Origin of the sequence: Synechococcus sp. UW86 (assembly GCF_900474085.1) — a bacterium.
Taxonomy (GTDB): domain Bacteria; phylum Cyanobacteriota; class Cyanobacteriia; order PCC-6307; family Cyanobiaceae; genus Parasynechococcus.
Map to the genome: position 1 here is coordinate 501,674 of NZ_UCNU01000009.1, position 46,653 is coordinate 548,326.

Annotated in this window: 50 protein-coding genes, 2 tRNA genes and 2 pseudogenes (1 of these 54 running past the window's edge); 27 read left to right on the plus strand and 27 right to left on the minus strand. The window is 61.7% G+C overall.

Annotated features, from left to right (window positions below; genetic code table 11):
- From DXY04_RS04955 to DXY04_RS04975, 5 genes are all read left to right on the plus strand, one after another.
- Window positions 1-1,069, plus strand: partial view of an MraY family glycosyltransferase gene (locus DXY04_RS04955; RefSeq protein ID WP_115161219.1) — the 3' portion only. Its footprint begins 74 nt before the window's first position; only the last 1,069 of its 1,143 coding nucleotides appear in the window; its start codon lies off the left edge, out of view; it ends in the stop codon at window positions 1,067-1,069.
- A complete protein-coding gene (locus tag DXY04_RS04960) occupies window positions 1,062-2,321 on the plus strand; it encodes a competence/damage-inducible protein A (RefSeq protein ID WP_115161285.1) in 1,260 nt (419 codons plus the stop codon). The genes DXY04_RS04955 and DXY04_RS04960 overlap by 8 nt, the downstream gene beginning before the upstream one ends.
- Window positions 2,322-2,347: 26 nt before the next feature.
- Window positions 2,348-3,766, plus strand: coding sequence for a 3-isopropylmalate dehydratase large subunit (gene leuC, locus DXY04_RS04965; protein WP_115161220.1), 1,419 nt, complete (start codon window positions 2,348-2,350; stop codon window positions 3,764-3,766).
- Window positions 3,766-4,380 carry a 3-isopropylmalate dehydratase small subunit 2 gene (locus DXY04_RS04970; protein ID WP_115081559.1) on the plus strand — a complete coding sequence of 205 codons (615 nt, stop codon included), beginning with the start codon at window positions 3,766-3,768 and terminating at the stop codon, window positions 4,378-4,380. The genes leuC and DXY04_RS04970 overlap by 1 nt, the downstream gene beginning before the upstream one ends.
- A gap of 64 nt (window positions 4,381-4,444) precedes the next feature.
- Window positions 4,445-4,888 carry a pentapeptide repeat-containing protein gene (locus tag DXY04_RS04975; RefSeq protein ID WP_115161221.1) on the plus strand — a complete coding sequence of 148 codons (444 nt, stop codon included), beginning with the start codon at window positions 4,445-4,447 and terminating at the stop codon, window positions 4,886-4,888.
- Here the strand turns inward: DXY04_RS04975 and DXY04_RS04980 are convergent, their stop codons facing one another.
- Complete coding sequence (locus tag DXY04_RS04980; protein WP_244278574.1) at window positions 4,889-7,729, minus strand: DUF3769 domain-containing protein; 2,841 nt, start codon at window positions 7,727-7,729, stop codon at window positions 4,889-4,891.
- A gap of 155 nt (window positions 7,730-7,884) precedes the next feature.
- A complete protein-coding gene (locus DXY04_RS04985; protein WP_006042333.1) occupies window positions 7,885-8,004 on the minus strand; it encodes a photosystem II reaction center protein I in 120 nt (39 codons plus the stop codon).
- 64 nt (window positions 8,005-8,068) lie between these two features.
- Between DXY04_RS04985 and DXY04_RS04990 the strand changes: the two genes are divergently transcribed.
- Window positions 8,069-11,008 (plus strand): glycoside hydrolase family 38 C-terminal domain-containing protein, encoded by a 2,940-nt coding sequence (locus DXY04_RS04990; RefSeq protein ID WP_115161222.1) that lies wholly within the window; start codon window positions 8,069-8,071, stop codon window positions 11,006-11,008.
- Here DXY04_RS04990 and psbN read toward each other — a convergent pair.
- Window positions 10,996-11,136 carry a photosystem II reaction center protein PsbN gene (gene psbN, locus DXY04_RS04995; protein WP_011363291.1) on the minus strand — a complete coding sequence of 47 codons (141 nt, stop codon included), beginning with the start codon at window positions 11,134-11,136 and terminating at the stop codon, window positions 10,996-10,998. The genes DXY04_RS04990 and psbN overlap by 13 nt on opposite strands.
- Window positions 11,137-11,220: 84 nt before the next feature.
- Between psbN and psbH the strand changes: the two genes are divergently transcribed.
- The 4 genes from psbH to DXY04_RS05015 are packed head-to-tail and all read left to right on the plus strand — an operon-like array spanning window position 11,221 to window position 12,550.
- A complete protein-coding gene (psbH, locus tag DXY04_RS05000) occupies window positions 11,221-11,421 on the plus strand; it encodes a photosystem II reaction center phosphoprotein PsbH (protein WP_006849996.1) in 201 nt (66 codons plus the stop codon).
- Window positions 11,422-11,430: 9 nt separating this feature from the next.
- Entirely contained in the window at window positions 11,431-11,661 is a 231-nt protein-coding gene (locus tag DXY04_RS05005; RefSeq protein ID WP_115131609.1) for a TatA/E family twin arginine-targeting protein translocase, read from the plus strand.
- A 14-nt stretch (window positions 11,662-11,675) separates the two neighbouring features.
- A complete protein-coding gene (pth, locus tag DXY04_RS05010; protein ID WP_115161223.1) occupies window positions 11,676-12,293 on the plus strand; it encodes an aminoacyl-tRNA hydrolase in 618 nt (205 codons plus the stop codon).
- Complete coding sequence (locus DXY04_RS05015; protein ID WP_011363294.1) at window positions 12,293-12,550, plus strand: DUF3146 family protein; 258 nt, start codon at window positions 12,293-12,295, stop codon at window positions 12,548-12,550. The genes pth and DXY04_RS05015 overlap by 1 nt, the downstream gene beginning before the upstream one ends.
- On the opposite strand, the gene DXY04_RS05020 is transcribed toward DXY04_RS05015, so the two are convergent.
- Genes DXY04_RS05020 through rph form a run of 4 tightly spaced genes read right to left on the minus strand, consistent with a single transcriptional unit; the run spans window position 12,528 to window position 15,668 of the window.
- Window positions 12,528-12,974: a resolvase gene (locus DXY04_RS05020; protein ID WP_115161224.1), complete on the minus strand. Its 447-nt coding sequence runs from the start codon at window positions 12,972-12,974 to the stop codon at window positions 12,528-12,530. The two genes, DXY04_RS05015 and DXY04_RS05020, sit on opposite strands and share 23 nt — an antisense overlap.
- On the minus strand, window positions 12,971-14,122 hold the full coding sequence (locus tag DXY04_RS05025; protein WP_115161225.1) for a DUF3084 domain-containing protein: 1,152 nt from the start codon (window positions 14,120-14,122) through the stop codon (window positions 12,971-12,973). The genes DXY04_RS05020 and DXY04_RS05025 overlap by 4 nt, the downstream gene beginning before the upstream one ends.
- Window positions 14,123-14,149: 27 nt before the next feature.
- Window positions 14,150-14,866, minus strand: coding sequence for a global nitrogen regulator NtcA (gene ntcA / locus DXY04_RS05030; RefSeq protein WP_006850810.1), 717 nt, complete (start codon window positions 14,864-14,866; stop codon window positions 14,150-14,152).
- A gap of 58 nt (window positions 14,867-14,924) precedes the next feature.
- The gene (gene rph, locus DXY04_RS05035; RefSeq protein ID WP_115161226.1) at window positions 14,925-15,668 is read right to left on the minus strand and encodes a ribonuclease PH; all 744 of its coding nucleotides are present in this window, start codon (window positions 15,666-15,668) and stop codon (window positions 14,925-14,927) included.
- A gap of 145 nt (window positions 15,669-15,813) precedes the next feature.
- On the opposite strand from rph, the gene DXY04_RS05040 reads away from it, so the two are divergent.
- Window positions 15,814-16,413, plus strand: coding sequence for a cob(I)yrinic acid a,c-diamide adenosyltransferase (locus DXY04_RS05040; RefSeq protein ID WP_115161287.1), 600 nt, complete (start codon window positions 15,814-15,816; stop codon window positions 16,411-16,413).
- Complete coding sequence (gene dcd, locus DXY04_RS05045) at window positions 16,413-17,006, plus strand: dCTP deaminase (RefSeq protein ID WP_006849961.1); 594 nt, start codon at window positions 16,413-16,415, stop codon at window positions 17,004-17,006. Before DXY04_RS05040 ends, dcd begins: the two co-directional genes overlap by 1 nt.
- 10 nt (window positions 17,007-17,016) lie before the next feature.
- On the opposite strand, the gene thyX is transcribed toward dcd, so the two are convergent.
- Together thyX and DXY04_RS05055 are read right to left on the minus strand one after the other, a co-directional pair.
- On the minus strand, window positions 17,017-17,739 hold the full coding sequence (gene thyX / locus DXY04_RS05050; protein WP_115161227.1) for an FAD-dependent thymidylate synthase: 723 nt from the start codon (window positions 17,737-17,739) through the stop codon (window positions 17,017-17,019).
- A gap of 44 nt (window positions 17,740-17,783) precedes the next feature.
- Window positions 17,784-18,359 carry a thioredoxin domain-containing protein gene (locus tag DXY04_RS05055; RefSeq protein WP_115161228.1) on the minus strand — a complete coding sequence of 192 codons (576 nt, stop codon included), beginning with the start codon at window positions 18,357-18,359 and terminating at the stop codon, window positions 17,784-17,786.
- A gap of 63 nt (window positions 18,360-18,422) precedes the next feature.
- Between DXY04_RS05055 and DXY04_RS12430 the strand changes: the two genes are divergently transcribed.
- Window positions 18,423-18,926 (plus strand): hypothetical protein, encoded by a 504-nt coding sequence (locus tag DXY04_RS12430; RefSeq protein ID WP_244278575.1) that lies wholly within the window; start codon window positions 18,423-18,425, stop codon window positions 18,924-18,926.
- A gap of 87 nt (window positions 18,927-19,013) precedes the next feature.
- Here the strand turns inward: DXY04_RS12430 and DXY04_RS12530 are convergent.
- A pseudogene (locus DXY04_RS12530) lies at window positions 19,014-20,693 on the minus strand (transglycosylase SLT domain-containing protein); the annotation flags it as partial.
- A gap of 348 nt (window positions 20,694-21,041) precedes the next feature.
- Here DXY04_RS12530 and glmM point away from each other — a divergent pair.
- The gene (glmM, locus tag DXY04_RS05070) at window positions 21,042-22,436 is read left to right on the plus strand and encodes a phosphoglucosamine mutase (protein ID WP_115161229.1); all 1,395 of its coding nucleotides are present in this window, start codon (window positions 21,042-21,044) and stop codon (window positions 22,434-22,436) included.
- Here the strand turns inward: glmM and DXY04_RS05075 are convergent.
- Genes DXY04_RS05075 through DXY04_RS05090 form a run of 4 tightly spaced genes read right to left on the minus strand, consistent with a single transcriptional unit; the run spans window position 22,423 to window position 26,723 of the window.
- Window positions 22,423-23,376, minus strand: coding sequence for a BadF/BadG/BcrA/BcrD ATPase family protein (locus DXY04_RS05075; protein WP_115161230.1), 954 nt, complete (start codon window positions 23,374-23,376; stop codon window positions 22,423-22,425). The genes glmM and DXY04_RS05075 overlap by 14 nt on opposite strands.
- Window positions 23,373-24,689, minus strand: a complete 1,317-nt coding sequence (locus DXY04_RS05080; protein ID WP_115161231.1) for an IctB family putative bicarbonate transporter — start codon at window positions 24,687-24,689, stop codon at window positions 23,373-23,375. Before DXY04_RS05080 ends, DXY04_RS05075 begins: the two co-directional genes overlap by 4 nt.
- A 9-nt stretch (window positions 24,690-24,698) precedes the next feature.
- Window positions 24,699-25,403, minus strand: coding sequence for a tRNA (guanosine(46)-N7)-methyltransferase TrmB (trmB, locus tag DXY04_RS05085; protein WP_115161232.1), 705 nt, complete (start codon window positions 25,401-25,403; stop codon window positions 24,699-24,701).
- A gap of 24 nt (window positions 25,404-25,427) precedes the next feature.
- Window positions 25,428-26,723: an FIST N-terminal domain-containing protein gene (locus tag DXY04_RS05090; protein ID WP_115161233.1), complete on the minus strand. Its 1,296-nt coding sequence runs from the start codon at window positions 26,721-26,723 to the stop codon at window positions 25,428-25,430.
- A gap of 69 nt (window positions 26,724-26,792) precedes the next feature.
- Here DXY04_RS05090 and DXY04_RS05095 point away from each other — a divergent pair, with 69 nt between their 5' ends.
- Together DXY04_RS05095 and DXY04_RS05100 are read left to right on the plus strand one after the other, a co-directional pair.
- Window positions 26,793-27,404 (plus strand): DUF3177 family protein, encoded by a 612-nt coding sequence (locus DXY04_RS05095; protein WP_115161234.1) that lies wholly within the window; start codon window positions 26,793-26,795, stop codon window positions 27,402-27,404.
- Window positions 27,404-27,697 (plus strand): hypothetical protein, encoded by a 294-nt coding sequence (locus DXY04_RS05100; RefSeq protein ID WP_115161235.1) that lies wholly within the window; start codon window positions 27,404-27,406, stop codon window positions 27,695-27,697. Before DXY04_RS05095 ends, DXY04_RS05100 begins: the two co-directional genes overlap by 1 nt.
- Here DXY04_RS05100 and ileS read toward each other — a convergent pair.
- Both ileS and DXY04_RS05110 read right to left on the minus strand, forming a co-directional pair.
- Entirely contained in the window at window positions 27,682-30,606 is a 2,925-nt protein-coding gene (gene ileS / locus DXY04_RS05105) for an isoleucine--tRNA ligase (RefSeq protein WP_115161236.1), read from the minus strand. The two genes, DXY04_RS05100 and ileS, sit on opposite strands and share 16 nt — an antisense overlap.
- 27 nt (window positions 30,607-30,633) lie before the next feature.
- Complete coding sequence (locus DXY04_RS05110; RefSeq protein WP_115081576.1) at window positions 30,634-31,128, minus strand: Ycf66 family protein; 495 nt, start codon at window positions 31,126-31,128, stop codon at window positions 30,634-30,636.
- A gap of 54 nt (window positions 31,129-31,182) precedes the next feature.
- On the opposite strand from DXY04_RS05110, the gene DXY04_RS05115 reads away from it, so the two are divergent.
- Both DXY04_RS05115 and crtR read left to right on the plus strand, forming a co-directional pair.
- Window positions 31,183-31,264, plus strand: a tRNA-Leu gene (locus DXY04_RS05115).
- Window positions 31,265-31,318: 54 nt separating this feature from the next.
- On the plus strand, window positions 31,319-32,350 hold the full coding sequence (gene crtR, locus DXY04_RS05120) for a beta-carotene hydroxylase (RefSeq protein ID WP_115161237.1): 1,032 nt from the start codon (window positions 31,319-31,321) through the stop codon (window positions 32,348-32,350).
- 7 nt (window positions 32,351-32,357) lie between these two features.
- On the opposite strand, the gene gatC is transcribed toward crtR, so the two are convergent.
- The 4 genes from gatC to DXY04_RS05135 are packed head-to-tail and all read right to left on the minus strand — an operon-like array spanning window position 32,358 to window position 34,396.
- Window positions 32,358-32,651, minus strand: coding sequence for an Asp-tRNA(Asn)/Glu-tRNA(Gln) amidotransferase subunit GatC (gatC, locus tag DXY04_RS05125; protein WP_114988151.1), 294 nt, complete (start codon window positions 32,649-32,651; stop codon window positions 32,358-32,360).
- Window positions 32,648-33,436 carry a creatininase family protein gene (locus tag DXY04_RS05130; protein ID WP_115161238.1) on the minus strand — a complete coding sequence of 263 codons (789 nt, stop codon included), beginning with the start codon at window positions 33,434-33,436 and terminating at the stop codon, window positions 32,648-32,650. Before DXY04_RS05130 ends, gatC begins: the two co-directional genes overlap by 4 nt.
- 43 nt (window positions 33,437-33,479) lie before the next feature.
- Window positions 33,480-33,623, minus strand: a complete 144-nt coding sequence (locus DXY04_RS12050) for a hypothetical protein (RefSeq protein ID WP_170951336.1) — start codon at window positions 33,621-33,623, stop codon at window positions 33,480-33,482.
- Between the two features lie 41 nt (window positions 33,624-33,664).
- Window positions 33,665-34,396, minus strand: coding sequence for a queuosine precursor transporter (locus tag DXY04_RS05135; protein WP_115161289.1), 732 nt, complete (start codon window positions 34,394-34,396; stop codon window positions 33,665-33,667).
- Between the two features lie 28 nt (window positions 34,397-34,424).
- Here DXY04_RS05135 and DXY04_RS05140 point away from each other — a divergent pair, with 28 nt between their 5' ends.
- Together DXY04_RS05140 and DXY04_RS05145 are read left to right on the plus strand one after the other, a co-directional pair.
- Window positions 34,425-35,066, plus strand: a complete 642-nt coding sequence (locus tag DXY04_RS05140) for a DNA-3-methyladenine glycosylase (RefSeq protein ID WP_115161239.1) — start codon at window positions 34,425-34,427, stop codon at window positions 35,064-35,066.
- The gene (locus DXY04_RS05145; RefSeq protein ID WP_115161240.1) at window positions 35,063-36,112 is read left to right on the plus strand and encodes an aspartate carbamoyltransferase catalytic subunit; all 1,050 of its coding nucleotides are present in this window, start codon (window positions 35,063-35,065) and stop codon (window positions 36,110-36,112) included. The genes DXY04_RS05140 and DXY04_RS05145 overlap by 4 nt, the downstream gene beginning before the upstream one ends.
- Here DXY04_RS05145 and DXY04_RS05150 read toward each other — a convergent pair.
- The 4 genes and pseudogenes from DXY04_RS05150 to DXY04_RS05165 form a co-directional block, all read right to left on the minus strand.
- Window positions 36,052-36,429, minus strand: a pseudogene (locus tag DXY04_RS05150) (NAD(P)/FAD-dependent oxidoreductase); the annotation flags it as partial. The gene DXY04_RS05145 and the pseudogene DXY04_RS05150 overlap by 61 nt on opposite strands.
- Window positions 36,430-36,602: 173 nt before the next feature.
- Window positions 36,603-36,983 (minus strand): DUF565 domain-containing protein, encoded by a 381-nt coding sequence (locus DXY04_RS05155; RefSeq protein ID WP_170951337.1) that lies wholly within the window; start codon window positions 36,981-36,983, stop codon window positions 36,603-36,605.
- Window positions 36,984-37,158: 175 nt separating this feature from the next.
- Window positions 37,159-37,359 (minus strand): hypothetical protein, encoded by a 201-nt coding sequence (locus DXY04_RS05160; RefSeq protein WP_011363323.1) that lies wholly within the window; start codon window positions 37,357-37,359, stop codon window positions 37,159-37,161.
- 188 nt (window positions 37,360-37,547) lie between these two features.
- A tRNA-Ala gene (locus tag DXY04_RS05165) sits at window positions 37,548-37,620 on the minus strand.
- A 45-nt stretch (window positions 37,621-37,665) separates the two neighbouring features.
- On the opposite strand from DXY04_RS05165, the gene DXY04_RS05170 reads away from it, so the two are divergent.
- Both DXY04_RS05170 and coaBC read left to right on the plus strand, forming a co-directional pair.
- Window positions 37,666-37,887, plus strand: coding sequence for a DUF2555 domain-containing protein (locus DXY04_RS05170; RefSeq protein ID WP_114988156.1), 222 nt, complete (start codon window positions 37,666-37,668; stop codon window positions 37,885-37,887).
- Window positions 37,877-39,175, plus strand: a complete 1,299-nt coding sequence (coaBC, locus tag DXY04_RS05175) for a bifunctional phosphopantothenoylcysteine decarboxylase/phosphopantothenate--cysteine ligase CoaBC (RefSeq protein ID WP_115161291.1) — start codon at window positions 37,877-37,879, stop codon at window positions 39,173-39,175. The genes DXY04_RS05170 and coaBC overlap by 11 nt, the downstream gene beginning before the upstream one ends.
- Here the strand turns inward: coaBC and DXY04_RS05180 are convergent.
- Window positions 39,148-39,417 (minus strand): hypothetical protein, encoded by a 270-nt coding sequence (locus DXY04_RS05180; protein WP_244276136.1) that lies wholly within the window; start codon window positions 39,415-39,417, stop codon window positions 39,148-39,150. The genes coaBC and DXY04_RS05180 overlap by 28 nt on opposite strands.
- Before the next feature lie 156 nt (window positions 39,418-39,573).
- On the opposite strand from DXY04_RS05180, the gene DXY04_RS05185 reads away from it, so the two are divergent.
- From DXY04_RS05185 to DXY04_RS05205, 5 genes are all read left to right on the plus strand, one after another.
- The gene (locus DXY04_RS05185; protein ID WP_114988159.1) at window positions 39,574-40,404 is read left to right on the plus strand and encodes a photosystem II manganese-stabilizing polypeptide; all 831 of its coding nucleotides are present in this window, start codon (window positions 39,574-39,576) and stop codon (window positions 40,402-40,404) included.
- 105 nt (window positions 40,405-40,509) lie between these two features.
- Window positions 40,510-41,682, plus strand: coding sequence for a sulfate adenylyltransferase (gene sat, locus DXY04_RS05190; protein ID WP_115161241.1), 1,173 nt, complete (start codon window positions 40,510-40,512; stop codon window positions 41,680-41,682).
- 44 nt (window positions 41,683-41,726) lie between these two features.
- A complete protein-coding gene (ftsH, locus tag DXY04_RS05195; protein WP_006851961.1) occupies window positions 41,727-43,577 on the plus strand; it encodes an ATP-dependent zinc metalloprotease FtsH in 1,851 nt (616 codons plus the stop codon).
- Window positions 43,549-44,244 carry a bifunctional 4-hydroxy-2-oxoglutarate aldolase/2-dehydro-3-deoxy-phosphogluconate aldolase gene (locus tag DXY04_RS05200; RefSeq protein ID WP_115161242.1) on the plus strand — a complete coding sequence of 232 codons (696 nt, stop codon included), beginning with the start codon at window positions 43,549-43,551 and terminating at the stop codon, window positions 44,242-44,244. The genes ftsH and DXY04_RS05200 overlap by 29 nt, the downstream gene beginning before the upstream one ends.
- Before the next feature lie 62 nt (window positions 44,245-44,306).
- Entirely contained in the window at window positions 44,307-44,768 is a 462-nt protein-coding gene (locus tag DXY04_RS05205; RefSeq protein ID WP_115161243.1) for a hypothetical protein, read from the plus strand.
- Window positions 44,769-44,787: 19 nt separating this feature from the next.
- Here DXY04_RS05205 and aroC read toward each other — a convergent pair whose 3' ends face one another.
- Both aroC and DXY04_RS05215 read right to left on the minus strand, forming a co-directional pair.
- The gene (gene aroC / locus DXY04_RS05210) at window positions 44,788-45,882 is read right to left on the minus strand and encodes a chorismate synthase (RefSeq protein ID WP_114988184.1); all 1,095 of its coding nucleotides are present in this window, start codon (window positions 45,880-45,882) and stop codon (window positions 44,788-44,790) included.
- A gap of 39 nt (window positions 45,883-45,921) precedes the next feature.
- Window positions 45,922-46,380 (minus strand): cupin domain-containing protein, encoded by a 459-nt coding sequence (locus DXY04_RS05215; RefSeq protein ID WP_115161244.1) that lies wholly within the window; start codon window positions 46,378-46,380, stop codon window positions 45,922-45,924.
- Between the last annotated feature and the right edge of the window lie 273 nt (window positions 46,381-46,653).

Consider the following 46,653-nt stretch of genomic DNA (forward strand, 5'->3'; position numbering starts at 1 on the left):
GGTGCCCCAAGTGCGCCAGATGGGGCTTCGCTTCGGGTGGACCGATCAGCCCGATGAGCGCAAGCAGCACGTCACCCCCATGGTGAGATTGGGGGGCATCGCCATGGTGCTGGGTTTTGCCCTGGCTTTGGGGACGGTCTGGTCCATGGGGGGCTTCGGCCTGCTTGCCCCGGCCAGGGATCAGCTGATCTGGGGCACCCTGGCCGGTTCGCTCTGCTTTTTTCTGATCGGCCTGGCGGACGACCTCTTTGCCCTTTCTCCCTGGCCGCGGCTGGCTGGACAGGTTGCCGTGGCTTGTGCCGTCTGGAGCCAGGGCGTTCGGATTGGAGCGATCGATCTTCCCTGGTTCACCGCTTCAGCCGGTCCGATTGCTCTGCCCGACAGCCTCAGCCTCCTGGCTACCGTTGTTTGGCTGGTGGGAATCACCAACGCCATCAACTGGCTTGATGGCCTCGATGGCCTTGCTGCGGGAGTGGCTGGCATTGCCGCCGTCGGCCTGGTGTCTGTCAGCTTTTCGCTCCATCAGGTGGCTGCCGGATTCCTTGCCGCAGCGCTGGCGGGCTGCTGCCTCGGCTTCCTGCGCCACAACTTCAACCCCGCCCGCATCTTCATGGGGGATGGGGGCTCTTACTTCCTCGGCTTCACCCTCGCCGCCGTGAGCATCGTGGGACCTGCCAAGGGGCTCACGACGGTGAGCCTGCTGCTGCCGTTGCTGATTCTTTCGTTGCCCCTGGCCGACATGTCAGCCGTGATCATGGGCCGTCTGAGGGAAGGCCGTTCCCCCTTCTATCCCGATCGGCGTCACCTCCATCACCGCCTGTTGCGCGCTGGGTTCAGTCATCGGCGCACGGTGCTGTTGATCTACGTCTTCACCCAGTGGCTTGCTGCCCTGGCCCTGGTGGTGGCCAATGCCGAGATGCGCTTCCTCTGGCTGGCTTTGGCCACGGCCATCCTCGTGGCAACGGTGGTGATCAGCCGTCGCCAGCTGCAACATGAGCGAGTTCTGTTGAATACCAACCCTTGCTCCCCCCCTGTTGACCCTGCGGCCCTTGGCGAACCGCGTGGCTGAATCGGGTGTTGAAATCCTGTGCGTGGGCACAGAGCTGTTGTTGGGAGACATCCTCAACGGCAATGCCCGATGGATTGCCGAACAGTTGGCGGGTCTGGGGCTGCCGCATTACCGCCAAACCGTTGTTGGCGACAACAAAGAGCGTTTGATCTCTGCCGTACGCGAGGCATCGCAGCGCTGCAGGGTTCTGGTGACGACTGGAGGTTTGGGCCCAACCCCCGATGACCTCACCACCGAGGCCCTGGCCGCTGCTTTCGACACTCCCTTGGAGGAGCGGCCCGAACTCTGGCTGGAGATCCAGCAGAAGTTATCGGCAGGTGGCCGGCCGGTTGCTTCCAGCAACCGCAGCCAGGCTTATCTGCCCCGTGGCGCGGAGGTTCTTCCCAATCCAAAGGGGTCGGCACCGGGAATGATCTGGTCTCCCCGGCCTGATTTCACGATTCTCACCTTCCCGGGGGTGCCTGCGGAAATGCGGGCGATGTGGATGGAAACGGCCGCCCCGTGGCTTCAAGCCAATGGTGGGGCTTCCGGCGTATTCGTGAGCCGTCAGCTCCGCTTCAGCGGCATTGGCGAATCCGATCTGGCTGAGCGCGTTGCCGATTTATTGGAGTCGACCAACCCAACGGTGGCTCCCTATGCCTCCCTCGGCGATGTGAAATTGCGGCTCACGGCCTGTGCGTCCAGTGCCGATACCGCCGCTCAGCTGTTGGTGCCGCTGGAGGCTGAGCTGCGTCGTCGCACGGGCAATCACTGCTACGGCGTCGATGCGGACAGCCTGGCGTCGGTGGTGATCGCCCTGCTCAAGCAACGGCACCAGACGCTGGCGGTAGCAGAGTCCTGCACCGGTGGTGGATTGGCGGCCGCTCTGACGGCTGTTCCAGGTTCTTCGTCGGTTTTTCAGGGTGGCGTCGTCGCCTACAGCAATGCGGTGAAACAGGCTGTGCTTGGGGTGTCTCCGGATCTGCTCACTGCCCATGGCGCTGTTTCACAGCCTGTGGTCGAGGCGATGGCGCGGGCAGCCCGGGAGAAACTCAATTGCGATTGGGCGATTGCCGTCAGCGGTATTGCCGGCCCTGGCGGTGGCAGTGCTGAGAAGCCGGTGGGCTTGGTGCACCTGGCCTTGGCTGGTCCCGATGGCTGTGAGGCCTGGGTGCAGCATTTCGGTGAGCGGCGGGGCCGTGAGGCCATTCAGAAGATGAGCGTGATCCGCGGCTTGGACCATCTGCGTCTTCGCTTGCTCGCTCAGGTTTAGGGTCGACGGTTCTTGCGGCTGAACTGTTGAGTTCCGGCACCCTCTACGACAAGGTGTGGGACCTGCATCGGGTGGCGGAGCTCCCCGGCGGATCCACCCAACTGTTTGTCGGTCTGCACCTGATCCATGAGGTCACCAGTCCTCAGGCCTTCTCGGCGTTGAAGGACAAGGGGCTGACGGTGCGCTGTCCTGAGCGCACGGTGGCCACGGTGGACCACATCGTTCCGACCACGTCTCAGCAACGGCCGTTCGCCGATCCGTTGGCGGAGGAAATGCTCAGCACCTTGGAGCGGAACTGCCAGGAGCACGGCATCCCTCTCAACAACATCGGCAGCGGCCGGCAGGGCATCGTGCATGTGATTGCCCCGGAGCTGGGTCTGACCCAGCCGGGCATGACGGTGGCCTGCGGTGATTCCCATACCTCCACGCACGGCGCTTTCGGGGCGATCGCCTTCGGGATCGGCACCAGTCAGGTGCGCGATGTGTTGGCCAGCCAGAGCCTGGCCATGAACAAGCTCAAGGTGCGCCGGATTCAGGTGAATGGCCAGCTCGCCGAGGGCGTGTCAGCGAAGGACCTGATCCTGCATGTAATTCGCCACCTGGGGGTGAAGGGCGGCGTTGGCTACGCCTATGAGTTCGCCGGCTCTGCCATCGAGGCGTTGTCGATGGAAGAGCGGATGACCCTTTGCAATATGGCGATCGAGGGGGGAGCCCGTTGCGGTTACGTCAATCCCGATCAGGTCACCTTTGACTATCTGAAAGGTCGTCCCCATGCCCCCGAGGGTGAGGCCTGGCATCGTGCTGTCGCCTGGTGGAGCTCCCTGGCCACGGATGCCAACGCAACGGTCGACGATGAGGTGGTGTTTGACGCCGCTGCGATTCCACCCACGGTGACCTGGGGCATTACCCCGGGCCAGGGACTGGGGATCGATGAAACGGTGCCAAGCCTTGATCAGCTGGATCCAGGCGAGCGTCCTATTGCTGAGGAGGCTTACCGCTACATGGATCTCCAGCCGGGAACGGCGATTGCAGGGGTTCCGGTGGATGTCTGTTTCATCGGCAGCTGCACCAATGGTCGTCTCAGCGATCTACGTGCTGCTGCAGATGTGGCCCGTGGGCGCCAGGTGGCTGAAGGCATCAAGGCGTTTGTGGTTCCCGGTTCGGAGCAGGTGGCGAAGGCTGCTGAAGCAGAAGGGCTGGATGCGGTGTTCCGTGCCGCAGGTTTTGAGTGGCGGGAGCCCGGCTGCTCGATGTGTCTGGCGATGAATCCGGATCGGCTGGAGGGGCGTCAGATCAGCGCCAGCTCCAGCAACCGCAATTTCAAGGGTCGGCAGGGATCGGCCAGTGGCCGGACCTTGTTGATGAGTCCTGCCATGGTGGCGGCAGCTGCCGTTAACGGTCGTGTGACCGATGTCCGTACTTTGATTTCTCCGTCCGCATCGTGATGGCTCTCTTCCCGACTGGTCCGATTCAACAGGTGAGTGGAACGGCCATCGCCGTTCCTGGTGAAGACATCGACACGGATCGGATCATTCCGGCACGGTTCCTCAAATGCGTGAGTTTCGAGGCGCTGGGTGACCAGGTGTTTGCCGACGATCGCCTTGAACTCTCCGGTGAGCATCCCTTTGATCAGGCCCGTTATCAGGGGGCCTCGATCCTGGTGGTGAACGGCAATTTCGGCTGCGGTTCCAGTCGTGAGCATGCCCCTCAGGCGTTGATGCGCTGGGGAATTCGCGCGGTGGTTGGGGTGAGTTTTGCCGAGATCTTCTACGGCAACTGCCTCGCCCTTGGCATTCCCTGTGCAACGGCCGCTCCAGAGCAGATCAAGGCGATTCAGGCCCAGGTGGATGGCGATCCGGGGCGCTCCTGGAGCCTCGATCTTGCCGGTTTGCAACTGACCTCAGCCGACTCCAGTTGGCCTGTGTCAATCGATCCCGGCCCTCTGGACATGCTGCGCAGCGGTCGTTGGGATGCAACGTCCCAGCTCCTGGACCATGGCCCCCAGGTTGCGGAATTGATGCAAACACTGCCCTACATCAACCAGTTCGCCGCCAAGTAACAGCCAAGCGCGACTCCTGTGTCTATGAAAGAGATAGGAGGTTGCATTCGGAGGTTGGATCTCAATGGCCCATTTGCTTTCGCGGGTGTTGTTGCCGTTGGCGCCCCTGTTGGTTGTTGCCGGTGTGGCTCCCGTTGGTGCCGTTCCACTTCAGATTGAGCCCCATGATCCGTTGGACCGCAGCTGTCCAGGCTGTGACCTCCGCGAGGCGGATTTCCGTCAGGCCCATCTGATCGGCGCAGATTTACGAGGCAGTGATCTGCGCGGCGCCGATCTGCGGGAGGCGAATCTGGAAGGTGCTGACCTGACGGGAGCGTTGCTGGAAGGTGCTGACCTGCGGGGAGCCAACCTCACCAATGCTGAGCTGTCCGGCGTGGATCTGCGCAATGCCGATCTGCGGGAGGCTCAGGTGATCAACGCCTATGCCCCGAACGTGCGGACCTCAGGCATGCGCTATGCCGGAGCTTCACTGTTAGGCAGCGATCTGATCATCGGGGGCGGTGATTGATCAGAAGGGTCGATCCGCCTTGTTGGTGTTCATCCAGCTCGTTGGGGTGTATGGCACAAACGGCACGCCTGTGCCGTTGAAGTCAAAGTCGTGGAGCCTGAATCGGAAACCGCCGATGCCTTCGTAGGGGTTGATGTACAACCCGATGTCATAGCTACGTCGTTGCAATCGAAGTTCGATCATGGAATCAATTACGTCGCCGTAGTAATCGGAAGCTGGATCCACATTGATTCCGAAGCCGGCATTGAGGATTAGGGGGCCAGCGATCTGCTGGGTGATGCCAATGCCAAGCGTGCCCAAGTCGATGGCCTGGTCGAAATCAAAGGGGCTTGAACCATTTTTGAGGGTGGCACTACCGCTGATCGTCAGTTTTGTGTAGTCCAGGAAGGCTCTGCTGAAGGTTCCCAGGGTGAGGGTTGGCCCCACGGACAAGGTGAACGTGCTTTGACTGGTGCCATCGCCATAGGACGCCAGAAGGGTGTTGATATTGGTGTTGAACCGTAGACCTGGAACGATGGCTATCGGTGAGTAGCGGTAAGCGTCCTCAGGGGTCAAAGGAGCTGATTCCCCGTGCCAGATCGGATAGCTGCTAGTGAGGGAGCCGTAGAAGTTGGAACGCATGGTTTCAGTGAGATTGGTGCTGGTGAAGCTGTCCGCCTGGTAATTACCTGCACCGATTCGCCAGATGTAGGAGTTGCTCAACTTGCCCAACTCGAAGGCCTTTCTCTGCTCGATGAAACCACCCAGTGCTGAGTACACATTGGTTTCTCCCAGGGAGCCATTCCAGGACCGGTAGCGATAGGCGCCAAACAAACGGGCGGTGACGTCCCCGATCCAGGGCAGCTCGAAATCATTTTCGAAAGTGCCCCAGTAGCGGCTGCCGTTGGCAAAATTCTGCGGTTTGAAACTGGTTATGTCGCTCTTCAGGTTGACGTCCCAATCCCAGAGCTTTCCCTTGAGTTTGGCTTTAAGGCCGAACAGGTCAGGAGTCGTGGTGGGCTGGTCGACATCTTCACTGTCGGCTGATTTGCCTGGTGCTGGATAGCTACTGGTTTCGCCATTGTTGGCTCGTTGCACCATGAACTGGGGCTCCAGAGTCAGGGTGAAATCGCGATTTAGCTGAATCGGCTTGAGATTGCGCCCAATGTAGAAGCCGTCACGATCCCTGTCGTCGAACCCAAAGACCCAACGGTTTTCCACATCTTCCTCTCCTTTTATGAGTTGTCGACGCGTAACTGGGATGGGCAATCGCTCTTCGAAGATCAGGCGGTTTCGCCGCGCCGAAAGCAGCACGTCGCCATTGGCTTGTTCCATGGCGATCACACCCTCTGCATCAATCCTTGTTTGCGCCGGTGTGAAGGGGTCGTTGCTGAAACCCATTCGATCAGCTTTCCAGCCATCCTTTGTGATTAAGACCTTTGAGGCTTGAACTCTCCATCGACTAATCGTTCCGGTAACAAGCTGAGTTTTTCCGCGAATCTTCAGTTGAGGAGGTCGGATTGCTCCAAAGCGATTTTCATCCTGAATTGAGGAATTTGAGCGCTTGGTTCTGATTCCTCCGCGTTGCTCGATGCTGAAGCTGCCCTTTGAAGCGATGTTCGAAATCCGCTGATCGATCTCGGCGATTGCCTCGTCCCGCATGGCCTGCTGCTGAGCGGGGGGGATCGATAGCTGCTGGGTTGTTTCATTGCTGGAGACATGCCGCTGAGGATCACCTCCGTCTCCGAGGGCAATCGATTCGAGGCGTTCTGAGAGGGAGGAGGGCTTGACGTGCTTGTTGCGATCCGGGATTTCACACTCCGGCAGTGGAGGCATTACGTAGCTATTTGAAGCCGGTATGTTTTGTCCCCAGCGGTAGCGCAGGCCGAGCAAGTATCCATTGCTCCCCCCTGAGACTCCGTCGAAGAGGCCAAATGCTCCTGAGCGGTGGTGAATCCGACCAACGAGTGACAAGTCGGGAGATACAGCGGCTTCAACTTCGAAGCCGAGATAGTTCAGAAGCTGGCTGCTTTTCTCCCGGAAAGTTTTCTCATAGAGGCTGACATCGGTGTAAAAACTGATGCCCTCAACGACGCTGAAACTCAGCCAAGGCTGGACCCACAAGCGTGCTCCGATGCCCAGAATCCCTTCCCCAAAGCTTTGGGATGGGAGATCAGCATTGGGCTGGCTTTGGTTGTAGGCGCCACCTTGTTGTTTGTCTGCGATGTGGCTGAACAGGTCAGCCTCAAGTTCAATGGCAAGTGGGCCTGCTCGCTTAATTCGCTTCTGTAAGCCGACGCCCAGCAGGCCTTCGGGACGCATTCGACCGTCGAAAAGGAAAGTGGGGCCGAAGTCTGCATCAATCATCTGACCGCCCCATGCCGTCACTGCCCAGGGCTGGGGATGCCAGTCGGGGATCGGAGGAAGCAGTGGCGGACAGGCCGCGGTCGGCATGTCCTCACGGCTAGCAAGGGTGGGTGACTCCGGTGGGGCTGATGTTGCTCGAGAACTGCTTAATGGATTGGTGAGGGGCTCCTCGAGGTCGATGACCCCGTAAACATCATTGAGCAGTCCTTCCTGCTGGACGAGGTTGTAGCGGAAGCTTGACGCCTGAAAATATTGGCTGCCACGCCTGAAGCGGACAGCGCCGCGTGCGTAGAGCGTGCGGTAGGCCGCATCAAATTCGATCCGATCAGCGCGCAGCTCGGCGTCCCCGAGCTGAACTGAGACGTTGCCTTCGGCGACGTTGGCTTTCGACTTGGTATCGGTGTATTGGCGGTCAGCTCGAACGTTCAGGCTCGAGGGTGCTGGAGCAGCTGGCTCTGGCGTTGATTCAGCTGAACCGGCCGCTGCGGGCAGCACGGATACCGACCCTGTTATCAGGGTTCCGGTCAATACAAAAAGAAGGCGGAGCGCCGCCAAGGCCATGCTGCTGCGGCCCATGAGCTTGGCAGCTCATTTCAGAAATCATGCTCCGATCAGACCAGTGTGTGGCGCGGTCTGGTCAGGAGACAGCCTCAATCCTCTAGATCTTTGCGGCTAGGGGTGCGGCTTGGATCGCTCGCAAGGAACCCGAACACGAAGATGCCGAGGAAGAAGAAGACGACCGAGTAAACGGAGATCTTGAGGGCGAGCATGGAGACCGACCGGCGTCTGTGACAAGGGCATCATCCTATGGGGCATGACAGCGTCAGCAGGGGAATGAACCCTGATCAAGTCGGTCGATCGGAGTGGATTGAAACGTTTCGCAGTCGCTCGCGGCGTGATCTGCGTGCCGGTTGGCGCCGCTCAGGCGCCGCCCAGCCTGGGTTTTTTCTTGATGAAAGCTGGGGATCAACGCACCGGCCGGACTGGGCCAAGCGTGGCCTGTTGATCTGGCCCAGGGGACGTCAATGGCTGCGGCTTGAGCAGCGGTTGAGCTGGCCTGATGGCTGGAGTGACAGTGATTCCTGCCGTGCCCGGCTGGTGCTGAGCTGGTGGGCCGAGCAGATGCGTCTCTGGGTGGATGGCGTGCTGGTGCATGAGGGGGATCTGTTCGATACCGCCTGTCGCTGGCCGCTGCCTGGGCGTTGTCGTCAGGGGGCTGCACTGGATCTTGTGCTGGAGCTCTGCAGCCCCCTGCATGACGATGGAGCTCTGATCAGCAGCCATCTCGACCTGGAGCCGCAGACCGCAGGCTCCAACCCCGAGGGCACGCTGTTGCCTGCGGCCCTGGAGCTGCATCTGGCGGCGGACGGAGACCTGCCGCCGCATTGGGCGGAGCTGGATCCCAGCGGTGCAGAGGCGCAGGCTGCTGTTGCAGCGCACCTGCACCAGGCAGAGCCGCTACGAGGGTTGTTGCATTGGCTGGGTCATGCCCATCTCGATCTGGCTTGGCTTTGGCCGGTCGCTGATACCTGGCAGGCCGCTGAACGCACCTTCCGATCAACGTTGGCGTTGATGCGTCGCTGGCCCGAGCTGCGCTTTGCCCATTCCACGCCGGCGCTTTATGCCTGGATGGAGCAACATCGGCCCGCTCTTTTTGCCGAGATCCAGGCGGCCAGCCGGGCCGGCCGCTGGGAACCGATCAATGGCCCCTGGGTGGAGACCGACTGTGTGCTGGTCAGCACGGCGTCTTTGTGGAACCAGTTCGCTCTCGGTCAGGACGACAGCCGCCGCCGTTTCCCGGAGTGGATCCATGAGTTGGCCTGGTTGCCGGACAGCTTTGGCTTCTCTGCTGGTCTGCCTGCCGTGGCGTCAGCCACCGGTGTGCGCTGGTTCTGCACCCACAAGCTGGCCTGGAATGCTGACAACCCTTTCCCCCACCGCTTGTTCCGCTGGCGCGCACGGGGACGGTCGGAACTGCACAGCCTGATGCTGCCGCCGATCGGGCGCCGCGCCGATCCTGTGGAGATGCTGGACGAGCAGCGGGCCTGGCATCAGGCCACGGGGCTGGAGGCGGCGCTGTGGATTCCAGGCGTTGGTGATCACGGTGGTGGTCCCACCGAGGAGTTGCTGGAGCAGATCGAGCTCTGGGAAGGGCAAGCAGCCGCCTTGCCCACCCGAGCCGGCACGGTGCGGGAGTTCTTGGCCGAGCTGGAGCAGGGTGATCAGGCCTGGCCTGTGTGGCGAGATGAACTTTTCCTGGAGTTGCACCGCGGTTGCGCCACCAGCCGTCCGGATCAGAAGCGACACAACCGAACGCTTGAACGGCTCTTACGGGAGGCTGATGCAGTCTCAGCCCTGTTGGCGATCGCAGGTCGCGACAGCGGCAGCAGCGATTGGCGCCCGCTGTTGTTCCAGCAGTTTCACGACATCCTTCCGGGAACCTCGATCCCGGAGGTGTTTGACCAGGCGGAACCGGTCTGGCGCTCGGCCCGGCGCCAGGCCCGCCAGGAACGCGATCGGCGGCTGGCAAGGCTGCCGCGTCCGGAGGACACAGCAGCGGTGTGGAGTTGGTGGGGTCTGCAGCCTTTGGCGTCCTGGTCGCCTCTGGTTCGCCTTCCTGCGGGATCGTGGTCAGCGGATGCCGTTTCACTGCCGCAGCAAAATGCCGCTGCTGGTGGTACCTGGGTGCAGCTACCGCGTCAGCACGGGATTTGTTCGGTGCCGCTCCGGCGTGAACCAGGCTTGACGTCCTGTGCGGCTGAGCCCCGTCAGGCTGTGGTTACCACGTCGCTGGGGGCGGGAGCTTGGCGTGTGGGCAACGGTCTGATCGAGCTCGATGTCTCCTCGGCCGGACTGCTGGCTTTGCGGGATCGCGATGGACGGGATCAGTTGTCGTCTTCCCTGCAGTTGGAGCGCTATCGAGACCGGGACGAATTCTGGGATGCCTGGGATCTTGCGGCGGACTACCGATCCCAGCCCCTGGGTGTGCTCTGTACGGATTCCCTGGAGTGGCTCGATCAGGGCCCCCTGGTGGCGCATCTGGTGCTGCGGCGCCAGCTCGGTGCCAGTTGCATGCGTCTGGACCTGCGGCTGAAGGCCGACACGCCCTGGCTGGAGCTGATCTGCGGTATCGACTGGCGCCAGACCCATGAGTTGCTGCGTCTTGAGCTGCCGCTGGCGACCCCCGCCGTCCGCATCGCTGCCGACACCAGTGGAGGGGTGATCGAACGGCCGGCTGCACCGATGACGGCTCGGGAACAAGCCCGTTGGGAAGTGCCTGTGATCTCCTGGTTCGTCTCGCAGTCGGCGGCTCCCGGAGGCGGGATGGCTGTGTTGCTGGACGGCCCCCAGGGTGTGGATTGGTCTTCAGACCGACTTGGCATTTCGCTGCTGCGGGGCCCGACCTGGCCAGATCCCAGCGCTGATCAGGGGTGGCATCGCCAGCGCTTGGCCCTCATGCCGTTCGCCGGCTCATGGAGCGATGCCGGTGTGTCGCAGGCGGCCATTGCCTTTCGTGAGCCCGGGTGGTGTGCGGACTTGCCGGCGGAGCAGCGCCAATGGTTTCCATCGCTGCCGTTTCCACTCACGCCGGTGGGGTTGGAGCGCCATGCCGATGGTTGCCTGCTGAAGCTGCTCAATTCGGGATCAGCGCGCTGTCGCTGGACCCCCGGAGCGGGGTGGAGGGTCCGCAGGGAAGCCGACTCAATGTCCGCTCCCGCCGTGGTGATCACCCCAGGAGAACTCGTCTCCCTGGTGGTGGATCAGTCCTCGTGATCGTCGAACGGGTCGTCGAGTGCTTTTGATGGAGGGCCAAAGGCTTGATACACGCCAAATCCGGTGAGTCCGAACAAAACGGCGAGCACGCCAATGGCGACGGACAGGGCTGGGGACGACGTTTCCATCACATCTCTCGACAGGATCAACCCCGAACCGGAGTCGGCCCCTACAGTATCGAGACTTCAAACCACCCGAGACCCGGCGTCGCCATGGCACAACGCACCCGTCTGGGAGACCTTCTCCGCCCACTAAACTCCGAGTATGGCAAGGTGGTTCCTGGATGGGGCACCACTCCCGTGATGGGCATCTTCATGGTGCTGTTCCTGGTGTTTCTGCTGGTGATTCTTCAGCTGTACAACAAGTCCCTCATCCTCGAGGGCATCAACGTGAACTGGAACGGCCTCGGCTGATCTGCACCCATGAACATCTTCGGCGTCGGTCTCCCCGAAATGGCGGTTATCGGCGCTGTTGCCTTGTTGGTTTTCGGGCCGAAACGCCTGCCCGAGCTTGGTCGGACTCTTGGTAAAACCCTGAAGGGCTTCCAATCTGCCTCTAAGGAATTCGAACGCGAGATCAACAAAGCCATGGCTGAACCGGAAGTTTCCGGTGAGGCTGCGAAGCCGGTTGAAGAACTTCCCCCCAGCGACTGAGTCGTTCCAGCGGTATGACCACTGATCTCAAGCTGGTGGTGGGTTTGGGAAATCCGGGTGCGAAATACGCCGGCACCCGTCACAACATCGGCTTCATGGCCCTCGAGCTTTTGGGTGAGCGCTCTGGGTTCAGTTTTCGTCAGCAAGCCAAGTTGCACGGTCTTGCAGCCGATACAGGGGTTGGTGAGCAGCGGCTGCGCTTGCTGATGCCTCAGACCTACATGAATGACAGCGGTCGTGCCATTCGTGCGGCTCTCGATTGGTTCGGCCTGGAGCCTCACCAATTGTTGGTGCTGGTGGACGACATGGATCTTCCGCTGGGTCGTTTGCGGTTGCGGGCCCAGGGCAGTGCCGGCGGGCACAACGGTTTGCGCAGCACCATTCAGCATCTCGGTACCCAGGCGTTCCCCAGGCTGCGGATCGGCATTGGTGCGCCGGCTGAGAACCCTGCCGAACGCCGCGCCCGAACGGTGTCCCATGTTCTTGGTCCGTTCAGCAAGGCGGAGCAACCCTGTGTGGGCGCTGTTCTCGATGCTGTTCTGGATGGGATTCAACGTCTTCAGCGCCAGAGCTTTGAGCGCGCTGGAACCTGGATCAACGGCTTCCGCTATGACCTGGAGTCGGTCGACTGATGCCGGCACTTCCGGCGACAACGGCCCATTTGCGTGTGCTCCGCCAGTGTTTTCAAGCCAAGTGCGTGGAGGGTGAAGTTTCTGCTGGAGGGTTTGAGTGGCAGTTTTCCTGGGCCTTTGATCGCGGTGAATTGGTAGTGGAGCCATCCCTGGGACGTGCCCTGATCGAGGATGCCCTGCGGCGGTTTCTGGTGCGTTCTGATTACAGGCTGGAACCGGGGGGTGATTACACCTTCATGGTCCGGGCCAGGTTCTGAGCGAGAACGTGGGAGCAGGCTCAGGCCATTTCAGGCGGCATTGCAGGTGCTCCTCAAGCATCACCAAAGCTGCAACAGCATCCAGATCCACCGGTGGAACGCGCAGTCCTGCCGGCAGCATCCGTCGCCAACCTCGAGCCGGCCATAGCGCCCAGTAACGCTGTCTCGCCCTCAGGGTTGTTCCCTGCTCCGGAACCACGGTGAGATGGCCCAGCCGTTCCAGTCGCTGGATCCAGGCTCGGCTTCCCGTGCCATCGCCGATCAGGATGCGGTCGAGAGCGCGGTCTTGATTCCAGTGCTCCAGCCAGGGTTCGACGGCCTCCGGGGCCAGCACATGCCCTTCGCGCACGAGGCCGAGCTGAAGATCGGCCAGCACAAGACCACATTTGCAGCGGCCTGGATCGAGGACGGCCACCCGTTTCATGGGGAGGCCTGAATGGTGACGACGACAGGATCGGCACTGTCGCTGACCCCTGCGGAAATCACGTCCAAGACCACGCTTTGGCTGGTTCCTTCCATGAGGGTCTGGGCCAGTTGGGAGAGGGCTGATCCATCGAACTGAAGGCCTTCGGTCAGGGATCCCCGCCGCTGCACTTCGGCATAGGCCGAGGCCAGGAGAAGGTTCAATCGTGTGCGAATGCCCTCTGGAGTGCGTTCATCCGGTTGCAGTGTGGTGGTGGCCAGCACGTCTCCGCGTTGGGTCACCGGCCGGTTCGGACGCACCTCGGGGAAGGCGTACACCGCTGTTTCACCTCGCAGCACATTGGTGGCTGAGTGCAGCGAGATCACCCAGGTCTCCGGTTTGCGGATGATGCTTTGCAGGCGTTCCACATCGCTGCGCGGAACGCGGATCAACTGCCGTTCGGGTGCTTCGCCAGGTCGCACTTTCCTGTAGGCGTTGAGATTGGCCTCCTGCAACAGCCTGTCGACAGCCTGTTTGGCCTGGTCCGGAGCATCGAGTCGAACCGTTGCTCTTGCCAAGGTCTGTCCGCTGCTGATCACCACCGATCCACGCCGCAAGGCGACCAGATTGCGTTCCAGTTCTTTGAGTTCCTGCTCACCGGCTCGGATGCGGCTGCGAACGCTGTTGAGTTCGGCTTCCGTGCGCTGGATGTCCGCATCGCGGGAGGCGATGTCCTGGCTGAGGCGTTCACGTTCGGCTTCGAGTTGGGCCAGCTCCTTCTGAAGAGGAGCCAGTTCGAGGCGCAGGGTGTTGGCCCGTTGCTGTGATTGCTCGAGCTCAATGGCGATCCGTTTGGTTTCCGTTTGGGTCTTGTCCCGTTCCCGCTCGGCTGCCTTTAGCTGCTGACGGCTGTCTTGGAGTTTCTCCTGCAGGGCATCTAGTTCAAACAGGCCCACCCGCAACTGCCGGCTAACCAGAAGCATCAGGCCAAGTGAGAGTGCGCTGATCAGGCTGCCGGTCAACACCGTGATCAAAACGGCGGTGCGCCGTGGGCGCATGCTGAACAAACTCAGTCGCGCTTTGCCGACGCGGCTGCCCAAGCGGTCGCCCAGGGTCGACAGCACGCCCCCAAGCACCAACAGAACCAGAATCAGTGCCCAGCCGCTCATGGCTGCACAAGTCGGGCGATGGCAGGCCTAGCTGAAGCGTTTGGCCAGCGCGATCGGATCCAGAACGGTGATTTTCTTGCGGTCAATCTGAACCAGACCGGATTGACGCAAGTCTCCCAGCAGACGCGTGATTGTGACGCGTGTTGAGCCAATTGCTTCAGCGATGGCCTGATGGGACAGGCGCAGGTCGATGGTGATGCCCAGCTCATCTGCCACGCCGAAGTCCCTGCAAAGCACCAGCAGGAAGCTCACCAGCCGGGATGACATGTCCCGATGGGTGAGGGTTTCAATCATCGTCTCGGTCTGCAGAATCCGGCTGGAGAGACCCTGAAGCAAGCGCAGGCCAACGCTGGTGTCTGCTTCGATGGCGGCCTTCACGGAAGTCGCTGGTGCCGTCACCATTTCGACCCGGGTGAAGGCCACAGCGTGATAGAAGCGGTCGGACCGTTGGCCTGTCAGCAGTGACAGCACCCCGAAGAGGCTGTTCTCGCGGAGCAGGGCCACGGTGATCTCTTCTCCCGATTCGTAGACGCGGGACAGACGAACGGCTCCCCGGCGGATCAGATACACCCGTTCTGCGGGATCTCCGGGGAAAAAGATGGTCTTGTTGCGATCCACCAGTTCACTGCTAGCGCCATCGAGATCCCGGATGATCTCCAGCAGAGAACGGTTGGCGGGCTCTGCGCTGGGAGCTGGGGCCACCATCTGCGGGGCGTATCGGCTGAAACCTCGGCTACTGGTCATGACAACCCCCTGGTGTGGCGAAGTTACGGAGCCGGCGGTGGCCGCCATGTAGCGGTTATTACGTAACGCTGCTGTGCTCGTTGAAGGCCTGGCGTTGCGCCTGCATCAGGGATGTCAATCCCGGCTCTGCTAAATCCAGCAGCTCATTGAGTTGGCTGCGACTGAAGGGCGCACCCTCCGCAGTTCCCTGGATTTCCAGCAGACGGCCATCGCCGGACTGCACAACGTTCAGGTCCACCTCGGCTCGGCTGTCTTCGCTGTAGTCCAGATCCAGCAAGGCCTGGCCATCAACCAAGCCCACGGATATAGCCGCCACCTGATCGATCAGGGGCGATTGCTCCAGCACTCCTTGGTCCACCAGGGATCGGCAGGCTTGGTCCAGGGCGAGCCAAGCCCCGGTGATCGAGGCCGTCCGGGTGCCGGCGTCCGCTTGGATCACGTCGCAGTCGATCAGCAAGGTGCGCTCCCCTAGACGCTCCATGTCGATTACGGCGCGCAGGCTTCGGCCGATCAGCCGCTGAATTTCCTGGGTGCGACCCGAGAGTTTCATCAGCTCCCGTGATTGCCGCTGTGGGGTGGATCCGGGCAGCAACCGGTATTCGGCGCTGAGCCATCCCAATCCTTCTCCCTTGCGCCAGCGGGGAACCTTGTCCTCCAAGCAAACGCTGCAGAGAACAGCGGTTCGGCCGGTGTGAACCACAAGGGAGCTCAAGGCAAACCCCATGGGATTCCAGGTCACCGAGAACGGTCGCAACTGCTGCGGGCGACGGCCATCAGTGCGTTGTTCAGGGGATTGGCTCATCGTTGGTGTGCAGTTCGTCAAGCCTCGCAGGCGGTTGGTTCTCGCCCTGTCCAAACACCATGGGTGGTGTCAATCCCCTTGTGGAATGTGATCTCGCCGCTACATTCAAGGTCTTGCCGGGGTCGCCCGGACAGATGCTTCCGTGATGACCACAAGCCTCGCCGACCCCCAATCCTTCCAAAATTCCCTGGATCGGGATCAGCAGGCCTTGCAACGGGCGGGCCTGAGGCCCTTGCCTGCCGTCTCTGATCCGCCACCCCTACATCTGGTGGCTCCCGAAGGGCAGCTGCAAGTGCATACGTCGCCTTATCGAGGCAGTTTCGCCACTGTTCTCAGCCAGGCCATGCGAGCTGCCGGCTTGGGCAGTCGTGTTCTGATCAGTCAGTTCCTCAAAGGGGGCGTACAGCAGGGACCGGCCGGCCGGGTGCAGCTCTGCGGAGGCCTCGTTTGGCTGCGGCCGGAAGTGCCCCTCTGCCTCTCCTCGCCGGGGCATCCCGGTGGTGCGGATGCGGTGGCTGAGGTTTGGTCCATCTGCCGTCAGCATCTGATCCAGGGAGATCTCGACCAGCTGGTGTTGGATGAACTCGGCCTTGCCGTGGCCTTCGGATACCTGGATGAGGCGGACGTGATTGCAGCCCTTAAGCAGCGGCCCGCTTCGATGGATGTGATCATCACTGGACCTGCAATCCCCGCCGGTGTGGTGGAGATGGCAGATCAAGTCACGGAGTTGCGCCGAGGTTTCTGATGCTCAAGTGCGATCGCTGGATCACTGAACAGGCCGGGCAGGGAATGATCGAGCCATTCCAGAGCGGTTTGGTCCGTCACCTGGAGCCGGAACAGAAGCTGCGGCCAGTGCTGAGTTTTGGTTGCTCCTCCTACGGCTACGACCTACGCCTTTCTCCCCAGGAATTTCTGATCTTCCGGCATGTTCCAGGCACGGTGATGAACCCCAAGCGGTTCAACCCGGCCAACCTCGAACCCACTCCCCTTCATGAGGATGAAGACGGGCGATATTTCATTCTCCCGGCCCATTCCTATGGCCTCGGTGTGGCCCTGGAGAAGTTGAGGGTTCCCCCCAACATCACCGTGATCTGCTTGGGCAAGAGCACCTATGCTCGCCTTGGAATCATCGTGAACACCACCCCGGCAGAAGCGAGCTGGGAGGGTCACCTCACCCTTGAATTCAGCAACAGTTCTGGTGCTGACTGCCGCATCTATGCCGATGAGGGCATCTGTCAGCTGCTGTTTTTTGAGGGTGATCCCTGCTCGACCACCTACAGCGATCGACAAGGCAAGTACCAGCACCAACCGGAACGGGTGACGCTGGCCAAGGTCTAGTTCTCTCTGATTAGGGGGCCAAACGCGCCCGGTGCAGCCTGCTCTTCTCGTACCAGGCTGCAAATTCAGGGGCCCACTCCACCATGTGGGGCCACATCAGATCACAGAGCTGGCGGATCTCCAGCTGGGCATCGAGCTTGGCCCGCAGGTCCATGAAGTGCAGGAACGCCCGCAGGCTGAAGCTCACCACAAAATGCTGGCGGTAGTCGAAGGGAAGGATGCCGCGGGCGTGCTCCTCGGCGAAGCCCGCCCTGAGCAGATCCCTGTAGCGCTCGGCGGCGCTATGGCAGAGATCAAGATCCTGTTGGCGTAGTGCTTCGGTGTAGGCGTATTTCTTGCCCTGCCGATCGCTGTACTCGCCGATGGGCCTCAGATAGAACACCTCTTCCAGGTCCAGGGCTCCATCCGCTGCACGGCAGATGCGTTCACCGGTGTAACGCATCGACTGCACATCGAAGCTCACCCCAACCCGGTGGGTGCGGGCCTGCTGCATCACCGAGTGCGGGAACCAGCCCACGTTCAGCACGATCTGCGCATGCTCCATCGGGCCGTAGTGGCCGCGCTCTCCAGAAAGCAGCCGTTTCACACAGATCTCTCCAGCCCGCTGCTCATCGGGCCAGGTGGCACGATCTCCGGCCACGAATCCTTCGCTGTAGTCCTGATGCATGGCGGCGTACACGCATTGCTGCGGGTTCGGCGTAGCTGCGATCAGATCGACCCGAAAGCGGTCCATGGGAGCGTCAGAGTGACGAGTTGTGGTGATCATGGCGAGGCGTGTCAACCATGGCTGCGGGGCCCCGCGTTGGCTGGGCTCGAGGCCCCTGCCATCGCGTTGTTCGCAGAGGGGGGCGTCAGCAGCTGGCTGATGTTGCCGACGCCAGGCAAGGCCGGCAACGGCTGATTTTCAAGCAGTGCTGTGGTGAGCAGCTGGAGTTCCTCAGCGCTGCGCAAGCCGAGGGATCGTCCCTTGGCTTCCCCCTCAGCGTTGAACAGGTTCAACTGGGGAATGCCGTTGACGTCGTAGCGATCAACAAGATCTTGCCAACGGGGGTTGTCGACGTTGACCAGAACAACATCGAGTCGATCTCCCGATTGCTTCTCCAAAGTCAGCATCGAAGGTGCCATCTCTCTGCAGACCTGGCACCAATCGGCGTAGAACTCGATCAGCGTTGGGCGTCCATTGGTTAACGCTGTTTGTGGGTCGAGGGATCGTCTCGCCAGCTGCTCCATCGGGCTTTCGCTCTGAATGCCACCGCGTAGGACCACAAGGCCCATGGCCAGAGCCACCGCAATAAGCACCAGCACCCATCGCTGCGCTGTGCCCAGGGGCGAAGACTCCGGGGTGCCTGTCATCGCACGTCAACCGCAGCGATCACTCTGGCAGCTCCTTCGAAAGGCCGCCGCTACCTTGACGCTATGCCAATTCTGCGACTGCTGAGCCTTCCGGTTCGGGCGCCGTTGCTGACGGTGCTGTTTCTCGTTGCGGTTGTGCTCGGCAACCATTGGCAAATTGTGCAGCCCTCCTTCACGTCCCTCTACGGTGTGAGTGCGGCCTGGTTCTGGGGTTTCGTGCTGCTGCAGACGCAGGTGGTTGTCGTCTTCTGCACCATGCCCGATCTGCTGTTGCGCCAGGTGTCGTTGCTGATGGCATCGAGTCGGGTGATGACGTTGGTGGTCACGCTGCTGTTGGTGATCACCGGTGGCATCTACCTGCTGAAGCTCAATGTGCTCACCGACGTGTTGATCTTGGCCTCAGCCGTGCTGTTGGCCAGGCTCGATCTCATCCGCATCGGTGTTCTGCCCGCCGCTGGGATCTGCCTGCTTCTGATGAGTTTGGTTGTGATCGCTGGCATCATCGCCGGCACGCTTCTGCCCCACCCCAGCGCCATTCTCTTTGCAGAAGGGTTGATTGCCGCCTAGGTAGCCGAGCAGATTGTCGAGCACTTTCTTGGTGTAGAAGCGTGTTTCCGGGTAGGGAATGCGTTCAACCCAGAGCGCATCGTCGTCTTGATCCGTGGGTTGCTTCCAAGAAGCCACAGCACCAGGCCCGGCGTTGTAGCTGGCAATGCTGCGGAAGGGGTCGTCCTCCCATTGCTCCAGCAGGTGGTTGATGTAGCGCGCGCCCAGTTCGAAGTTGTTGGCGGGATCTTTCAGCATCAGCGTGCTGGTTGGTGCGTCAGCCATCTCTGTGGCTGTGGAGGGCAGCAATTGCATTACGCCAACGGCCCCAGCAGGGGAGACGACACCAGGAGCAAAGCGTGATTCCTGTTTGGCGATCGCTCGCAGCAGGTTGGCCTGAATACCTTCTTGCTCTGCTGCTGTCTTTATCTCGGCTTCGAAGATGCGAGGGAATTGGCTGCGATGCAGAAGGCCCCGTTGATGGCAGCTCGGATCACGCCAGCGGAGGCTGAGCCACCAGAGCTGATCCAGTCCCATCCAGGTGTCCCCGATGGCCAGGCGCAGCCTGCCTTCGGCGAGACGTTCTTCAGGTGGCGGCGGGACTGCAGGGTCTGCCTGGGCCTGCCAGGCCTCCCAGGCGGCGTGAACCTGGCCCAGGCGCCATAGCTCGTTCACCAGGCGGTGATGACTGTTGAGTGGTTGCCAGGCTGGCGGCTCCTGCTGCGGGTCTGGGGATCGCAACGCCAGAGGTTCGGCCACGCCCAGGTGCTCCATGGCGCGCCAGCGGTAGTAGCCCCCGGGGAAGGCCCCGATCAGGCGGCGCCAGGTGCGTTCTGCCTTTGTCGTTTCGCCGAGTTGCTTGTGGCTAAGTCCCAACCAGAACAGCCGCCGCGTCTCCAACGGTGGAGGCAGGTGGTCATCCTCATCGGGGCGTTCCAGCAGGGCGCGGGCACGATCCCAATCCTCAGCCAGAAACGCCTCGCGGGCGAGGTCCCATTGGAGTTGCCAGATGTCGGGGTCGTTGGGCCAGCGGCTCAGGGCGGCATCCGCCCCGTCGCCGCCGGCGAGTCGCACGCGAGCTGCGGCAACAGCGGCTGAGCGCTCCTGAAGGGCGGCCGGAAGGGCATCCAGAACCCCAGGCTGGGCATCAAGCGGTTCGCTCAGGATCCGCGCTGCTTCAAGGCTGGCGGGGTGGTTTGGGTGGTTCTGCGCCAGCGTCAGCAGCCGGGCTGTACCCGCACCAGGGTCACCATCCAGCAGCAGAGAACGACCGATGGCCAGCTGGGTCTCCGGGGAGGCATCAAGTTCCTGAAGACAGGTCAATGCGGTGTCGGAATGGCCTTGTTCTGCGAGTGCTTGCGCCAAGGTCTGGCGCTGGTCGGGTTGAGGTGCCTGCGCCCCCGTGGCCTCGCAGGCGTCACGCATCAGCCCAAGGGCGCCGGCTCGGCGCGCATTCCAACGGGCCAGATGCAGGGCGCCTTGATGGCTTGCCAGCGCTTCGGAGCCATCCCGAGTCGCCAAGGTCAGTGCTGCGGGGTGCGCGGGTTGCTGCTGGAGCAGCTGCTGATGAAGAACGGGGTCGTTGTCGCCAAGCGCCAATCGCGCCCAAGAGGAGCCGGGTGCTGCGGGAAAGCGATCCAACAGGCGCTGCCAGATCTCAGCAGCGTCCGATGGCTTGCCCTGGGTGGCGGCGGTGAGGGCTGCCCGTTCGAGCACCACGGCCGCCATCGGATCGCGCCCCCAGCCTTGGCCATGGAGCAGTTGCGGTGAACCATCCCTGGCCAGCATCAACAGGGCGGCTTCTCGACGGGTCTGCGGATCGATGGCCCAGCGGTAGTGCTGCCAGAGCCTTGCCTGCGAGACCTCAGGCGTGAGGCGCTGATGCTGCTTGTTAAGCAGTTGCTGCCCGCCCCATGCAGCCAACCCACTGAAACCAGCAACCGAAAGCAGCAGCAGCGTTCCGATTCGCGGCCCTGCCTGCACAGCCAACCTGGAGCTCGTTTCATTCTGATGGTTCAAAGACAGTTGGCGAGCCTTTGATCGCCTGCAGGCCGTGGAGGGCAGAGCTGCACCTGTCACGTCCTTGGGAATCACCCTCAGAGGTGCTTCCTATGGTGCTGTCCACGATTGAGACCCATGGTTCAAAAGGCGTGCTCCCCGATCGGCCCCGCTCTCGGTGACGCTGCGCCAGGGTTTGGAACCGATGGGATCCGTGGGCTCGCCGGCACGGTTCTCACCCCCGCCTTGTGTCTTCAGGTGGGCTATTGGGTCGGTCGGGTTCTGCAGGCGGAAGGTCCTGTTCTGATCGGGATGGACTCCCGGACCAGCGGCAGCATGGTGGTTGCTGCCCTGACGGCCGGTTTGACGGCGGCTGGTCGCGATGTGTGGACCCTTGGGCTCTGTCCGACGCCGGCGGTTCCGTTGTTGATTCGCCAGCTGGGGGCCGCCGGCGGCCTGATGGTCTCCGCCAGCCATAACCCCCCTGCAGACAACGGCATCAAAGTGTTTGGGGCGGATGGCGCCAAACTCAACTCCTCTCGTCAGGCCCAGGTGGAAGCCGGTCTGCAGGGGCAGACGCCCATGGCTGAGCAAGGAACATTTCGCTGCGGTGTGGCGCGATCTAGCGCCGATCTTCTGGATGGCTACAGGGAGGTGTTGCAGCAATCGGTGGCTGAACGGCGACTGGATGGCGTCCCCATCGTTTTGGACCTCTGCTGGGGATCCGCGACGGCGTGCGGTGCTGATGCCTTCCGCGCCCTGGGCGCTGATCTCACCGTGCTCCATGGGGAACCCGATGGCTCCCGCATCAACGTGGCTTGCGGTTCAACCCATCTGGAACCGCTGCAACGGGCTGTGATCGAGCGCGGCGCGGCAATGGGTTTTGCCTTTGACGGTGATGCCGATCGGATGCTGGCGGTGGATGGCCGCGGCCGCATCATCGATGGCGACCACGTGCTGTTCCTGTGGGGATCTGTGCTGCAGGAGCAGCAGGAGCTCCCTGATCAGCGGTTGGTGGCCACTGTGATGTCGAACCTTGGCTTCGAGAGGGCCTGGCAGCAGCGGGGCGGCACCCTTGATCGCACGCCGGTGGGGGATCAGCACGTCCATGCCGCCATGGTGGCCAGTGGCGCGGGCCTCGGTGGAGAGCAATCTGGCCACATCCTTTCCGCCTCCCATGGGTTGTGTGGCGATGGTGTTCTGACCGCCGTGCAGTTGGCCACCCTGTGCCATGCCCAGGGCATCAGCCTCAGCGATTGGTTGGACCGCAGTTTCCAGGCCTACCCGCAGAAATTGGTCAATGTGCGGGTGATGGACCGTTTGCGTCGCAAGAACTGGAGCACCTGCAACGCGCTGACCGATGCCATTGCTTCGGCGGAGCAGTCGATGGGCGAGACCGGTCGCATTTTGGTGCGAGCCAGTGGCACTGAGCCCGTGCTTCGGGTGATGGTGGAGGCCGAGCAGTCGGACGCGGTAGAGCATTGGACGGGGCATCTGGCCGCCGTTGCCGAGGAACATCTCAACGTGGCCTGAGGCTTAAGGCCTCGGCCATCCTGAGGGCACCATCACAGGCATCCCCCTTGGCCTTGCCCCATCGGGCCTCAGGTGTCGACTGACGGATGGCCTGTTGCACGGCTGTGCGGAACCCCTGGAGATGGGTGACGGCTCCTCCATGGCAGACCACCAGGGGGGAGCGCAGGGAAAGCTGCTGGGCCACGGTGCTGATGCAGCTTGAGAGGGCTGCTGCCGATCCCTGAACGATCTCCTCCGCGCCCGGGCAGTCCTTGGCTGCTGCTTCCACCACCAGCGGAGCCAAGGCTGCAAAGTCAGCCGTGCCGAAGTCCTGCTGCACGACCCGGGCTTTCACTGCAGCGTGGCTGTCGCAGCCCATCTGATTCCAGATCTGCAGGCGCAGAGGATGGTCGGGCAGGCGTCCATCGGCCATGCGCAGGGTCAGCTGCAATCCCTGGTGGCCGAGATCAAAAGCCGAGCCGGCTCCATCGAGCAGCCATCCCCAGCCACCACAGCGATGTTCAAGGCCGTTCTCGTCTCGGCCCAGCACGATCATTCCCGTGCCGCTGATCGCCAGGATTCCTGCACCTTCAGGGATTGCACCTCGCAAGGCGGTGCGTTCGTCTCCGGTGACCAGCACCTTCGACAACCCTGTGTCATCACCGATGGCCAGGGCTTGCCCCACCAAATGTTCAGCACGCTGTTGCAACCCTGTGCCGTGTTCGATGCCGCTGGCTCCCACAACGGCCGCCTGGATCACGCCATCGGGGTGATGTTTGAGGGCCTGCTCTGCACTGGTGCTGATCGCCTCGAGGAAACGTCGTTCACCCTGGGGGGCATCCAGGTGGCTGACTCCGGGTCCCTCGCCATCGCCAACAGGCTGGTGCAAGCCGTTTTGAACCACGCTGAGGCGGCAACGGGTGTGCGTCTGTCCGGCATCGAATCCAGCGAGCAGCTTCATGATTCCGTGGGTCGACTCACCAGGCTGGCCAGGGCAAACCAGCCGATCAGCTGAACTTCGGGGCGGAAGAAGATCGTGTCGGTGCTGCCCTGCATCAGCAGCCCAGCGATGGCAGCGAGGCTGGCGATGGATGCCAAGGCGCTTGGATCATCGGCATTGAGCTGCTTGAGGCCCTGCCTCATGCTGCTGACCAGCAATCCCAGGCAGGCCAGCAGCCCGGGAATGCCGGTTTCCACCAGGATTTCCAAGGGAACGGAGTAGGCACTGAGGGCGTTGAACTTCGGTTGCTGATACAGGGGATAGATGCTGTTGAACGCCGTATTGCCAGGGCCGATGCCCAGCCAGGGACGGTCTTGCACCATCTGGATGGCCGCCATCCAGACGTTGATGCGGAAATTGTTGGAACTATCCCCCCGTCCCGCCAGCAGGCTGGTGATACGCGTGCGGATCGGATCGATCTGGGTGGCCGCCACCACCAGGCCAGCGGCTCCAACCAGCAGCACGGCCAGAGGCACCAGACGTCTCCAGAGCGGAGGCCAGTGGCGTGTCCATCGCAGCAGCAGCAACAACAGCAGCACGGCACCGGCAGCAAACATCCCCAGCCAGCCGCCGCGGCTGTAGGTGAACAGCGTGGCTGTTGCTGCCAACACCAGTGTGGTGCCGGCAAACAGCTGTGCTCCTACACCACGCCAGCGCACCAGAGCGATCGCTGCGAAGGGAATCAGCGGCAGCAGGTAACCCGCCAGGAGGTTGGGGTTTCCCAGGGGGCCATAGATCCGAACGGTGCCGGCGCTAATGGAATTCGGATCGGCCCAGCCCGCCAGTTCCTCGCTGGAGGCATACAGCTGTCGCAAAGCCAGAACACTGCTGAGCAGCCCGCCACTCAGCAGTCCGGCGATCAGTCGGTCCCACCATCGGATGTTGCTCAGCAGCAGCTTGCAGAGCAAGGCATAAACGCCCAGGTAGCTGAGCAGTTTGATCAGGCCTTTGCTGGCGGCGATTGGAACTGGAGAACACCCCGTGGCCACAATCGCGATGGCCAGAAAAAGCATCAGCCAGCGCGAGATGGTTCCGATGCGCTGTGGTGGCGGACTGCAGAGGCACCAGAGCAGCCACAGAACGCCGCAGGCTGCAATCACCAGGGCCAGGCCTGTGCGTGTGAAGAAAGGAAGACCCGTGAACAACGCCAGCAGTAGGAGTCCCGCCAGCCTTTCAAGGCGTTTCAGCACTGCCTGATCCGGAGTAATCAGCCCCTGCCAGCGCACCAACAGGGCCCCACCGCACGCCGTCTGGGTTGCATCCGCAGAGGCCATCGTGGGGCTTCAGGTGGTGAGTGCTTCCGCCGGATTATCGATCTCCTGCCAGCGCTGTTCCAGATCTGACACGGAAGGACGTGGATTCTGGTTCCGGCGATAGAGCACCCGGTAGACGGGGAGGTTTTGCTCAAGCACGTAGCGCTCCCGTTCCGTGGGCACCGAAAGCGGGTTGCTGGCGCGCCAGGGACGTTGGTCCTCGACTGGGCGGTCAAAACAGGCGCTGAGTTCGGTGAGAGCCACCATCGGCTCAATCACGTCCAGAACATCGCTCTGCAGAAACAGCTCACGGCCTGGTTGGAGTGCCGTTGCTATGGCCAGAAGCAGCGCGGGTTGCAGGACACGACGCTTGTGGTGCCTGCGTTTGAACCAGGGATCGGGAAATTGGATCGAGACCCGTTGCAGTCGGTCCTGCTTCAGGGCTTTCATCCAGCCTTCCAGGCTGATGTTGGCGTTGCAGAACAGGATCCGAACATTGCCGTGCTCCGAGGCGAGCGCGTCTTGATCGGCGGACGTCACCAGCGGTCGGCGGATTTCAACGCCGAGATGATTCCAGTGGGGATCACGCTCGGCCAGGCCCAGCAGGCACCGTCCACGGGCACAGCCGATATCAAGATGGATCGGCTGCTCAGGAACGCGAAACAGCTTCTCGGGCGGTGGTAGTTCCAGCGGCAACTGGAAGAAGCTGCTGAGGGGATTGACGTGCTGACGCAATGTTCTGAAGCGGTGCGATCCGGTTCAACCGAGATTGTCAGAGCCACTGCCAGAGGAGCTGTCGGGGTCCTGGCGCAGCAAGCCCCAGCAGGCGGTGTAGCCATGCAGATGCGTCGTGCCGCCGACGGGCCCGATCTCCCCGTTGCAGAACGCTCCCGCCACAGGCAGGTCTGGCATCAGTTGGCGCGCCAGGCTGATGTCGCCATCGGCTCGACCAAACAGCCCCTGGCCCCGTCCCAGGCAGGCCATGAGCAGTCCGAAATGGACCGTGTCGCCAGAATCTGCCGTCGCTGCTTTGAGCAGGGCAACGGCTTCGTCCTGGGAGGCCGTGGCTTCGCGCAGGTGAAATTGCACGTTTTGGCCGGCGCGCACCCGCTCAGCAACGGCCACGGCGCCATTGTTGGGATCGACTCCGATCAGGTTGCGGATCAGGAAGGCACTCGCTTCTGAGGCTCCTCCGTTGGCGTTCAGCCGCAGGCTGCTGCGTTCCACACCGAGGAACAACGAGTGACGCACCAGTTCGCGCTCCCGTTCGCTGAGGTCCGCCAGAACCTGTTGCAGGCAATTGATGGGGCTGGCCTTGGTGCTGCCATCATTGAGTTCCAGCAACACGTTGCGCTGCACCTGCTCGATTGAGAAGACCGGGCCGATGGGGCGGCATCCCTGGGCCACAACGGTTTCGAGCCGCCAGCTTCCCCCGATGGAACACACCACTGCGCCGGTGACGACCTGGTCATCCAGCAGCAACGATCCGTGCGGGCTGTTGTGGGGTGCGGCGATGCCGCCAATCTTTTCGGCACTCGGATAGGCGTAGTCCAGCCCGCTGATCAGGTCATTGATTCCACTGCTGGTGGGGTCGATCAGCAGGATCTGGCTGCGGGCAGCCTCGGGGGTGATGCCAACCCAGTCTTGCCATTGCTGGGCGGCTCCATCCAGATCAGGCAGCTCCTCGATGCTCAGGTGTTGAGTGTCGATCGATGCCCCCGGCAGGGAGAGCAGCGTCACGCTCAAAGCAGGTGTCTGCTCCAGTTCCGCAGCGCTTCCGTCGCCGCGGGTGCCCACCACGCCGCCACCGGTGCATCCGATCCAATGCTTCGCGCTGATCTGGGCGCGAAGCATCGGCAGCAGCCGCGGCAGGTCGGTGGCGTAACCCGTGGAGGTGAAGACGAGGGCGAGATCGGCTTCGCCCTTGGATCGGCCCAGTTGCTCGACCACATCCCTTACGGCTTCATCCAGGGACGCTTTGCCAGACAACCCTGTCCGGCAACTGGCTTCAGCGCCCCCGGAGCGAAACCAGCTGAACGGTGCGAACGGTGCCATGAAGCGGACCTTATCAACCCTGGAGCACAGCTCGGGACGTTGATAATGGCGGCACTGTGACAGTCCCCAGTGAACGAGCTCACGTACCGCGCTCTGGTGTGGCTGACCTATCGCCTGGCCGCCACCTTCGCCGTTGGCGTGCCTCTGGTCCTGTTGATCTGGTCGTCCTGGCGTCGCGAGCCGTTGGTGCTTCGGCTGCTCGGGATCTATTGGAAAGTGGCCAGCCTGATGGCGATCAGCCTCTTGCTGCTGACGGATCAGCGGCCCTTGGGCTACGCCATGGCGGTTGTCGCACCGGTGTTGATGGTGATCAGCCTGTGGTTCTGGGTCGACATCAATGAGGAGCTGGCCGACCAGCCGCTCTGGCGTCCGCTGCCCCTTGCCGTGAAGGTGTGGCGTTGGGCATTCAGTGGGTTTGCTCTCATCAGCCTGGGCATGAGCGTGACGGGTTTGGGCTGCATGCAACAGCTGGAGTCCTCGGCATGCCTCACCTGGCTGGAAGCTCCTCAGGGCATCCATGGTCTTGCGGCCACGGTGTTCAATTTTCTGTTCGGTGGTTTGTGGACCGAGGCCGTTGCTGCCTTTGTGGGGTACGTCGCCCTGGTGGCTTATCTGGCTGGTTTGCTGCAGTGGCTGTTGGTGCGTTTGCCCCGTTACGGCCGCGTGGCGGGGGATTTCTGATGACTGACCAGGCGCTGGTTCAGGCCCTGGAGGAGCGAACGCGTGTTCAGCCCCAGCGAGTTGTCCGCCTACGGGGTCAGGTCGTGGATGAGCCGTTTGAGTTGCTGATCTTCCGTGGGTTCAGCAGCAGCACCACCCATCCAACCGCCTTTGACCCTGATGCCTCCGTTCTCCCTGAGGGAACCAGCCTCGATCAGGCTGAGCTGCTGCAGGGGCCCTTGTCGCCAGGTCAAGAGGTTGTCCTGGCTGGACCGATGCCGCCGAACGATCTCCTGGCTCAGGTCAACTGGTGAGTCCGGCGTTCCAGAACCCCAACACAGCGCCCACAGATGTGGGGATGTTCCGGGTGCTGACCCACATCCCCCTCGTAGTGCCAGCAGCGCTCGCATTTGGTTCCCCGCGCTCGGCTCACCTCGATCGATGCGAGCTCGTCGTCCTGGCTGGCCAGCACTTCGGCCCAGGGCTCGCCGCCAATCTGCAGTTGTGAGACCAGCAGCCAGTCCCGCAGACCGTCTACCTCGGGATCCCCCGTCTCACTTAGCCAGGAGAGAGCGGCCTGGAGTTCCGGACGGCGGGCGTCAATCCGCACGGCTGCCTCAAGCGATGCGCCAAGTTCCTGACGGCCGCGGCAATCTTCAAGCACTTTGTTGACGGCGGCGCGGAGCTCCCGCAGCTCTTGAACCGGAGCGCTGAGAGCAGCATCACGCCACTCGACTGGAACCGTCGGCCAGCCCCGGTGGAAGACCGATGTCTCCTCCACGGGGTAAGGCAGGTTCTGCCAGATGTCTTCGGCCATGTGGCACAAGACAGGAGCGATCAGTCCGGCCAGGCGTTCGATGATCAGGGCCATCACGGTCTGGCAGCTGCGCCGGCGCTGGTCGGCGGGGGCACTCACGTAGAGCCTGTCCTTGGCGATGTCGAGGTAGAAGTTCGACAGATCGGTGACACAGAAGTTCTGCAGCAGCTGGAAGAAGCGGAAGAACTCGAAGCTTTCGAAGGCTTCTGTGATGTCGTCCATCACCTCGGCCGTGCGCTGCAGCATCCAGCGGTCCAGCAACGGCAGTTCCGCAATCGGGATCGCGTCGGTTGCCGGATTGAAGTCGTGCAGGTTGCCCAGCAGATAGCGGCTGGTGTTGCGCACCTTGCGATACACATCGGCCAGCTGGCGCAGAATCCCGGCTCCGATCGGCACATCGGCGGAGTAATCCACCGAGCTCACCCAGAGCCGCAGCACATCGGCGCCGTAGGGCGGTTCTTGTTTCTGGTTTTTGCCCCCCTCGATGATCACCATCGGGTCGACCACGTTGCCGAGGGATTTACTCATCTTGCGGCCCTTCTCATCCAAGGCGAAGCCATGGGTGAGCACCCGCTTGTAGGGTGCGTGGCCATTCACGGCGACCGAGGTGAGCAGTGAACTCTGGAACCAGCCGCGGTGCTGGTCGGACCCTTCCAAGTACAGGTCGGCGGGATAGCTCAGGTTGTCCCGCTGGCTGGCGACGGCAGCCCAGCTTGAGCCGGAGTCGAACCACACGTCCATGGTGTCGGTGCCCTTGCGCCACTGATCGGCCTGGTCGGCGTAGGCGGGCGGCAGCAGATCCGCTTCGTCTTTCTCCCACCAGACGTCGGCACCGTGCTCGGCGATCAACGCCTGGATGTGCTCCAGGGTGTCGGCGTTCAGCAGCACCTCGCCGTTGCTGCGGTGATAAAAGACGGGAATCGGCACCCCCCAGGTGCGCTGACGGGAGATGCACCAGTCGCCCCGCTCCTTGACCATCGATTCGATCCGGTTGCGACCGGAAGCAGGGGTCCACTCCACGGCGGCGATCGCATCAAGGGCCTGTTGACGGAACCCTTCCACGGAGGCAAACCACTGTTCCGTGGCCCGGAAGATGGTGGGTTTCTTGGTGCGCCAGTCGTAGGGGTAGCGGTGGCCATAGGCCTCCTGCTTGAGCAGGGCCCCGGCGGACTCCAGCGCCTCAATGATCTTGGGGTTGGCATCCTTGAGCACATTCAGGCCCGCGAACGGCCCGGCCTCATCGGTGAGGTTGCCGGCTTCGTCCACAGGGCACAGCACCGGCAGGCCGTTCTTCTGGCCGGTGTGGAAGTCGTCGACGCCGTGACCAGGTGCGGTGTGCACGAGGCCTGTGCCTGATTCGGTGGTGATGTAATCGCCCCCGATCACCACCGGACTGGTGCGATCCAGCAGCGGGTGGCGGTAGGTCAGCCCGGCGAGCAGAGCGCCTTTGACGGTGGCGCGCCGGCTCAGTGGGCGCGCAAGGGTGACGCTCAGCGTCTCGATCAGATCGGCAGCCACCAGCAGCAGTCGGCCTTCGCCGTCGTCGGCCAGGGCGTAATCGAGCCTTTCATTCACCGACACCGCCAGATTGGCCGGCAGCGTCCAGGGGGTGGTGGTCCAGATCGCCACCTGCAGGGTCTTCCCAAGGGCGTCCGTCTCCGTGGGCAGGTCCAGGCCCTCGGCCTTGAGTGCATCCCGCAGCGCCGCTGGAAGCTCCACGGCTGGGAAGGCGGCGTAGACGCTGGGACTGGTGTGGCCGTCGGGGTACTCCAGTTCCGCTTCGGCCAAAGCGGTGCGTGAACTCGGGCTCCAGTGCACCGGTTTCAGACCCCGGTAGATGTGCCCCTTGAGCACCATCTCGCCAAACACCCGAATCTGAGCCGATTCGTACTCCTTTTGCAGAGTCAGATACGGCTGCTCCCAGTCCGCCCAGATGCCCCAGCGCTGGAAGCCCTTCATCTGGCCATCCACCTGTTTGCGGGCGTAGGCGGCAGCCTTTTTGCGCAGCTTGATCGGTGTCAGCGCCTTGCGCTGCTCCTGATCCATCGACTGCAGCACCTTGAGCTCGATCGGCAGACCGTGGCAGTCCCAGCCCGGTACGTAGCGCACTCGCCGTCCGTTCAACACCTGATATTTGTTGATGACGTCCTTCAGCACCTTGTTGAGGGCATGCCCCATGTGCAGAGCACCGTTGGCGTAGGGCGGGCCGTCATGGAGGGTGAAAGTTGGGCCGCTGTTGTTCAGGCCCAGCTCGCCGTCGATGCCGTGGTCTTTCCAGAAGCCCTGCAGTTCAGGCTCGCGTTGGACGGCATTGGCACGCATGCCGAATCCCGTCTGCAGCAGATTGAGGGTGTGTTTGTAGGAGGGGCGTTCCTCAGCGGCGGCGTCGCGCGTCTCCTTGCTCACGGGGTCCCTGCTCTGGCCTCGGGATTATCAGTCTTCGCCCTCTGGAGATGTGACCTTGGCGGCTTCGGCTGATTCGGTATCGCTTGCGTCAGTGGTTTCGGGGGACTCGGGACGCACCCATTTTTTGCCCGTAACCCCTGATTTCCCGGCCGGTTTGAGTTGTTTGGCAATGCCGCTGATGCCTTCGCCCACTCGGCCCGTGGTGATCAACAGTTGTTGAAGGCTGGTGCGCCAATGATCGAGCGAGGTGAACCGCTGCTGCTCGGTTTCGCTGAGGCTGTTCCAGCGGGCCTGTCCGACCTCGGATCCCAAGCGTGCGATCAACAGGCCGGCGCAGAGAACCGCCAGCATCGGCGCTCCCCGCAGACGGTCCGTGCTGGTGACCAGAACGAGACCCAGCAGCAAGACCACCGCGCCCCAAACACCATCGCGGGGACGACTGAGTTCAACGGCCAGAAGGGGAAGCAGCAGGAGTGCCAGGCCGAGCAGGAGGCAGAGATCGCCGCTGAGGGTCGCAAGCATCCGAGGTGTGGCGGTCTGCTCCCATTCTGGTGCGATCTCTAGAGTCGGGGCGTTGCCCATCTGGCGGAATTGGTAGACGCGCTGGTTTTAGGTACCAGTGGCTTTGGTCGTGGGGGTTCAAGTCCCCCGGTGGGCATTCCTTTCCCTACCGTGGTTCGGGATCGTTACAGACCTGTTGCCTGACCTCCGGATGCATCAGAGCACTGCTCAACAACAGCAGCCTCGTCCGGTCGGAATGGGCTATCGCTCGGTTCCACGCGAATTCGTTGACCCGCCGGCCTTTTGGAACCCCACCGTTGGCCTCTTCTTAGGCGGTTATGCCCTGGCGGCTCTGACCATCTGGGGCTGGTTTGTGGCGGCCTTGCCCCTGCCGGTGCTGCTTTGCACGGGCTTTCTGGCGCTGCATCTGGAAGGGACGGTGATTCATGACGCCTGCCACAACGCAGCCCATCCCAATCGATGGATCAACCAGGCCATGGGCCATGGCTCGGCGCTGTTGCTCGGGTTCAGCTTTCCAGTGTTCACGCGGGTGCATCTTGAGCATCACGCCCATGTGAATGACCCGAAGAACGACCCGGACCACATCGTCAGCACGTTCGGGCCGCTCTGGCTGATCGCTCCGAGATTTTTCTATCACGAGTGGTTTTTCTTTCAGCGTCGCCTCTGGCGCCGCTGGGAGTTGATGCAGTGGGGGCTAGAGCGCAGCATTTTTGTGGTGATCGTGCTGGCGGCGGCACGCTTTGACTTCCTGCCGTTCATCTTCAACTGCTGGTTTGCCCCTGCCTTGATGGTGGGCGTGACGCTGGGTTTGTTCTTCGACTACCTCCCGCATCGGCCGTTCACCTCCCGCAACCGCTGGACGAACGCCCGGATCTACCCAGGCAGGCTGATGAACTGGCTGATCATGGGGCAGAACTATCACTTGGTTCATCACCTCTGGCCATCCATTCCCTGGTTCGAATACAAACCGGCCTATGAGGCCACCAAGCCTCTGCTCGACGCCAAGGGATCGCCTCAGCGGTTGGGCATTTTTGAGACCCGACGGGATGGTTACAACTTCCTCTACGACATCCTTGTGGGAGTTCGCAGCCACAAGCGCCGCAGCGGAAAGATGAGGCGCGCAGCCCGTTTCATGCCCGGCCGGGGGCTGCGTCGCCACTGGCTCGGTTTTGTTGATCGCATCGCGATCAAAACCGAGCCCAAACGTTCGTTGTCCCGATGATCCGGGTTCAGTCAGCCAGGATTTTCGGAACCCGGAAGAAGTCACCCTCTCGCTGGGGTGCCTGGTTGAGAATGTCGTCCCGAACGGGGGTCGGCTGCACGCCATCGGCCCGGGTGACGTTGGTCACCTCCACGGCTCGGGTGGTTTCCGGAACGCCTTCGGTGTCCACCTGCTGGAGCTGACCCACGTACTCGAGGATGGACTCGAGCTGACCGGTGTAGGTCGCAATCTTGTCCTCGGGCAGATCAAGGCGGGCGAGCTGGGCCACCTTGCGGACGTCGTCGCTGGAAATCTGGCTCATGACTCGCCGAGGAACGTGCGCAGATCCTCGCTCAACGCGGTGGCGGCTGTCTCGAGCAAGGCCTCACCGTGCTGGGCGGTGGCCAAGGAGGGGTGGGACCCCATGCGTCCATCGGGGTGACGGCGCCGGAAGTCGTCCGGTCCATGGATGGGACCTGCTGGCGCGGGGTCGGGCAGCGGCCGTTGCTTGCTTTGCAAGCTGGGTTCCACAGCGAGGGTCACCGCGATTTCGCTCGGGGTTGCGTGATGCCCTTCCTTATCCCCATAAAGATCGCGGGCCTGGCGCATCACGGGGCTGGCCATGAACCAGTTGGCCAGCCGACAACGCAGCTGTGGGGCTACGGGGAGATTGCGGGTGTTGGCGGTGCCGTGGGCCTGGGCAAAGGCGGCTTTAGCCGTTGCAATGTTGCCCCCGTGGCCATTGATCACGAACACCCGTTCGAAGCCATGCCGGCCCAGGGACAACACCAGGTCGTGCAGAACGGCCAGAAGCGTTGCTGGCTGCAGGCTCATCGTTCCCGCGAAACCAAGGTGGTGTTCCGCCATGCCAAAGGCTTGAGCTGGGGTGACCAAAACGCCGGTGCGACGACCCACCTCAAGGGCCACCGCTTCTGCGGTGAGGGCGTCGGTGCCGATGGCGCCCGTGGGACCGTGCTGCTCGGTGGATCCCAGGGGGATGATCACCCCCTTGCAGACTTGGAGGTAGCTCTCCACTTCAGGCCAACTGCGCAGGGCGAGGCGAATGGCGTCCGTGCTGTCGACAGGACCGGGAGTTGCAGCGGTCATTCAGGCTGAACCAGTGACCCGATGATCGCTCAACTCCCGCCGATCAGTGGGCGGTGCCGTTGCCGTTGTACTGATCAGTGTTGTAGTAGCCGCCGCGGGTTCCGAAGAACAGGCAGGCCAAGGGGAACAGCACGATGCTGGCGAGAAGCACAGTGCCGAGGTTGAAGCTGGAGGTGGCTGCGTCCATCACCTGGCCTGAACTGAGCTCAGTTTGGTGTGGATGCGCAGTTATTGCATCGATGACGTGGCTTCTGTTGTGAGTTCGCCCTCTTCACCAGGAATGTCCAGCCACTTCCGCAGCCATCCCGTGAGCCAGATGAAGGGAAGCGTGTCGGTCAACGCCGCCATCACTTTGAACAGGTAACCGCTGCCAATGAAGCTGATCAGCTGCGGCAGCACGGACCGTTCCGGCTGTATTGGCAGCACATGGGCGCCGTAATGGCTGATCAGCACCACGGCACTGGTGTCCACCAACTGGCTCACCAGGGTGGAGCCGTTGTTGCGCAGCCAGAGCGCTTTGCCATTGGTGAGTTTTTTCCAGAAATGGAACAGTCGCACGTCCACGAACTGCGCCGTGAGGTAGGCCACCATCGAGGCGCCAACTGAACCGAAACTGAGCTGCTGAATGGTGCGAAAGGTGCTGTCATCGCTGCCGCTCATGCTCGGCAGAACGCCCCCCAGCCAGAGGATCAGCAGCACCCAGCCGTTGAGCAGCAACCCGACCCACACCACTTGATTGGCTTTCTGTTCTCCCCAGAGTTCGCTGATCAGATCAGTGCAGAGGAACGTGACCGGGTAGGGCAGTGCGCCAACGGCCACCACGATCGGCCAGCCGCCGATGCTGCCCAGTTGCAGGAAGCGCGTCAGGCCCAGGATGTTGAGCATGCCGAGTGTTCCGAGGAACAAACCCGCCAGCACCAGAAAAACCCCATCACGCCGTGCCTGGAGGTTGCTGTCCACAGCCTGCAACGTTCAAGCTGAAACAAGCGTGGCCGCCAGCCGGCAGCCTGTCATCGATTTCGTTTCGCTTCCGCTCAATTTTTTTGCCCGTCCGGCTCAGATCGTGGGCCCCGATTTGGTGGGCTGCAGGTTGGTGAAACGCCAAGACGATGGCAGCCTGCTCTGGGGCGTGATCGTTGAAACCGAGGCCTATTCCCAGGACGATCCCGCTTGTCACGGTTACCGCCGCCGTTCGCCGCAAAACGAAACCCTGTTCGGTGAGCCAGGGCATTTTTATGTGTATGTCAGCTACGGCATCCACCACTGCGTGAACGTGGTCACTGATCGGGCCGATTGGGCCAACGGCGTGTTGCTGCGTGCCGTGGCTCTTCCTGATGAACCGGAGCGGATTGCAGCAGGTCCCGGCCTGTTGGCACGACGTTTCGGGCTTGATCGCCGTGATGACAGCCGTCCGGTGACGGGCGAACATGACGTGTGGATGGCCCCAAGGTCAGACACATTTGCCAGCCAGGATCTTGTGACAACCACCCGGATCGGCATCTCCCAGGGCGCTGCAACCCCATGGCGCTGGTACCTGCGGAGCAGTCGCAGTGTCAGCAGACGAGCTCGGGGTGATCGCATGCCACCCAAGGCACAGTGCTGGGCGCCATCGCTGGAGTCGTTGTCATGAGTGGCTGGCCGCATCGACACGTGCTGGATCTCGCCTCGTTTTCGCGGGAAGACTTTGCAGCTGTGCTTGAGCTGGCCCAGCGGTTTCGTTCACTGCCCGTCACTGGTGCCCGCAAACTGCCTGCCTTGCAGGGCCGTCTGGTGGCAACGCTGTTCTTCGAGCCCAGCACCCGAACTCGCAGCAGTTTTGAGTTGGCGGCCAAGCGTCTGTCGGCAGATGTGATGAGCTTTTCACCTTCCAGCAGCTCACTCAGCAAAGGGGAAAGCGTTCTCGATACAGCGCGCACCTACGTGGCCATGGGCGCCGACGTTCTGGTGGTGCGCCACCGTTCCACCGGGGTGCCGCAGCAACTGGCGCTGGATCTGCAGCAGATGGGTGAGCGCACCGTGGTGCTCAATGGGGGCGATGGACTGCACAGTCATCCCAGTCAGGGACTGCTGGATCTGCTCACTCTTGCCCGGCATTTCTCGCCCCAGTACCCCATGCCGGAAGCGCTGCAAGGTCGCCGGATTGTGATTGTTGGAGACATCCTTCACTCGCGGGTGGCCCGTTCCAATCTCTGGGCTTTGACGGCCTGTGGCGCGGATGTGGTGTTGTGCGGTCCTCCCAGCCTTGTCCCCGAGGATTTTTCGGCCTTCGTGGATGCTCCGCCCCCGGGTCTGCTGAAGGATCCGGTGCCGCAACGGGCCAAGGTCAGCGTGGTGCGGCGCCTGGAACATGCGCTGCCGGGCGCCGATGCCGTGATGACCCTGCGGCTTCAGAAGGAACGGATGGGCCAGCAGTTGCTCACCAGCTTGGAGCGCTATCACCGGGACTTCGGGCTGAGCCATGAGCGCATGCAGCTCTGCGGAGAGAACGTTCCCGTACTGCACCCCGGCCCGGTCAATCGCGGCGTCGAATTGAGTGGGTCGCTTCTGGATGACCCGCGCGTCAGCCTTGTGGAAGAGCAGGTCAGGAATGGCGTGCCCACCCGGATGGCCTTGCTCTATTTGATGGCAGCTTCCGAATCCGCAACTGAGGCCTCCTTGGTGTCGAGCAGCTCCTGAGTTTGGGGGAGGCCACTGAGCTGATGGGCGTAGTAATCCATCGCTGCCTTGAGGGCGGCATCGGGTTCTGCGATGGAGGGACCTTTGCCGCTGGCCATCGGGAAGTGGGCATCCTCAGCATCAAGCGCCAGATGCTGGCTGGGCATTCCGGTTAGCAGAATCGAGGCCCGTTGCCGGGTCGCCAGGGCGTACAGCCATTTGATGCTCAAGGTGATCCGGTTCTCTCGGTTGGGGATCAAGGCCTGGTGAACGATGGCCCACAGCAGCAGGCCCAGGCGTCCGGAAAATTTGAAGCCATGCAGGTTGGCCACTGCACTGGCGTGCACCCCTGCAAAGCCTCCGCCGACGATGACCAAATGCGGTGCATGACGTAACCGTTCCGCTGGCGGTTCAAGCTCCAGGAAGTAATGGTTGCTCGCCATTTGCATCCCATCGGATTCTTTCCGAAAGGTATGAATCGCAATCTTTGGCTGTTTTGAACGGTTCTGCTTCAGATCAGCTTGAACCCTTCGAGAAAGAGGCCGTAGAGAAAGCCAATACGACCAAGGTCCAGGAGCTGTTGGGGCAGTTTCAGTGATGGTTCGGAGCTGCGTCGGCGCCGGATCGTGAGTTCAGTGCCAAGAACCACCACAAGCGCAGCCACGGGGTCCATCTGCCCGAGAACGCCTGCCACTGATGTGATGGCGCTACCGATCAAAAAGCCAATGAGTCCAGCAAGGGCCAGCAAGGAAAACCGCCGCCAAGGATTGCGCGCCCATCGATCCAGCCTTTGAAATGCTGCTCCAACGTTGGTTTGCAGCCGGGTGGATTGAAGCCGTTGCACGGCACTGGTTTCAGGGGAAGAGGCAGGGTCGAAACCAGTGATCCCCATCACCCGGCCATGCCCCTGCCAGCCCCTGTTTACACCACCCGTAGGCAACCTGCAGGCATCAGACACTACGGATAGGAGATTTCAATAAAAAACCCGGGGCAAGCCCGGGCCAGGTGATGGGGATTGGCGCAGCAAAGCCAGAGCTGAGGGCTTTGACAACGGCTTGCGCTGAAAGTTATTTGGACTCAGCCTTCGCTTTTCTGGACGCTTTGCCTTCGAGAAGTTCCAGCAGGGCTTCCATTTGTGCCATCACACCCCGAACTTCGCCGGCTTCGGGAAGAAGACCGTCTTCCATGACTCCTTGATGCATCTCGCGCAGCTCTTGGCGGATGTAGCGCAGGTGGCTCACGACCTGCTCGCGCTTCGATTGCGACATCGGCTACGGGGGAGTTCAACACCCCTTTTACCTCATGGGGGGTCAGCTGCGGCGTGATGGGGCGCGACTTATCGCACCGGCTGCAGCCAGGAGTGTGAAGGTGAGTAGGGCTGAAGGTCGTGCCACGGTGCTGAACACCACCAGGACAAACAGGCCAATAAGTGGCAGGCGACGCTGCAAAAGCGCAGTGGAGAATAGGGGATTCGAACCCCTGACCTCTGCGGTGCGATCGCAGCGCTCTACCAACTGAGCTAATTCCCCGGTCAGCCAACGCTAGCCGGCACGGCCTGCGTCAAACTGCCATAGATGGGGTCTGAGGACGGCTCGATGCTTACGCAGGAACGGCTCGAAGCTTTTGACGAGGCCTCGACGGCCGAACTCGCCCGCCGGCTTGAAGAGGACGATTACCCCTCTCCTTTCGACAGCCTTTCGGATTGGCACCTGCTTCGGGCGCTGGCCATTCACCGGCCCGAACTGATCCTTCCGTACCACCATTTGGTGGACCAAGAGCCTTTTGATGAAGACTGAGCAGGCGTCGCCACTGTCGTCGCCACTGTTCGGGCGGCGTGTGCTTGTGGCCGTCAGCGGCAGCATTGCTGCTGTTAAGACGCCCTTGCTTGTCAGCGCGCTGATTAAGGCCGGCGCTGAGGTGCGCTGTCTTGTGACCACCAGTGGTGCTGCCTTGGTGAGTCCCGTGGCGCTCGCCAGCCTTAGTCGCCATCGCTGCTACCTCGAGGCCGACCAGTGGGACTCCGCCTCATCCAGGCCGTTGCACATCGAGTTGGCGGAGTGGGCGGAGTTGGCCATCGTTGCGCCCCTGAGTGCCAGCAGCCTGTGCCGCTGGAGCCAGGGTTCAGCCGACGGTCTGCTCGCCAGTGTTCTGCTGGCCATGGAAGCTCCTGTTATCGCGGCTCCGGCGATGAACACGGCCATGTGGCGTCACCCTGCGGTGCAACGCAACTGGCAGCAGGTTCAATCCTTCCCTGGGGTGATCCCCCTCGTGCCGGCGTCCGGTCTCTTGGCATGTGATCGCGTCGGCGATGGGCGCATGGCCGATCCGCTGTTGATTGAGTTGGCGGCTGCGTCTGTGTTCAGCCGCGGTTCGGGAATTCCTGACGTGACCCTTGATTGCTCGGGGATGACTGTTCTTGTTTCGGCTGGACCGACGCAAGAGTCGATTGATCCGGCCCGTTTCCTGAGCAACCGCAGCAGTGGCCGCATGGGTGTGTTGCTGGCGCAGGCGGCACGCCTCCGGGGTGCCACCGTTCATCTGGTGCATGGTCCATTGGATCTCCCCGACGCCTGGCTTGAAGGCCTGGAGTGCACTGCGGTGGAGAGTGCCGCCGAACTCGGTTCAGCTCTGCAGTTGGCTCAGCCCGGATCCGATGTGCTCGTCATGGCTGCTGCCGTCGCTGACCTGCGGCGCGATGCCGCTCCCCCAAGCAAGCTGGCCAAGCAGGATCTTCAGCAGGCACTTGTTTCCGGTTGGGCCGAAGTGCCTGACTTGCTGTCGAATCTGACCCGCCAACGCCGTCCCGGACAGTTGGTTCTAGGTTTCTCTGCGCTCACAGGCAGCGATGCCCATTTGCTGGAGCGGGCTGAAAGCAAGCGGCTGGCGAAGGGCTGCGATCTGATGATGGTGAATCCCGTGGACCGCGATGGTCAGGGTTTCGGGGACCAACCCAATGGAGGCTGGTTGCTTGGAGATGGCTGGAGGCGAGAGCTGCCTGTGACGGCAAAGCTCTCTCTGGCCCATCAATTGCTAGATGCTCTGGTTGAGGCTCGGGATCAGGCCGCGGCGTCGATGGAGTCCTGACCGAGCAGGTCGATGAAGGTGCGCAGTTGAAGACGAGGGATGTAGGGCCAGCCTCCGTTTTTCTCCATTCCCTGCAGAAGTGTGAACAATTTCTGGCGGTTTTCTGGAAGGCTTTGACGAAACGGACCGTCCTGAACGTCGCGATGCAGGGCCTCAAGCTCACGCAGCAGGGTGAGCAGTGCTTCGGGATTTCCCCTCAACTCCTCTGCCAGCTCGCCCAGGGCGGCCAGTGCCGGAGCCATCCGTGCCTGGGTCGAATCGGGATCGTTGGATGTCACGCGCTTTCGACAAGTTGTTGAGAGCTGCAAAAGGCTAGCCCTGACGTCATTTTTCGCCCTGTAAGATCCAGGTCTGACGGCATTCCGTCCCCATTAGCGTTCAGCCGATCGGCTCCTTCCATGCGCATTCGTCCTCTGCTGGCCGTCGTGCTGGCGCTCTGCCTCGCGTTCTTCACCACGGCCTGCAGTGGCGACAGTGATGCAGTCCAGCGTGGTGGATCCAACGTCACCTACGACGACATCCACAACACCGGCAAAGCCAACGATTGCCCCACGATCGGGGATTCAGCCCGGGGCTCGATTCCTCTGACGGCCGGCGGCAGCTACGAGCTGCGTGAGATCTGCATGCACCCTGTGCAGGTCTATGCCAAGGAGGAGCCCAAGAACATTCGTCAGCAAGCCGAGTTTGTTGAGGGCAAGATTCTCACCCGTTACACCTCCAGCCTCGACTCCGTTTTTGGCGATCTGAAGGTGACGGAATCAGGCCTGCAATTCCAGGAGAAAGGTGGCATCGACTTCCAGCCGATCACCGTTCTGGTGCCCGGTGGTGAAGAGTTCCCCTTCACGTTCTCCAGCAAGTCCCTCAATGCCACTGCTGATGGCTCGGCTCTGACCACCAGCACCGACTTTGAAGGCACCTATCGCACCCCCAGCTACCGCACCAGCAACTTCATTGATCCCAAGGGTCGTGCTCTGACGACTGGTGTTCAGTACGCCCAGGGTCTTGTGGCACTTGGTGGTGATGACGAGCAGCTCGAGAAGGACAACAACAAGCGCTACATCGATGGTGTGGGAACCATGAGCCTCTCCATCACCAAGGTTGATCCTGAAACCGGAGAATTTGCTGGTGTGTTCAGCGCCATCCAGCCCTCCGACTCCGACATGGGTGGTCGTGAAGTGGTCGACATCAAAATCACTGGTGATCTCTACGGTCGTCTTGAAGAGGCCTGATCGAAGTCATCACAACAGGTTGCAAGGGGGCTTAGGCCCCCTTTTTTGTGGCCCATTGCAATCCTCCGGCGATCTGGGAGAATCGCCCGATCTTTCCATGCAGCCATGACCGCCAGTGCTTCAGCTCCTGCCCAGCGATCTGGTGTGATTGCTCCCTACGGCGGAACGCTGGTTGATCTGATGGTGGCAGAGGCGGATCGTGCCGCTGTGAAAGCCACGGCGACCAAAACGATCGAGTGTTCCGATCGCAACGCCTGTGATGTGGAGCTGCTGTGTGTGGGTGGCTTCTCTCCTCTGCGTGGCTTCATGCACCAGGAGGACTACGACGCCGTGGTCAGTGGGCATCGTCTGGCTGCTGGCCAGCTGTTCGGTCTGCCGATCGTGATGGACACCGACCGCGACGACGTGGTGGTGGGCGACAAGCTGCTGCTCACCTACAAGGGTCAGGACCTGGCCGTCCTCGAGGTCGAGGACAAGTGGGAACCCAACAAAGTGGCTGAAGCCAAGGGTTGCTACGGCACCACCTCCATCGAGCACCCTGCGGTTCGGATGATCACGATGGAGCGCAAGCGCTTCTATCTGGGTGGAAGCCTCCAGGGTCTTGCTCTGCCCGAGCGGGTGTTCCCCTGCAAGACCCCTGCTGAGGTGCGTGAAGGCCTGCCCGAAGGCGAGGACGTGGTGGCGTTCCAGTGCCGTAACCCCATTCACCGCGCGCACTACGAACTGTTCACCCGTGCCCTCCATGCACAGAACGTCAGTGACAACGCTGTGGTGCTCGTTCATCCCACCTGCGGTCCCACTCAGCAGGACGACATCCCTGGTGCCGTTCGCTTCCAGACCTATGAACGTCTGGCGGCCGAAGTGAACAACGACAGCATTCGCTGGGCCTACCTGCCCTACGCCATGCACATGGCCGGTCCGCGTGAAGCGCTGCAGCACATGATCATCCGCCGCAACTACGGCTGCACCCACTTCATCATTGGCCGGGATATGGCCGGCTGCAAATCGTCTCTCACCGGTGACGATTTCTATGGCCCTTACGACGCTCAGAACTTCGCGAAGGAGTGTGCCCCCGAGCTCACGATGGAAACCGTTCCCTCCCTGAACCTCGTTTACACCCAGGAAGAGGGCTATGTGACGGCCGAGCATGCTGAAGCGCGTGGCCTGCACGTGAAGAAGCTGAGCGGCACCCAGTTCCGCAAGATGCTGCGCGGTGGTGAGGAGATTCCCGAGTGGTTCGCCTTCAAGAGCGTGGTTGAGGTGCTCCGCGCCGCCTGAAGACTGAGAACCCGTTTAACATTCCTTCATCTACGAGACGACCTGTGAACAAGCGTTGGCGAAATATCGGTCTCGGGGCCCTCTTGGTTCTGGCGATCGTTGTGATTGCACCAGCGTTCTTTGGTGGTGGCGGTGGCAGCCAGCCCCAGGTGAACACCATCCGCTACAGCGAGTTCGTTGAGGCGGTGAAGGATGACCAAATCAGCCGTGTGCTGATTTCTCCTGATCAAGGCACCGCCCAGGTGGTTGAAAACGACGGCCGTCGTGCCCAGGTCAACCTGGCCCCCGATCGTGAGCTGCTCGGTTTGCTGACCGAACACAGCGTTGATATCGCCGTGCAGCCCTCCCGTCAGACCCCTGGCTGGCAGCAGGCTGCTGGAAGTCTGATCTTCCCTCTGCTGCTGCTTGGTGGTCTGTTCTTCCTCTTCCGGCGCGCCCAGGGTGGAGGTGGCGGCAACCCAGCCATGCAGTTCGGCAAGAGCAAAGCGCGGGTTCAGATGGAGCCCTCCACCCAGGTGACCTTCACCGATGTGGCCGGCATTGAAGGGGCGAAGCTTGAGCTGACCGAGGTGGTCGACTTCCTCAAGAACCCCGATCGCTTCACGGCCGTCGGCGCCAAGATCCCTAAGGGTGTTCTGCTTGTGGGGCCTCCTGGCACCGGTAAGACCCTTCTCGCCAAGGCTGTGGCAGGTGAAGCAGGTGTTCCCTTCTTCTCGATCTCTGGTTCTGAGTTCGTTGAGATGTTTGTTGGTGTTGGTGCCAGCCGCGTTCGCGACCTCTTCGAACAAGCCAAGAAAAACGCTCCCTGCATCGTCTTCATCGACGAGATCGATGCCGTTGGCCGTCAGCGGGGTGCAGGCCTCGGCGGTGGTAACGACGAGCGTGAGCAAACGCTGAACCAGCTCCTAACGGAGATGGATGGTTTCGAGGGCAACACCGGGATCATCATCGTGGCGGCCACCAACCGCCCGGACGTGCTCGATGCCGCTCTGATGCGCCCCGGACGTTTCGATCGTCAGGTCACCGTTGATCGGCCTGACTATTCCGGACGTCTACAAATTCTTGGCGTTCATGCTCGCGGCAAGACCCTTGCCAAGGACGTCGATCTCGACAAGGTTGCACGCCGGACACCTGGTTACACCGGTGCCGATCTCGCCAACCTTCTCAACGAAGCCGCCATCCTTGCGGCCCGTCGCGAGCTCACCGAAGTGAGCAACGACGAGATCAGCGATGCCATTGAACGGGTGATGGCGGGCCCGGAGAAGAAGGACCGTGTGATGAGCGAGCGCCGCGCTCGCCTGGTGGCCTATCACGAGGCTGGTCATGCCCTGGTGGGCGCTCTGATGCCGGACTATGACCCGGTTCAGAAGATCTCGATCATTCCCAGGGGTAATGCCGGCGGTCTGACCTTCTTCACCCCCAGTGAAGAGCGAATGGAATCAGGTCTCTACTCCCGGGCCTACCTGCAGAACCAGATGGCTGTTGCCCTTGGCGGTCGGGTGGCTGAAGAGATTGTCTACGGCGAAGATGAGGTCACCACTGGTGCATCCAACGACCTCCAGCAGGTTGCGTCCACCGCGCGTCAGATGATCACCCGCTTCGGCATGAGCGATGAGCTGGGTCCTGTTGCCTTGGGGCGCGCGCAGGGTGGCATGTTCCTTGGCCGCGACATCGCTGCGGAGCGTGACTTCTCTGAGGAAACCGCCGCCATGATCGATAAAGAGGTCTCTGAGCTGGTCGATGTGGCCTACAAGCGCGCCACCAAGGTTCTGGTCGACAACCGAGCCGTTCTGGATGAATTGGCTGAGATGCTCGTTGAGCAGGAGACTGTTGATGCTGAAGAGCTTCAGGAGCTGCTGATTAAACGTGACGTCCGGGTCGCCGAATACGTCTGATTTCGATTCGTCTTCCAACCCTTGGCTGGTGCGGCAGGAGCTCTTGGTGGCATCCCTGCAGCATCAGCCTCTTTTGTTGGTGATTCGGCCAGAGCCCGACGACCTCGCGGCTTCAGGCTCTGGTTTGTTGGACCAGGTGAAGCAGCTTCACGCCGCAGGACTTCGACATCTCGAAGTGGCCTGGGTTGACCAGCCAGGCTGGATGGGGTTCATGCAACGGGTGCAAGACCATTGCCCTGGTCTGAATCTGGGGGCGGCTTCGGTGACGGTCTCCAAGGCGCTCAACGATCTATCGCGGCTTGATCTCAGCTACGCCATGGCACCGTGCTGGTGCCCTGAGCTCGTGGAGCAGGCCAGAGAGCTTGGTGTCTTGCTGGTGCCTGGGGTCTTCAGCCCCACGGAGGTTCAGCAGGCCATGCGATTCGGCTGTCGTGTCGTCAAGCTGTTTCCCGCTGCCAATCTGGGGCCTTGTTACTGGAGCCGCTTGCAGGCGCCCCTTGGCCCTCTGCCCTTCGTGATTGCCGCTGGTGGTCTCGAGGTAAGCGACCTCCCCGTATGGCTGGAGGCTGGTCATGGCGCCGTGGCTCTGGGCCGCAGGGTGGTGGGATCGGCGCCTGCCTTCCAGGCACTTCTCGACTGGTTGCGTCAATCGACAAGCCAGCGTTGACGCCAACGGCTGGTCGACATGCGTCCAAAATGCTACAGATGAGATAGCTATCCAACTGCGTCATGTCGCAGCTCACGATCAAGCTCAGCGACAAGGCCGATGCCCTGATCGCTCAGCTTCAGAAGGAGATCTTCAATCGTCGGCGCAAGAAGGTGTCGGCTGCTGGAGTCGTGGAGACCCTGGTGGAGAGCGGAGCAAAATCGCAGTCTGACAAGCGTTTTGCCACGTCCTGGACGAACCTGATCAAGGACATTGAAAAGGCGGCCAAGCTCTCCTACGCCCATGGCAGCAAGCCATCCACCCTCAGTGATGAGGAGTGGGCCCTGGTGTTGAGTCATCGCAGCCGTGGGACTACCGGTCGTGCACGCCGGACGGTGAAGAAAACGTTGGCTGCCAAGAAACCAGCCTCAGCCAAGGCTCAGGCCAGCAAAAAGCACGCCCGCCGCACCCGGACCCGCAGCGCGGCAAAGACGAAAACGGCCGCAGCGGCGGTGAGCTCCAGCTCAGCGGTGAGTTCCGTCTGAACTGATTCAAGGGTGGTGCTCACCAAAGGCTGCATTGCCCCTGCTGCCTCAGCAGGTGATCAGCCAGAACGAGTGCCACCATCGCTTCCACCATCGGTACGGCCCGCGGCAGAACGCAGGGGTCGTGCCGTCCTTTCCCAGCGAGTGTGGTGGCCTTGCCATCGGAATCGATGGTCTGCTGCTCTTTGCGGATCGTGGCCGTTGGCTTGAAGGCCACTCGGATCACAATCGGCTCACCATTGCTGATCCCTCCCTGGATGCCCCCGGAGTTGTTGGTGGCGGTCTTCAGCCGTCCATCGTCGGTCGGCACAAAGGCGTCGTTGTGCTCGCTGCCTTTCAACAGCGTTCCATCGAAACCAGACCCAATTTCAAATCCTTTGGTGGCCGGCAACGACATCACAGCTTTGGCGAGGTCGGCTTCGAGTTTGTCGAACACCGGCATGCCCAGACCAATGGCGGGATGGCGCACCACGCATTCGATCACCCCGCCGCAGGAATCACCTTCGCGGCCAATGGCTTCGATGCGCTCAATCATCCGCTCGGCGATCGCTGGCTCGGGACACCGAACGATGTTGGCCTCCACATCACTCAGCTGAACCTGCTGTGGGTCGATGCCGGAGGCTTCGATGGTGTGGATCCGCTTCACCCAGGCCAGGATTTCAGTTCCTGCTGCTTGTTTCAGCAGTTGTTTGGCGATCGCACCTGCAGCGACACGGCCGATGGTTTCCCGCGCTGATGCACGTCCACCACCGCTGCGGGCCTGGATTCCATACTTCGCCTGGTAGGTGGCATCGGCATGGGAGGGCCGAAAGGCGACCGCCATGTCCTTGTAATCCCCGGGCCGTTGGTCCTTGTTCCGCACGACCATGGCAATCGGAGTGCCAAGCGTGGTTTCGCCATCCAGCAGGCCACTGAGAATTTCCACCTGGTCCGCTTCCTTGCGTGGTGTGGTGATGTGGCTTTGGCCTGGCTTGCGTCGGTCCAGTTCGGCCTGAATCGACTCGACGCTTAGGTTGAGCCGTGGTGGACAGCCCTCAACGATGACACCCACCCCTCCCCCGTGGGATTCACCGAAGGTGCTGATCCGGAAGAGGTCGCCGAAGCTGCTGCCCATGGCCATTGATCGATGTGGTGAGGCTACGAAGCCATCGGTTCAGATCAACTCCGGATGGGGCAATTTCGGACGTTCTGTCGTGGGATGCTGCCGGGCCATCTCGAAATCACAGAACTCAAATCCCGGGCCGACACAACAGCTCATCAACGAGTAGTCACCAAGACTCCGTGCCGCCTGCCAGGTGTTGGCGGGAACCACCTCGATGGGGTTGGACGCATGCAAAGCATCACGTTTCAGCCCTGTGCCATCGCCCTGGCATTGAAAGAGCTCCAGCGTGGCCCCATCAATGTGCGTCCAGACTTCGTCTCCACCGATCACCCGATGCCAGCAACTGACGGCACCGGCAGGCAGCAAAAACAGAATGGCCGTCAAGGCAGATCGCTCGGCACCGTCCTGTCGTTGAACTTGGTCTGGACTGCGATGCAGCTCTCGGTACCAGCCCCCCTCTGGATGGGGCTTTAAGCCGAGCTGTTGGATCAGGGTTTGCGTTTTTCTCATGGCAGTCCGGAGCTTTGTCTCATGCTTTTCAGTTGCTGCTAATCCCGTCCCATCCAGAAGACTGCTCAGTCAAAGCCCACCAGCAAAAGCGGTTGGTTCTTGCCATGTCGAGGTTGCCTTGCTTCCACGCTGCTGAGTCGACGTAAAGCGTTGCTGAGGGGTTGGCACCTCTGCATCGCACAGAGTTGTGCAGAGAGGACCATAGATGGCTCCTCTCTGTTGATGGTTGATTGGAGCTCAATTCTGAAAGCACAACAAAAAGCCCCCTCGGAG

Excerpts from the sequence above, each read along its gene's own strand:
- DXY04_RS04970 (WP_115081559.1), top strand. The coding sequence starts at position 3,766 with ATGGCTCTCTTCCCGACTGGTCCGATTCAACAGGTGAGTGGAACGGCC.
- DXY04_RS04975 (WP_115161221.1), top strand. The coding sequence starts at position 4,445 with ATGGCCCATTTGCTTTCGCGGGTGTTGTTGCCGTTGGCGCCCCTGTTG.
- DXY04_RS04985 (WP_006042333.1), bottom strand. The coding sequence starts at position 8,004 with ATGCTCGCCCTCAAGATCTCCGTTTACTCGGTCGTCTTCTTCTTCCTC.
- DXY04_RS04990 (WP_115161222.1), top strand. The coding sequence starts at position 8,069 with ATGAACCCTGATCAAGTCGGTCGATCGGAGTGGATTGAAACGTTTCGC.
- psbN (WP_011363291.1), bottom strand. The coding sequence starts at position 11,136 with ATGGAAACGTCGTCCCCAGCCCTGTCCGTCGCCATTGGCGTGCTCGCC.
- psbH (WP_006849996.1), top strand. The coding sequence starts at position 11,221 with ATGGCACAACGCACCCGTCTGGGAGACCTTCTCCGCCCACTAAACTCC.
- DXY04_RS05005 (WP_115131609.1), top strand. The coding sequence starts at position 11,431 with ATGAACATCTTCGGCGTCGGTCTCCCCGAAATGGCGGTTATCGGCGCT.
- pth (WP_115161223.1), top strand. The coding sequence starts at position 11,676 with ATGACCACTGATCTCAAGCTGGTGGTGGGTTTGGGAAATCCGGGTGCG.
- DXY04_RS05015 (WP_011363294.1), top strand. The coding sequence starts at position 12,293 with ATGCCGGCACTTCCGGCGACAACGGCCCATTTGCGTGTGCTCCGCCAG.
- DXY04_RS05020 (WP_115161224.1), bottom strand. The coding sequence starts at position 12,974 with ATGAAACGGGTGGCCGTCCTCGATCCAGGCCGCTGCAAATGTGGTCTT.
- DXY04_RS05025 (WP_115161225.1), bottom strand. The coding sequence starts at position 14,122 with ATGAGCGGCTGGGCACTGATTCTGGTTCTGTTGGTGCTTGGGGGCGTG.
- ntcA (WP_006850810.1), bottom strand. The coding sequence starts at position 14,866 with ATGACCAGTAGCCGAGGTTTCAGCCGATACGCCCCGCAGATGGTGGCC.
- rph (WP_115161226.1), bottom strand. The coding sequence starts at position 15,668 with ATGAGCCAATCCCCTGAACAACGCACTGATGGCCGTCGCCCGCAGCAG.
- DXY04_RS05040 (WP_115161287.1), top strand. The coding sequence starts at position 15,814 with ATGACCACAAGCCTCGCCGACCCCCAATCCTTCCAAAATTCCCTGGAT.
- dcd (WP_006849961.1), top strand. The coding sequence starts at position 16,413 with ATGCTCAAGTGCGATCGCTGGATCACTGAACAGGCCGGGCAGGGAATG.
- thyX (WP_115161227.1), bottom strand. The coding sequence starts at position 17,739 with ATGGACCGCTTTCGGGTCGATCTGATCGCAGCTACGCCGAACCCGCAG.
- DXY04_RS05055 (WP_115161228.1), bottom strand. The coding sequence starts at position 18,359 with ATGACAGGCACCCCGGAGTCTTCGCCCCTGGGCACAGCGCAGCGATGG.
- DXY04_RS12430 (WP_244278575.1), top strand. The coding sequence starts at position 18,423 with ATGCCAATTCTGCGACTGCTGAGCCTTCCGGTTCGGGCGCCGTTGCTG.
- glmM (WP_115161229.1), top strand. The coding sequence starts at position 21,042 with ATGGTTCAAAAGGCGTGCTCCCCGATCGGCCCCGCTCTCGGTGACGCT.
- DXY04_RS05075 (WP_115161230.1), bottom strand. The coding sequence starts at position 23,376 with ATGAAGCTGCTCGCTGGATTCGATGCCGGACAGACGCACACCCGTTGC.
- DXY04_RS05080 (WP_115161231.1), bottom strand. The coding sequence starts at position 24,689 with ATGGCCTCTGCGGATGCAACCCAGACGGCGTGCGGTGGGGCCCTGTTG.
- DXY04_RS05090 (WP_115161233.1), bottom strand. The coding sequence starts at position 26,723 with ATGGCACCGTTCGCACCGTTCAGCTGGTTTCGCTCCGGGGGCGCTGAA.
- DXY04_RS05100 (WP_115161235.1), top strand. The coding sequence starts at position 27,404 with ATGACTGACCAGGCGCTGGTTCAGGCCCTGGAGGAGCGAACGCGTGTT.
- DXY04_RS05110 (WP_115081576.1), bottom strand. The coding sequence starts at position 31,128 with ATGCTTGCGACCCTCAGCGGCGATCTCTGCCTCCTGCTCGGCCTGGCA.
- crtR (WP_115161237.1), top strand. The coding sequence starts at position 31,319 with ATGCATCAGAGCACTGCTCAACAACAGCAGCCTCGTCCGGTCGGAATG.
- gatC (WP_114988151.1), bottom strand. The coding sequence starts at position 32,651 with ATGAGCCAGATTTCCAGCGACGACGTCCGCAAGGTGGCCCAGCTCGCC.
- DXY04_RS05130 (WP_115161238.1), bottom strand. The coding sequence starts at position 33,436 with ATGACCGCTGCAACTCCCGGTCCTGTCGACAGCACGGACGCCATTCGC.
- DXY04_RS12050 (WP_170951336.1), bottom strand. The coding sequence starts at position 33,623 with ATGGACGCAGCCACCTCCAGCTTCAACCTCGGCACTGTGCTTCTCGCC.
- DXY04_RS05145 (WP_115161240.1), top strand. The coding sequence starts at position 35,063 with ATGAGTGGCTGGCCGCATCGACACGTGCTGGATCTCGCCTCGTTTTCG.
- DXY04_RS05155 (WP_170951337.1), bottom strand. The coding sequence starts at position 36,983 with ATGGGGATCACTGGTTTCGACCCTGCCTCTTCCCCTGAAACCAGTGCC.
- DXY04_RS05160 (WP_011363323.1), bottom strand. The coding sequence starts at position 37,359 with ATGTCGCAATCGAAGCGCGAGCAGGTCGTGAGCCACCTGCGCTACATC.
- DXY04_RS05170 (WP_114988156.1), top strand. The coding sequence starts at position 37,666 with ATGGGGTCTGAGGACGGCTCGATGCTTACGCAGGAACGGCTCGAAGCT.
- coaBC (WP_115161291.1), top strand. The coding sequence starts at position 37,877 with ATGAAGACTGAGCAGGCGTCGCCACTGTCGTCGCCACTGTTCGGGCGG.
- DXY04_RS05180 (WP_244276136.1), bottom strand. The coding sequence starts at position 39,417 with ATGGCTCCGGCACTGGCCGCCCTGGGCGAGCTGGCAGAGGAGTTGAGG.
- DXY04_RS05185 (WP_114988159.1), top strand. The coding sequence starts at position 39,574 with ATGCGCATTCGTCCTCTGCTGGCCGTCGTGCTGGCGCTCTGCCTCGCG.
- sat (WP_115161241.1), top strand. The coding sequence starts at position 40,510 with ATGACCGCCAGTGCTTCAGCTCCTGCCCAGCGATCTGGTGTGATTGCT.
- DXY04_RS05205 (WP_115161243.1), top strand. The coding sequence starts at position 44,307 with ATGTCGCAGCTCACGATCAAGCTCAGCGACAAGGCCGATGCCCTGATC.
- aroC (WP_114988184.1), bottom strand. The coding sequence starts at position 45,882 with ATGGGCAGCAGCTTCGGCGACCTCTTCCGGATCAGCACCTTCGGTGAA.
- DXY04_RS05215 (WP_115161244.1), bottom strand. The coding sequence starts at position 46,380 with ATGAGAAAAACGCAAACCCTGATCCAACAGCTCGGCTTAAAGCCCCAT.